Annotated in this window: 21 protein-coding genes (1 of these 21 running past the window's edge); 15 read left to right on the forward strand and 6 right to left on the reverse strand. The window is 74.7% G+C overall.

The genetic code is table 11. From position 1 onward, the window contains the following. The first annotated feature begins 598 nt into the window (after positions 1-598). The 3 genes from ACWEFJ_RS22560 to ACWEFJ_RS22570 all read left to right on the forward strand — a co-directional run bounded on the left by ACWEFJ_RS22560 (position 599) and on the right by ACWEFJ_RS22570 (position 6,414). Complete coding sequence (locus ACWEFJ_RS22560) at positions 599-3,865, forward strand: GH92 family glycosyl hydrolase (protein ID WP_449714929.1); 3,267 nt, start codon at positions 599-601, stop codon at positions 3,863-3,865. A 45-nt stretch (positions 3,866-3,910) separates the two neighbouring features. Then, a complete protein-coding gene (locus ACWEFJ_RS22565; protein ID WP_378087071.1) occupies positions 3,911-4,765 on the forward strand; it encodes a TIGR03619 family F420-dependent LLM class oxidoreductase in 855 nt (284 codons plus the stop codon). A gap of 98 nt (positions 4,766-4,863) precedes the next feature. Then, positions 4,864-6,414 carry a S8 family peptidase gene (locus tag ACWEFJ_RS22570; protein ID WP_449714930.1) on the forward strand — a complete coding sequence of 517 codons (1,551 nt, stop codon included), beginning with the start codon at positions 4,864-4,866 and terminating at the stop codon, positions 6,412-6,414. A gap of 73 nt (positions 6,415-6,487) precedes the next feature. On the opposite strand, the gene ACWEFJ_RS22575 is transcribed toward ACWEFJ_RS22570, so the two are convergent. Together ACWEFJ_RS22575 and ACWEFJ_RS22580 are read right to left on the reverse strand one after the other, a co-directional pair. After that, positions 6,488-8,347, reverse strand: a complete 1,860-nt coding sequence (locus ACWEFJ_RS22575) for an ABC transporter ATP-binding protein (protein ID WP_378087067.1) — start codon at positions 8,345-8,347, stop codon at positions 6,488-6,490. After that, a complete protein-coding gene (locus tag ACWEFJ_RS22580) occupies positions 8,344-10,077 on the reverse strand; it encodes an ABC transporter ATP-binding protein (protein WP_378087065.1) in 1,734 nt (577 codons plus the stop codon). Before ACWEFJ_RS22580 ends, ACWEFJ_RS22575 begins: the two co-directional genes overlap by 4 nt. 96 nt (positions 10,078-10,173) lie before the next feature. On the opposite strand from ACWEFJ_RS22580, the gene ACWEFJ_RS22585 reads away from it, so the two are divergent. Next, a complete protein-coding gene (locus ACWEFJ_RS22585; protein ID WP_449714931.1) occupies positions 10,174-10,929 on the forward strand; it encodes a TetR/AcrR family transcriptional regulator in 756 nt (251 codons plus the stop codon). A 9-nt stretch (positions 10,930-10,938) separates the two neighbouring features. Here the strand turns inward: ACWEFJ_RS22585 and ACWEFJ_RS22590 are convergent, their stop codons facing one another. After that, on the reverse strand, positions 10,939-11,820 hold the full coding sequence (locus ACWEFJ_RS22590) for a Vgb family protein (RefSeq protein WP_449714932.1): 882 nt from the start codon (positions 11,818-11,820) through the stop codon (positions 10,939-10,941). Positions 11,821-11,826: 6 nt separating this feature from the next. After that, the gene (locus ACWEFJ_RS22595; protein ID WP_378087059.1) at positions 11,827-13,257 is read right to left on the reverse strand and encodes a protein kinase domain-containing protein; all 1,431 of its coding nucleotides are present in this window, start codon (positions 13,255-13,257) and stop codon (positions 11,827-11,829) included. Between the two features lie 220 nt (positions 13,258-13,477). Between ACWEFJ_RS22595 and ACWEFJ_RS22600 the strand changes: the two genes are divergently transcribed. Beyond that, positions 13,478-13,756: a hypothetical protein gene (locus tag ACWEFJ_RS22600; protein ID WP_449714933.1), complete on the forward strand. Its 279-nt coding sequence runs from the start codon at positions 13,478-13,480 to the stop codon at positions 13,754-13,756. A gap of 14 nt (positions 13,757-13,770) precedes the next feature. Beyond that, entirely contained in the window at positions 13,771-15,579 is a 1,809-nt protein-coding gene (locus ACWEFJ_RS22605) for a S8 family serine peptidase (RefSeq protein ID WP_449714934.1), read from the forward strand. Between the two features lie 119 nt (positions 15,580-15,698). On the opposite strand, the gene ACWEFJ_RS22610 is transcribed toward ACWEFJ_RS22605, so the two are convergent. After that, entirely contained in the window at positions 15,699-15,998 is a 300-nt protein-coding gene (locus ACWEFJ_RS22610; protein ID WP_378087053.1) for a hypothetical protein, read from the reverse strand. Between the two features lie 907 nt (positions 15,999-16,905). On the opposite strand from ACWEFJ_RS22610, the gene ACWEFJ_RS22615 reads away from it, so the two are divergent. From ACWEFJ_RS22615 to ACWEFJ_RS22625, 3 genes are all read left to right on the forward strand, one after another. Beyond that, positions 16,906-19,905, forward strand: a complete 3,000-nt coding sequence (locus ACWEFJ_RS22615) for an AfsR/SARP family transcriptional regulator (protein WP_378087051.1) — start codon at positions 16,906-16,908, stop codon at positions 19,903-19,905. 108 nt (positions 19,906-20,013) lie between these two features. Then, positions 20,014-20,946, forward strand: a complete 933-nt coding sequence (locus ACWEFJ_RS22620) for a hypothetical protein (protein WP_449714935.1) — start codon at positions 20,014-20,016, stop codon at positions 20,944-20,946. 128 nt (positions 20,947-21,074) lie between these two features. Then, the gene (locus ACWEFJ_RS22625; RefSeq protein ID WP_378087047.1) at positions 21,075-23,243 is read left to right on the forward strand and encodes an AfsR/SARP family transcriptional regulator; all 2,169 of its coding nucleotides are present in this window, start codon (positions 21,075-21,077) and stop codon (positions 23,241-23,243) included. Positions 23,244-23,520: 277 nt separating this feature from the next. Here ACWEFJ_RS22625 and ACWEFJ_RS22630 read toward each other — a convergent pair whose 3' ends face one another. After that, positions 23,521-24,837, reverse strand: a complete 1,317-nt coding sequence (locus tag ACWEFJ_RS22630; protein WP_449714936.1) for an allantoate amidohydrolase — start codon at positions 24,835-24,837, stop codon at positions 23,521-23,523. A gap of 428 nt (positions 24,838-25,265) precedes the next feature. On the opposite strand from ACWEFJ_RS22630, the gene ACWEFJ_RS22635 reads away from it, so the two are divergent. The 6 genes in view from ACWEFJ_RS22635 to ACWEFJ_RS22660 are tightly spaced (at most 49 nt apart) and all read left to right on the forward strand, a layout consistent with a single transcriptional unit that may run on beyond the window. Then, complete coding sequence (locus ACWEFJ_RS22635) at positions 25,266-31,802, forward strand: amino acid adenylation domain-containing protein (protein ID WP_449714937.1); 6,537 nt, start codon at positions 25,266-25,268, stop codon at positions 31,800-31,802. A gap of 7 nt (positions 31,803-31,809) precedes the next feature. Beyond that, positions 31,810-51,684, forward strand: a complete 19,875-nt coding sequence (locus ACWEFJ_RS22640; protein WP_449714938.1) for an amino acid adenylation domain-containing protein — start codon at positions 31,810-31,812, stop codon at positions 51,682-51,684. 1 nt (position 51,685) lies between these two features. Beyond that, positions 51,686-53,473, forward strand: a complete 1,788-nt coding sequence (locus ACWEFJ_RS22645) for a carbamoyltransferase family protein (RefSeq protein ID WP_449714939.1) — start codon at positions 51,686-51,688, stop codon at positions 53,471-53,473. Then, positions 53,466-56,807, forward strand: coding sequence for a non-ribosomal peptide synthetase (locus ACWEFJ_RS22650; protein ID WP_449714940.1), 3,342 nt, complete (start codon positions 53,466-53,468; stop codon positions 56,805-56,807). The genes ACWEFJ_RS22645 and ACWEFJ_RS22650 overlap by 8 nt, the downstream gene beginning before the upstream one ends. Before the next feature lie 37 nt (positions 56,808-56,844). Next, on the forward strand, positions 56,845-57,054 hold the full coding sequence (locus tag ACWEFJ_RS22655; RefSeq protein ID WP_378094617.1) for an MbtH family protein: 210 nt from the start codon (positions 56,845-56,847) through the stop codon (positions 57,052-57,054). Positions 57,055-57,103: 49 nt separating this feature from the next. Next, positions 57,104-57,671 carry the 5' end (the start) of an MFS transporter gene (locus ACWEFJ_RS22660; RefSeq protein WP_449714941.1) on the forward strand. It continues 749 nt past the right edge of the window, so the window shows 568 of its 1,317 coding nt (coding positions 1-568); the start codon lies at positions 57,104-57,106; the stop codon falls past the right edge of the window.

A 57,671-nucleotide genomic window follows, 5' to 3' on the forward strand; every position in this document is an offset into this window, starting at 1 on the left:
CTCCCGGCCCTACCGCACCTGACGCTGGAACGGCCCCCTTGACGCGTGCGGTAGCCCTTGTGGAGGTCGGCGGGATGACACGAAACCCGACCAACGACGCAACCGGGGCTTCACCACCCACCCCCGTCATCCTGCTGATCTGCCCGTCCGGCGAGGACGCTTTTAATCCGCTCTCCAATGGTCGAGGCACGGATCAGCAACCCGGACCGACTCGCGGGCCTGCTGCCCCCATAAAGCGTTGTCACCCCTGCAACGGACGGTCCTGGACTGCCTGTACACCCGGCACCACGACGGGCGGGTTCGGTATCTACGGGGGCATTCGCCGGGGAGAACGCGCCGTTCACCGAGCTGACCCGGCAGCGGGCCGCGAGCTACTGGAACTGCTACCACCGGTACCGGCACCCCGCGTTGTCCGACTACCCGGGCCGCCGCCTGGTGGCGGCCCTGGAGGCAGCCGCCCGCCGGTCGACCGGGGACGGCGTGCGCCACCTGACCGAATCGGGGCTGGACGAACGGGGGAGCGGTGCGCGAGAGTCGAGGCGGTGATCGGGCACGCGGATCACCTGACAACGTTGTCACCCAGAGAGGCTCCCTGCCGATGCCGCTCCGCCGAGGCACCACGCTCCTGCTGGCCGCCGCCCTGGCCCTGTCAAGCGCACCCACCGCCACCGCCGACCCCGCCGCCACCAAACCCGCCACCAAACCCGCCGCCGAACCTGCCTCACCCGAACCGGTGGACCCCACGACGCTGGTCAACCCCTTCGTCGGCACTCAGAACTTCGGCAACACCTTCCCCGGCGCGAGCATGCCGTTCGGCATGGTGCAGGTCAGCCCCGACACGGGCGGCCAGGGCGGGTACGACTACCTGCAGCAGGAGATCCACGGGTTCAGCCAGACGCACCTGTCCGGCGTCGGCTGCGGCGTGGCGGGGGAGTTGCCGGTGATGCCGACGACCGGCCCCGTGGACAACGTTGACACCGCCGGCTACCGGTCGCGCTACTCGCACGCCGACGAGGAGGCCCGCCCCGGCTACTACCGCGTTGGCCTGTCCCGGTACGGCGTGAACGCCGAGTTGACCGCCACCCCGAGGACCGGCTGGCAGCGTTACGCGTTCCCGGCCGGCGCGCAGGCGAACGTGCTGTTCAACACCGGCAAGGCCAACCAGCAGGTGCTCGACTCCGAGGTGCACGTCGTCGGCGACCGGACCGTCGAGGGCCGGATCAGGGCGGGGCGGTTCTGCGCCGGCCGCGACGAGCACACCGTGTACTTCACCGCCACGTTCGACCGTCCGTTCTCCGCCTTCGGCACGTGGCGCGGCACGACGCGGTCGCCGGGCGTGCCGGACGCGGCCGGCCAGGGCGGCAACGGCGCGTGGGTGACCTTCGACGCGACCGCCGACCGGGACGTGGTCCTCAAGGTCGGCCTGTCCTACACCGGCCTGGAGGGCGCGCGGAAGAACCTCGCGGCGGAGACCGGCGACTCCTACGACTTCGACGCCACGCGCGCCAAGGCGCACCAGGCGTGGGTGGAGCGGCTGAACGCGGTCCGGATCGACGGCGGCACGGCGGAACGGCGGACCGCGTTCTACACCGCGCTCTACCACTCGCTGCTGCACCCGAACCTGGCCGGCGACGTGGACGGCCGCTACCTGGGCTTCGACGGCCTCCCGCACACCGCGCGGGACTTCACGCCGTACCAGAACCTGTCGCTGTGGGACACCTACCGACCGCAGAACCAGCTCCTCGAACTGCTGGAACCGCAGGTGGCGCGGGACGTGGCGCTCTCGGTGGTGGCGAGCGGCCGGGACGGGGGGTGGCTGCCGCGCTGGGCGCTGGCCAACAGCGAGACCAACATCATGACCGGCGACCCGGTGACGCCGTTCCTGGTGGAGGCGTGGTCGAAGGGCCTGCTCGCGGGCCACGAGGAGGAGGCGTACGAGCTGCTCAGGCGCAACGCCACCACCGTCCCTCCCGCGGACTCGCCGTACAACGGGCGGTCCGGTGTGGAGCACTACCTCGACCGCGGCTACATCCCGTCCGGTTTGGAGCTGGGCGTGGACTGCGCGCACAAGGGCGGCGACAACGACTGCGTGCACCCGGCGTCGGCGACGCTGGAGTACGCGGCGGCGGACGCGGCGCTCGCGCTCATGGCGGCGGGCCTGGGCAAGCGAGACGACGCGCGCGTGTTCGCCGAACGCGGGCAGTGGTACCGCAACCTGTGGGACGCCTCGACCGGCCACTTCCGCCCCCGCACGGTCGACGGCACGTGGGTGACGCCGTACGACCCGGTGGCGGCGGGCCACCAGTTCCACGAGGGCGGCGCGTTCCAGTACCAGTGGCTGGTACCGCAGGACCCGAACGGACTGGTGCGGTTGATGGGCGGGCGGCAGGCGGCCGAGCGGCGGCTGGACGCGTTCTTCGCCTACGACGAGCTGCTCGCCGACCCGGCCCGCACCGTGCGCGAGGACTGGATCACCCAGCCCTACGACTACTACGGCAAGCCCACCTACAACCCGAACAACGAACCGGACCTGCTCGCGCCGTACTTCTACCTGTCCACGGGCACGCCCGCGAAGACGGCGACCGTGGTGCGCGCGGCGATGACGTTGTTCACCACCGGCCCGGACGGCATGACCGGCAACGACGACCTGGGCACGATGTCGGCCTGGTACGTGTTCTCGTCGCTCGGCCTGTACCCGACCATGAGCGGCGGCGACTTCCTGGCGCTGTCCAGCCCGCAGTTCCCCGGCGCGACCGTCCGGACGGGACGCGCCACGCTGACCATCACCGCGCCCGGCGCGAGCGACGCCAACCGGTACGTGCAGCGGGTCGCGTTCAACGGCCGGGACGTGCGCAAGACGTGGCTGGACTGGGACACCGTCGTCGGCGGCGGCACGCTGGCGCACGAACTCGGCGCCACGCCGTCGTCATGGGGCACCGGGCCGGGCGCGGAGCCGCCGTCGGTCAACCGCGCGCAGGCCGACGCCCGGCGGCACGTCGACGCGTCGTTGCGGCAGTCCACGGCGGTCGTGCCGACGGCGGACGCGCCGCAGACCGTGGCGCTGACCCTGGACGTGCTCGCCCAGGCGCCGGGCGCGGTGCCCGTCGACGTGTCGGTGACCGCGCCGGCCGGCTGGTCGGCCACGACGACGCGGCACTTCGTGATCCACTCCGGCCGGTTGCCGACCGAGCGCACGGAACAGGTGGTGGTGACCGTGCCCGCCGGCACGCCGATCGGCCGCTACCCGGTCCGGGTCGCGGTGAGCGGGCCCGACACCGTCGTGCGCGAGGCCGTGGTGGAGCTGCGGCGCGCGGCCACGTGCGCGGTGGCCGGGGAGCAGTGCGCCGTGGACCTCGCCGGCGAGTACAACCACGACGGCACGGCCACGGTCGCGGCGTCCGACCAGGGCGACTTCGACGGCCAGGGCTGGAGCTACGACGCCGCGCTGCTGCCCGCCGCGGGTCCCGCGGTGCTCGGCGGCGTGACCTACCAGGCGCCGGACGCGACCGGGACCGCGCCGAACTTCGTGGAGGCGCGCGGCCAGGCCCTGCTGCTGCCCGCCGGGCAGCACGCCGCGCTGCGGCTCGTGGCGGCGTCGCACAACGGCCCGGTGACGGCCGGCGTGACGATCCGGTACGCCGACGGCAGCACCGCCGAGGCGTCGGTGGCGGTGGGGGACTGGGCGGGTTCGGGCGGCACGGTGCTGCTGGAGATGCCGCACCGCATCAAGCGCGGTCAGGGCGTGGACGGCCCGCCGGTGCGCCTGTTCGGCGTCTCCGTGCCGCTCGACCCGGCCAAGGCGGTGCACTCGATCACCCTGCCCGACGACCCGAGGGTGGAGGTGTACGCGATCACCCTGGTCTGACGCGCCTTGCCTTGACGTCCGCGTCACCACCTACGGTCGGGGTCCATGGAGTTCGCCGTCAGCTACAGCACGCCCCACTTCGGCGTGGACCCCGACCGGATGGTGGCCTACGCCCGGCACGCGGAGGCGTGCGGGTTCGAGGCGGTCTACCTGCCCGAGCACATCGCCGTGTACCCGGGGGCGACCGTCGGCGCGCACCCGATCCCGCCCGCCCTGCCCTACGCGGACCCCGTGGACTGCCTGAGCTTCATCGCCGCGGCGACCGAGCGGATCCTGCTGGGCACGGGCGTGCTGCTGGTGCCCTACCACCACCCGGTGGTGCTGGCGAAACGCCTGGCGACGGTCGACGTGCTGTCGAAGGGCCGGATGCGGCTGCTGACCGTGGGGCTGGGGACGTTGCCGGGCGAGGCGAGCGCGGTCGGGGTGGACTTCGCCACCCGCGGTCGCCGCGCCGACGAGGCGATCGACGTGCTGCGGCTGCTGTGGGAGGGCGGCGAGGAGGGCGTGAGCTTCGACGGCGAGTTCTTCTCGTTCGAGGACTTGTGCAGCTTCCCCAAGCCGCACGGGGTGGCGCGCCTGCCGATCCACGTCGGCGGGTCGAGCCGGGCCGCCGCGCGCCGGGCCGGGCGCCGTGGCGACGGGTACTTCCCCGGCGGGATGCCGACGCCCGACGAGCGCGCGGCCCGGTGGGACCTCGCGCGGGCGACCGCCGCCGAGGCCGGCCGTGACCCGGACGCCCTGGAGCACACCCGCTGGGGCTCGATCGACCTGGGCCCGGACCAGGTGGCGGGGCTCGCCGAGCAGGGCGTGACGCGGGTCGTGGTGAGCGCCACCAGCCCGGACCCGGCCGAGCAGCGCGACCAGCTCTCGGCGTTCGCCGAGCGGTTCGGGCTGGGGTAGGGGTCCGCGCGACCTTCGGGCTCCCGCACCGGCCTCGTCGCGAAGCGCTCACGGCGTGTCACGCTCGGTGGTCGGATCTCAACCCTGCGGAGGTTTCGATGAAGCGCACAACCGTTGTGGTGAACGGGGTGTTGGGCGCCTTGGCGCTCACCGCCGGCCTCCTGGTCGGCGCGCCGCCGGCGGGCGCGGCCGAAGGCGACGTCAAGCTCGCCGCGCCCGGCACGGCCGTGCCGGGGCACTACCTGGTGGTGCTCAAGGACGATGTGGCCGTCCAGGCCGCCGACCTCACCGCGAAGCACGGCGGCACGGTCACGGCCACGTGGCGGCACGCGTTACGCGGCTTCGCCGTCCGCGCCGATGAGAAGGAGGCCAGGAGACTCGCCGCCGACCCGGCGGTGCGGTCGGTCAGCCAGGACGGCCTGGTCCAGGCGGTCGACACCCAGCCGAACCCGCCGTCGTGGGGCCTGGACCGGATCGACCAGCGCGACCTGCCGCTGAACGCGTCCTACGGCTACGACACGACCGCGGCCACCGTGCGCGCGTACATCCTCGACACCGGCATCCGCACCACGCACGCGACGTTCGGCGGCCGGGCGTCCTGGGGTTACGACGCGGTGGACGGCACCAACACCGACTGCAACGGCCACGGCACGCACGTGGCGGGCACGGTCGGCGGCAGCCAGTACGGCGTGGCCAAGGAGGTGCGGCTCGTCGCCGTCCGCGTGCTCAACTGCGCGGGCTCCGGCACGTTCGCCCAGGTGATCAGCGGCGTCGAGTGGGTGACCGCGAACGCCGTGAAGCCGGCGGTGGCGAACATGAGCCTCGGCGCGCCCGCGTCCGCGGCCACCGCGCCGCTGGAGACGGCCGTGCGCAACTCCATCGCCTCCGGCGTCACCTACGCCCTGGCGGCGGGCAACTCCAACACCGACGCGTGCGGCTTCAGCCCCGCGCTGGTGGGCGAGGCGATCACGGTCAACGCCTCCACGATCACCGACGCGCGGGCCTCGTTCAGCAACTACGGCACGTGCAGCGACCTGTTCGCGCCCGGTCAGGACATCACGTCGGCGTGGCACACCGGCGACGCCGCCACCAACACCATCAGCGGCACGTCGATGGCCGCGCCGCACGTCGCGGGCGCGGCGGCGCTGTACCTGGCGACCCACCCCGGTGACGCGCCGGCGACCGTGCAGGCCGCGCTGGTCAACGCCGCCACGCCCAACAAGATCACCAACCCGGGCGCGGGCTCGCCCAACCGCCTGCTCTACACCGGCGCGACGACCGGTGGCCCGTCGACCGTCACCGCGGTCCGCTACCTCGGCGGCCGCGACCACCTCACGTCGGTCACCGGCGCGCCGTCCGGCTACGTGGTCGAGAGCGCCCTGGGCCGGCTGCTGACCAGCCAGGCGCCCGGCACCCACGCGCTGTACCGCTGCGTGACCGGGGGCTGGGACAACTTCACGTCCTACGACGTCAACTGCGAGGGCCGGACCCGCGTCGGCCTGCTCGGCTACGCCCACGACGGCGCGGTCGCGGGCAGCCACCCGATCTACCGGTGCGTGGTGCGGGCCAACGGCGACCACATGGAGTCGTTCGACCCGAACTGCGAGGGCCAGATCACCGAGGGCAGCCTCGGCTACTTCCTCGACTGAGCCGGTCCGGCGGTGGCCCGGACACCCCGGGCCACCGCCTTCACCGCGTCGGACCGCCGCGTCGACCGGCGCGTCAGACCGCCGCGGCGAACTGGGCCGCGTACAGCCGGTGGTACGCCCCGCCGGCGGCCATCAGCTCGTCGTGGCTGCCCTGCTCCACGATCCGCCCGGCCTCCATCACCAGGATCACGTCGGCGTCCCGGATCGTCGACAGCCGGTGGGCGATGACGAAGCTCGTCCGCGACGAGCGCAGGGCCGCCATGGCGTGCTGCACCAACGACTCCGTGCGGGTGTCCACCGAGCTGGTCGCCTCGTCCAGGATCAGCAGCGACGGGTTGGCCAGGAACGCCCGCGCGATGGTGAGCAACTGCTTCTCGCCGGCGCTGACGTTCGTCGCCTCCTCGTTGATGACGGTGTCGTACCCGTCCGGGAGGGTCCGCACGAACCGGTCCACGTAGGTGGCCTTCGCCGCGGCGACGATCTCCTCCTCGGTGGCCGAGGAGTTGCCGTAGGCGATGTTGTCGCGGATCGTGCCGCCGAACAGCCAGGTGTCCTGGAGCACCATGCCGGTCTGCGAGCGCAGGTCCTCCCGCTTCAGCGCGGTGATGTCCACCCCGTCCAGCGTGATGCGGCCCGCGTCCAGCTCGTAGAACCGCATGATGAGGTTGACCAGCGTGGTCTTGCCCGCGCCGGTCGGCCCGACGATCGCCACCGTCTGACCGGGTTCGGCCACCAGCGACAGGTCCTCGATCAGCGGCTGCTCGGGCCGGTAGGAGAAGCTGACGTGCTCGAACTCCACCCGGCCGCGGCGCTGCGCGGGCAGCGTCGCCTCCGCCGGGTCCGGCTCCTGCTCCTCGGCGTCGAGCAGCTCGAACACCCGCTCGGCCGACGCCACGCCCGACTGCATGAGGTTCGCCATCGACGCCACCTGGGTCAGCGGCTGGGTGAACTGGCGGGAGTACTGGATGAACGCCTGCACCTCGCCCAGCGTCATCGCGCCGGAGGTGATGCGCAGCCCGCCCACCACCGCGACCGCGACGTAGCTGACGTTGGACAGGAACATCATCATCGGCATGATCAGGCCGGAGACGAACTGCGCGCCCATCGCCGAGCCGAGCAGTTCGTCGTTGCGGCGCTTGAACTCCTCCTCCGACTCGCGCTGCCGGCCGAAGACCTTCACCAGCTGGTGGCCGGTGAACGCCTCCTCGATGTGGGCGTTCAACGCGCCGGTGTGCTTCCACTGCGCCACGAACAACGCCTGCGACCGCTTGCGGATCCGTCCCGTCGCCACCACCGAGATCGGGATGAGCAGCAGCGCGATCAGGGTCAGCAGCGGCGAGATCGTCAGCATCATCACCAGCACGCCGATGACCGTGAGCAGCGAGGTGAGCAACTGGCTCAGGGTCTGCTGCAACGTCGTGGAGACGTTGTCGATGTCGTTGGTGACGCGGGACAGCAGCTCGCCGCGCGGTTGGCCGTCGAAGTAGCGCAGCGGCAGCCGGTGGATCTTGTCCTCGACGTCGGCGCGCAGCCGGAACACGAACCGCTGCACCACGTTGTTGAGCACGCGGCCCTGCCACCAGCCGAACAGCGACGAGGTGAGGTACAGGGCCATCACCCACAGCAGGACGCTGCCCAGCGCGGCGAAGTCGATGCCCGCGCCGGGCGTGCCGCGCAGCCGGCCCAGGACGCCCTCGAAGATGATGTCGGTGGCGTGGCCCAGGATCTTCGGGCCGGCCACCGCGAACGCCACGCTGATCACGCCCAGCGCGATGACGACGAGCAGGGCCGACCGGTCGGTCCGCATCCGCTGGACGAGCCGGCGCGCCGAGGGGCCGAAGTTCTCCGCCTTGCCCATCGGCATGCCCATGCCGGGCATGCCGCCGCCCATCCGGGGCGGGGGAGCGGATCTGGAGGTCGTGGGTGCAGTCATGCCGCTTGCTCCGAGGTCAGCTGGGACTCCACGATCTCCACGTAGGTGGGGCAGGAGTCGAGCAGTTCGTGGTGGGTGCCGATGCCGACGACCTTGCCGTCGTCGAGCACCACGATCCGGTCGGCGTCGAGGATCGTGGAGACGCGCTGCGCCACGACGATCACCACCGCGTCCCGGGTGTGGGGCGCGAGCGCGGCGCGCAGCCGGGCGTCGGTGGCGAGGTCGAGCGCGGAGAACGCGTCGTCGAACAGGTAGATGTCGGGTTTGCGCACCAACGCCCGCGCGATCGACAGCCGCTGCCGCTGGCCGCCCGAGACGTTCGTGCCGCCCTGGGCGATCGCCGCGTCCAGCCCGCCCGGCATGTCGGCCACGAAGTCGCGTGCCTGCGCGATCTCCAGCGCCTCCCACAGCTCCTCGTCGGTGGCGTCGGGGTTGCCGTAGCGGAGGTTGGACGCGACCGTGCCGGTGAACAGGTACGGCCGCTGCGGCACCAGGCCGATGCGCGCGCACAGGGCGTCGGTGTCGATGCCGCGGACGTCCTCGCCGTTGACGAACACCCCGCCGCCGGTCACGTCGATCAGCCTGGGCACGAGGTTGAGCAGGGTGGTCTTGCCCGTGCCGGTGCTGCCGATGATCGCCGTGCGCTGCCCGGGCTCGGCCCGGAAGCTGATGTCGCGCAGCACGGGCTCGTCCGCGCCGGGGTAGCGGAACTCGGCGTCGCGGAACTCCACCGAGGGCCGGCGGGGCAGCTCCGACAGCGGCGCGGTCGGCGGCAGGACCGACGACTCGGTGTCGAGCACCTCGTTGATCCGCTCGGCGCTCACGGCGGCGCGCGGGACCATCATGGAGATGAAGGTCGCCATCATCACCGCCATGAGGATCTGCATGAGGTAGCTCAGGAACGCGGTCAGCGCGCCGATCTGCATCTCGCCGGAGTCGACGCGGAACGCGCCGAACCACAGCACGGCCACGCTGGAGGCGTTGAGCAGCAGCATCACCACCGGGAAGATCAGCGCCTGGAGCCTGCCCACGCGCAGCGCGGTGTCCGTCAGCGCGCCGTTGACCTCGGCGAACCGGCGGGTCTCCGCGCGTTCCCGGACGAACGCCCGCACCACGCGGATGCCGGAGAGCTGCTCGCGCAGCACCCGGTTGACCCCGTCGATGCGCTCCTGCATCAGCCGGAACTGCGGCACCATCCGGACGACGATCAGGCCCACCGCGATCGCCAGCGCCGGCACGCACACCACGAGCAGCCAGGACAGGCCGACGTCCTCGCGCAGCGCCATCACGATGCCCGCCACGCACATGATCGGCGCGTTGATCAGCATCGTGCAGCCCATGACCACCAGCAGTTGCACCTGCTGCACGTCGTTGGTGGTGCGGGTGATCAGGGACGACGGGCCGAGCGTGGCCACCTCGCGGGCGGAGAACGCGCCGACGCGGTGGAAGACGGCCGCGCGGACGTCGCGGCCGAAGCTCATCGCGACCCGGGCGCTGTAGTAGACCGCGCCCACGGACGCGAGGATCTGGACGACCGACACCCCGACCATCCAGCCGCCCGTGGACAGGATGTAGCCGGTGTCGCCGGTGGCGATGCCGAAGTCGATGATGTCGGCGTTGAGGCTCGGCAGGTACAGCGAGGCGACGGTGCCGACGAGTTGGAGCGCGAGCACTACCGCCAGCTCACGTCTGTACGGGCGCAGGTGGGTGCGCAACAAGCGGCTCAGCAACGGTGTTCCCCCATAAGAAACGGATCGTGTCTACCATGAAGGTAGACCGACGCGATAAGAAACGCAAAGTATCTAAAGGCGGGGTAAAGGGGCAGGGTGGCAGGGACGAAGTCACGCCGGCGCGGCGCGGAGCTGGAACAGGCCATCCTGGACGCGGCCTGGGACGAGCTGCGCGAGGTCGGCTACGCCCGGCTCACCATGGACGCGGTGGCGGCGCGGGCGGGGACGAGCAAACCGGTGATCTACCGCCGCTGGGGCGGCCGGGCGGAGCTGGTGCTGGCCGCGTGGTTCCGCAAGGTGCCGGTGGAGCGGGAGGTGCCCGACACCGGCAGCCTGCGCGACGACCTGCGCGCCCTGTTCGCCACCATCGCCCGCCGGGCCGACTCGATGATGAACGAGATGGTCGCGGGGGTGATGGGGGAGGCGTTCCGGCACCCGGAGGTCGCCGCGCTGCTGGCCGAGCGGCTGGCCCACCCGTCGCCGCTGACCGAGGCGGTCGAGGCGATCGTGGACCGGGCGGCCGCCCGGTCCGAGCTGCCGCCGGTGGATGTGCCGCTGCGGGTGAAGCGCCTGCCGCTCGACCTGGTGCGCTCGGAGTCCCTGACCAACTGCGGCGCGCCGTTGACCGAGGAGGCCGTGGCGTCCCTGGTGGACGAGGTCTACGTGCCGCTGCTGTACGGCCTCGCCGTCGGGCCGGTCGAGACCGACTCGGACGACTCGGGGCCGAACGACGTGCGCCGGAACGAGGTGCGCCCGAATGACGTGCGGCGGAACGACGTGCGCCCGAACGACGTCAAGGCGGACGACGTGCGCCCGAACGGGGTGCGGCGGAACGACGTCGGCGCGGCCTGAGCCCGCGCCTCAGCGGCGGGCGACGCGGGCCAGCGCGCCGGTTTCCAGGGCGATCCACACCGCGCCGTCGGGTCCGACCGCGATGCCGTGCGGCTCCGCGTGGTCTTCGGGCAGCGCGTGCGACTCGACCGCGCCGTCGGCGGTGACCACGCCGACGCGGTTGGCCCCCCACTCGGTGAACCAGTGGTCGCCGCGGTCGTCGGTGACGATGGCGTGCGGCCGGGAGGCGCGGTCGGGCAGCGGGAACTCGGTCACGTGCCCGTCGGTGGTGATGCGGCCGACCTGGCCGGCCGCGATCTCGACGAACCAGAGCGCGTCGGCGTCGGCGCAGATCCCGACCGGCCCCGCGGCCTCGGTGGGCAGCGGGTGGACGGTGACCTCGCCGTGGCCGTCGATCCGGCCGATCGCGTTGGCCTGGTTGAGCGTGAACCACATCGCGCCGTCCGGCCCGGCGGTGATGGCGGACGGGAACGCGCCCGTCAGCGGCAGCGGGAACTCGGTGACGTCACCGGCGGTGGTGATCCGGCCGATGCGGTCGGCGTTGATCTCGGTGAACCACAGCGCGCCGTCGTGGCCGGCGGCCAGCCCGTAGGGGCCGCACCCGGGCGTCGGCGGCGTGAACCCGGTGACCTCGCCGCCGGTGGTGATGCGGCCGATCCGGTGCGCCCGGTGCTCGGTGTACCAGAGCGCGCCGTCCGGGCCCGCCACGATGACCGTCGGGCCGCTGCCGGGGTCGAGCCGGTGGCTCGTGGGCTGTTCGCCCGGCACGAGCCTGCCGATCCGGCCGCTGCCGACCAGGGTGTACCAGAGCGCGCCGTCCGGGCCGGTGGTGATCCCGTAGGGGCCGCTGTCGCGGTCGGCGACGACGTGGGTCTCGATGTCGGGCGACATGGTCTCTCATCCGTGCGAGGTGCAGTCGAGGTCCGGGTCGGGCACGCCGGAGCCGTTCGCGGTGAAGCCGAACGTGGTCGTGCCGCCGACCTCCAGCCGTGCGTTGTGACCGGCGTTGATCACGGTAACCGAGTCGTCGTCCACGGTGGGGATGCCGTTCCACAGGTTGCTGATCGAGTGACCCTCCGGCCGGGGCCAGGTCACGGTCCAGCCGGTCAGGACGCGCCCGCTGGTGTTGTGCACGGTCACCTCGGCCTGGTAGCCGCCCGGCCAGGACCTGGTGAACGCGAACCTCGCGGTGCACGTGCCCGCTGCGGCGGCGGCACTGGTCGTGGTGGCCGCGATCGTGGTCGTCGTCGTGGTGGGCGCGGTGGTGTGGGTGGTGGTGTTCTCGGTGGTCGTGACGCCGGTCGTGGTCGTCCCGGACGCGGTGACGCTCACCGTGACCGTGCTCGTCGTGGTGGCCGGCTCGGCGTTGCCGGCCGGGTCGCGGCGGGCCAGCGCGTCGCCGATCACGACGCCGCCCGCGACCAGCACGACCGCGCCCGCGAGCAGGGCGATCCTGCGCCACGGCACGCGGCGCTGCGCGGGCAGCGGCCGGGTGTCGTCGGGCCGGGGCGCGCCCGGCAGCGGCCGCCCCTCCACCACCGCGCCGAGCAGTTCGTGGAACTCGGCCATGGTCGGCCGTTCGGCCGGGTCGCGCCGCAGGACGGTCATCAGCGCGTCGCCCAGCGGTCCGGGGAACCGCATCGGCGCCACGTCGCCCTCCGACACGCGCCGCAGCAGCGCGAAGGGGTTCTCGGCCGTCCCGGACGGCGGGTGGCCCTCCAGCGCCGCGTACAGGGTCGCGCCCAGGGAGTACACGTCGGAGGCGAACACCGCATCCTGCCCCGCCGCCACCTCGGGCGCGAGGAACGCGGGGGTGCCGACGACGATCCGGGCGTCGGTGACGGTGTTCTCGCCGATGGCCCGCGCGATGCCGAAGTCGGCGATCTTGGCGGTGCCGTCCTCGGCGAGCAGGACGTTGAACGTGGTGACGTCGCGGTGCACGATCCCGGCCGCGTGCGCCGCGGCCAGCGCCGACGCCACCTGCCAGCCGACGCCCGCCACCAGCTCCGCGGGCAGCGGACCGCGCTCGTCGACCAGCTCGGCCAGCGTCCGGGACGGCAGGTACTCCATCACCAGGCACGGCTTGCCGTCGTGCTCCACGACGTCGTGCACGGTGACCGCGTGCGGGTGTCGCAGGCGGGCCGCCACCCGCCCCTCCCGCACGATGCGCTCGACCGCGGCCGGCGAGCCACCGGTGCCGAGGAGCTTGACCGCGACCGCGCGCCCGAGCCGCTCGTCCCGCGCCCGCCAGACGACCCCGGCGGCGCCGCGGCCGACCAACTCGACCAGTCGGTACCGACCGGCGATGACCTCGTCCCGTTCCGCCACAGCGTGAAGTTACTTCGCCGCCCGACCGCGCGGCCACCTCCACCCCACCGGGCCCGGTCCTCGGCGGCGCGTCGAGCGGCACCGACACCCCGTGCGACCTGCGCGTCCCCGCAGGGCGGCGGTGCGGGCGGTTCGTGCTGCCCGAACGGGCGGTAACGCGTCCGGCGTAACGAGGGATAGACCGAACAGAGGTGCACGCGTACGGAGGTAGCCTGCCGGGATGGAGCCGAGGCGAGCCGTGGTGGCGCCGGAGCTGGAGCGCTGGCGCCGGGCCGCCGGGCCGGACGACCGCCGCAGCGCGATCGTGCGGCCACGCCCCGGCACGGACCCGGAGCACGCCGCGGACCGGCTCGCCGCGATCGGCATGGAGGTCGTCAGCGCCGGTTGGGGCTCCGTGATCGGCAACGTCACGCCCGAGGTGCTGCGCCTGATCGGTCTCGAGACCTGGGTGCTGGCCGTGGAGGGACCCCGGACGCTCAGGTCGCTGCACGGCGGCTGAAGGGGGCGGGTGCGATGGAACCCAGGCGGGACACGGTCCTGGACGCGCGGCTCAGGGGCGCGGCGTCGTTCGCCGGGCCACGGCCACCGCGGCAGGGCGGCGTCGTGGCGCGGGCGCTGGACGTGGCCGGGGGGACGGCGGGCGCGGCACGGCCCAAGCGGACCACCGTCAAGCTGGTCGTGCGCTCGGACGCGGTGCGCGACGCGGTGTCCTGGCTGGAGGCGTCGGGCGCCGAGGCGGTCTCCACCCCCGCCGACACCGCCACGTCGGGCAACGCGGTCGTGCTCGCGGCCGTGCCGGTCACGGCGCTGTCCGAACTGGACGGTCAGCCGTGGCTGCGCCGCGCCGAGGCGCCCAAGGAGATGTTCGCCCGGCTGGACCTCGCGCGCGGCGAGGCCACCCACCTCGACGCGGCGCTGGCCCGACCCGAGCACGCCGGCCTGACCGGCGAGGGCGTGCTGGTGGCGGTGGTGGACAGCGGCGTCGACTGGTCGCACCCGGACTTCCGCCACGAGGACGGCACGACCAGGCTGGAGCGGTTCCTGTTCGCCTCGCGCGCCGACGGGGCCGAGGTGTCGGCCTACCGGGCGTTCGACGCGGCCGCGATCAACGCGGCGCTGCGCGGCGGGCCGCCCGTCCCGACCGGCGACCCCGGCGGGCACGGCACGCACTGCGCGTCGATCGCGGCGGGCAACGGGCTCGCGCTGCCCGACCGGCGGTTCCGCGGCGTCGCGCCCGGCGCGGCGCTGATGGGCGTGCGCAGCGAGCCGCTGCTGGACGAGCACCTCATCGAGGGCATCCGGCAGGCGTTCGAGGTCGCGGGCGACCGGCCGGCCGTGGTGAGCCTGAGCCTGGGCGGGCACTGGGGCGCGCACGACGGCACGTCCGCGCTGGAGAACGAGATCGCGCACGCCTCCGGGCCCGGCCGGATCGTCGTGGTCGCGGCGGGCAACGAGGGCGGCGACGGCATCCACGCGCAGGGCGCGCTCGTGCCGGGGCGGGATCTGGTCATCCCGGTCCGGGTGGTGGACGACGGCGTGCTGCTGTGCGACGTGTGGATCCCGCGCGGCGACGAGGTGGACCTGGCCGTCGAGACGCCGGACGGGCAGCGGTTCGCGCCCGACGGCGAGGAGGTCCGGACCCCGCACGGCTCGTGCGTGGCCGAGTTCGTGGAGAACCCGCTCAACCGCGACCAGAACCTGACCGTGATGATCACCGGCAAGGTGGGCGAGGTGTGGTCGATCAGGATCACGCCGCTCACCGTCGTGCACGGCGAGGTGCACGCCTGGGCCACCCCGACCCGGGGCGGTCGGCAGGTCTTCCCCGACGCGCCGAGCGACGGCTACAGCATCGGCATCCCGGCCACCGAGGAGCGCGCCATCGTGGTCGGCTCCCTGGTCAGCCGCACGACGTTCGAGGGACCCGGCGGCGACGCGGCGGTGCCGGACGCGACCGTGGGCGCGTTGTCGGCGTTCTCCAGCCTCGGCCCGACGCGGGCGGGGGCGCAGAAGCCGGACGTCGTGGCGCCGGGCGAGGTCGTCACGGCGGCGCTGTCGGCGAACTGCGGCTTCGCCCTGGACCCGCGCCTCGCGTCGCGCCTGCACCCCAGCGGCAGGTACGTGACGATCCAGGGCACGAGCATGGCGACGCCGTTCGTGGCGGGCCTGGTCGCGCTGCTGCTGCAACGCGAACCCCGGCTCACGCCCGAGGACGTCCAGCAACGCCTGCGCGTCAGCTCCCGCCGGGACGCGGGCACCGGCCGGGTGTGGAACCCGCGGTTCGGCTGGGGCCGGTTGGACGCCGAGGCCCTGCTGCGCGGCTGACGTGCCGCACGGCTACCCGGGCGGCAACACGGGTCGTCCGGACAGCCGGGAAGCGGTCGTGCAGGGCTGTCCGGGTGGCGGGCGGTCGTCCGGGCCGGCCGGGTAGTGGACGTGCGGGGCTACCCGGGCGGCACGTGGTCGCCCGGGAAGCGGTCGCGCAGGGCGAAGGTGACCTCGCCGACCAGGGCGCGGGCCGCGCCCAGGACGTCGCGGAGTTCGTCCAGGTCGGTGGTCGGTCCCGACTGGCGCAGGACCATGAGGGAGACGGCGCAGGTCACGGCGCTGTCGACGGCGGCCATGAGCGGGTCGCCGGGCGCGCGGAGCAGGAGGTGGGCTCGTTCGACGGCGGCGAGGGCCTCTCGGATCGCGGTCTCGGCCTCCTCGTGCCGCGGGGCCGGCCCGTTCCGGACTGAGGTCATGCGGGTGCTCCTGTTCGTCGGCGGGGGACCGGACGGGCTCCGGTGTCGCGCCACGGCACATCGTTGCCCCGCGGCGCTCTCCGCCGGCTCCTCATCCGCTCTTCGTCGCCCACCGCCGGCCCCGGTCACCCAGGGCAGGCGCGCCGGGAGCCCCTTCCCGGCGGACTCGGCCATCGGGGTGAAAACGCGCCGCAATTCCCGGCGGCGCGGACACGCGGCGCGCACTCCGCATTGTCGCGGGCTCCCCTCCGGTCGGTGTGAGCCGTTGTGGGGAACGCGATCGGCATTTCATCCCGATGGCCCTTCGGTATTAGGAAATCGAATTGTTCGGCGGTGGCGGCGGTCGCCGCGCGGGCGGGTCGGAGGGGTGCCGCGCGACGGGTCCGCGCGGGCTGCCGCCGGGTGGCGGGGGTCGGGGGCGGACGCGGGCCGAGGTGCGCGGACGGGGTCGGCGGGGGCCTGGGACGGCACTCGTCGACCGGCTGAACCGCTGGAGAACACCCCTGAACCTGGGTAAAGTCGCTGGTCCGGGGCTTGTTCGGGCGATTGACCGGTTTGTCCGGTTCGCGGCGGCGGCCACTGGGAGCGGTACCGGGGCAGTGCCGGCCGGACCCCGGCGTCGGTGGGCGGGTTGTCCGGGTGCTTCCCATTCGGGCGGGATAACGGAACGATCAACCGCCCGGCGCGCGCGAGTGTACCTCATCCACCCGTCATCTGTTAGCCGCGAAGTTTCGGCGAGGCGGTCGCCTTTGAAAAATCTACTGTTTCGCTACGATCGGGGAGCCGGTGCGGCAGCGGAAGGGCGGCTCGGTGGGAGGTGGTCGCAATCGGCTTGAGAATCCTCGGCCCACTCGAACTGGTCGCGAATCACCGTCTGGTCAAGATCGGAGGGCCACGGGACCAGGTGGTGCTCGCCATGCTGGCGCTGCGCGCGAACCGGGTGGTGTCGGTCGACCAGCTGATCGACGTCGTCTGGGGGGACGACCCGCCGCCCACCGCCCGCGGGCAGGTGCAGACGTCCGTCTCGGTGCTGCGCAAGCTGCTCGCCGACGCCGGGATGCCCAACGCCATCAAGACCCGCTCGTCCGGCTACGTCCTGGAGGTCGGCGAGGACGACCTGGACAGCAAGCGGTTCGGCGCGCTGGTGGCCACCGCGCACCGGCAGGCCGCGGAGAACCGGATCGAGCAGGCGGCCGAGACGCTGAGCAGCGCGCTGGGCCTGTGGCGCGGCCCGGTGTTCGACGGGCTGCACAACGACCTCATCCGCAACGCCGCCGCCGTGTTCGAGGAGGCCCGGCTCACCGCCGCGGAGGAACGGGTGCGGCTGGAGCTGGAGCTGGGCCGGCACGCCGCGGTCACCGGCGAGCTGCGGTCGCTGGTCGCCGAGCACCCGTGGCGGGAGCGGCTCTACAGCTTCCTCATGGTCGCGCTGTACCGGTCGGGGCGGCAGGCCGAGGCGCTGGAGGTGTACCGCCAGGCGTGGACGGTGCTCACCACCGAGGTGGGCATCGAGCCCGGCCAGGAGCTGCGCGACCTGGAACGCGCCGTGCTGTGCAGCGACGGGTCGCTCGACCTGCGGCCGGCCGAACCCGAGGCCGGCCCGCCCGCGGTCGAGGAGCCCGCCCGCACCCCGCGCCAGCTGCCCGGCAGCATCGCCGACTTCGTCGGCCGCGAGGACCACATCGCCGACGTCGTCGGGTACCTGACCGGTCGGGACGACGGCGCGGCGCGGTACGCCGTGCCGATCGTCGCGGTGTCGGGCCGCGGCGGGGTGGGCAAGTCCACCCTCGCGCTGCGGGTGGCGCACGAGGTGGGCGGCCACTTCCCCGACGGGCACCTGTACGTCGACCTGCGCGGTCCGGACCGGGCCGAGGGCGCGCGCGAGCTGCTGGGCCGCTTCCTGCGGGCTCTCGGCACCCCGGACGCGGCCGTCCCGCACGGGCTGGAGGAGCGGGCGAGCGCGTACCGCAGCCGGTTGGCCGACAAGAGGGTGCTCGTGGTGGTGGACAACGCCACCGACGAGGAGCAGGTGTTGCCGCTGCTGCCCGGCAGCCCGACCTGCGGCGTGGTCGTGACGAGCCGCAGCAGGCTCGTCGGCCTGCCCGGCGCGCACGGCGTCGAGGTCGAACCGCTCGACCCGGAGTCCGCCACCGGGCTGCTCGCCCGCCTGGTGGGCGCGGAACGCGTGCGGGCGGAGGAGCGGGCCGTCGCCGACATCGTCCGCTACAGCGGCGGGCTGCCGCTGGCGGTGCGGATCGCGGGGGCACGCCTGGCCGCGCGCCCGCACCGGCGGATCGGCGAGCTGGCCGGGCGGATGGCCGACGAGGACCGCAGGCTGGACGAGTTCAGCCACCAGGGCGTGGACCTGCGGTCCAGCATCGACCTGACCCACCGCGGCCTGGCCGCGCCCGTGCGGCGGCTGCTGCGGCTGCTCGCGCTGACGGACGCGCCCGACTTCCCCGGCTGGACCGCCGCCGCGCTGTTGGACACGAGCCCCGGCGAGGCCGAGGAACTGCTCGACGAGCTGGTCGAGGCGCGGCTGCTGGCGGCGCTGCGCGACGACGCCGGCCGGGTCCGCTACCGCTTCCACGACCTGATCCGGGCGTACGCGCGGGAACGCCTGGCCGAGGCCGAGCCGGCCGCCGCCCGGCGGGACGCCCTGGCCCGGGTGCTCGGCGGCTGGCTCAGCCTCGCGGAGGCGGCGCACCGCAAGGAGCACGGCGACTCCTACGTGACCGTGCACGGACGCGCTCCGCGCCGGCGCCTGCCCGAATGGGCCGAGCAGGACCCGGTCGGCGACCCGGCGGCGTGGCTGGCCGACGAGCGGGGCGCGCTCGTGGCGGCGATCCGGCAGGCCGCCGCGGTCGGGCTGTCCGAGCCGTGCTGGGACCTCGCGCTCACCGCGGCCGGCCTGTTCGAGGTCCGCGGCCACCCGGACGACTGGCGCGAGGCGCTGGACCTCGTGCACGCCGCCGCGCTGCGGGCCGGGGACCGCACCGGCACGGCGGCCACGCGGTACGCGTTCGGCGCGCTGCACCTGGCCCACCAGCGGCTCGACGACGCCGACGCGAGCTTCGCCGAGGCGCTCGACCTGTTCGTGGCGGACGGCAACGTGCCCGGCGAGGCGATGGTGCTGCGCGCCAGGGCGGTCGTGGACCGCCGGCGTGGCCGGTTCGACCCGGTGCGCGGCGGGTACGAGACCGCGCTCGACCGCCTGCGCGAGGTGGGCGACCTGGTCGGGCAGGCCGCCGTGCGGGCGAACCTGGCCCGGTTCCAGCTCGCCGAGGGCGAGGTCCGCAAGGCGAAGGCGCTGCTGAACGAGGCGTTGGAGCTGTACGGGCGGGCGGACCACCGGCGCGGCGAGGCCGACGTCCTGTGCGGGTTCGCCGAGCTGTACCTGCACACCCACCAGCTCGCGCTGTGCCGGCAGGCGCTCAGCCGCGGCCTGCGGACGGCGCGCGACCTCGGCGATCGGTCCGGCGAGGCGTACGCCCTGTACTGCTTCGGGCTCGTGCGGCGGGACGAAGGGCAGCTCGACGGCGCGGCGGCCACCCTCGCGCACGCGCGCAACGTCGGCGAGGACGTGGGCAACCGGCTGGTCGCCGGGCTGGCCGGCTACGCGCTCGGCGAGATCGCGCTGGTGCAGGTGGAGAACACCGCCGCCGCGGAGCACCTGGAACGGGCGCGGGACGTGTTCGACGCGCTCGGGTCGGTGCTGTGGCTGGCCCGCACCCACCTGCTGCTGTCCGAGGCGCACGCCGCCGCCGGCGCGGTGGGGTCCGTCCGCCGCGACCTCGACCGGGCCGCCGGCCTGCTGTCCGGCGTCCGCTCCCGGCAGGCCGACCGGCTGCGGCGGCAGGTCGTGCTGCGCAGGGCCGCGCACCTGCCGGCCGAGGCCGCCGGGTAGCGACCGGACCCCGCCGGGCGGTCAGGAGCGGATGAGGACCGGGCGGAGAGGCAGCCCGTGATGATGAATCCGGGTCGAGCACCCCCTGAAACCCCGAGGTCGTGACACATGCCTGACCGGATCCTCCGCCTGCGCCACCGGGACATCCTCCGCGCGCTCGACGGGTTCGACCTGCTCGACGTGGTCGCGCAGGAGCTGATCCGGCGCGCGGGCGGCGGTGAGCGGTCACGCGCCGGGGCCGACGCCGGGGTGGCCGTCTCGACCGCGATGACCTCGGTCGGCGAGGCGGGCACCGGGCCGGTCTGCCTGCTGCCCACGCCGAGCCTGCGCATGGTCGGCCTGGCCGCGCTCGCCACCCTGGCCATCCGCGAGCTGTGCCCGGCCGCCGCGGTGACCGCGGCCGTGTTCGGCGCCGGCCCGGCCGCCCGCCTGCACCTGTCCCTGATCGCCCGCTACCTCCCCCACGTGGCGCACGCGTCGGTGCACCCCTCGGGGGTGGAGCTGGACCGGTCCGTCGAGCGGCGGATGCGCGGCGAGCTGGCGCGGGCCGGCACGACGCTGTCGGTGCACGCCGGTCCGCCGCCCGCCGCGCTGGGGGCCAACCTGCTCGTGGTCACCGAGCCGGGCTGGGGTCGGCTGGACCTCGGCCGGCTGCGACCGGGCACGGTGATCGTCAACGCCACCCGCCGCGACCTGCCGGACGAGGTGCTGATCGAGGTCCACCGCCTCTACGTCGACGACCTCGGGCTGCTGGAGCACAACCAGCACCGCGCGTTCGTGCGGCTGCACCAGGAGGTGCCGGACGGCGGTCCCGGCCCGGACGGTCGCCGCGCCGCGTCGTGGCGGCACGAGCGGCGCATCGACACCGACCTCGGCCAGGTGCTGATCGGCGCGCACGGCGGGACGGACGCCGACGAGGTGGTCCTGGTCGAGCTGCTGGAGGGCGGGTCGCTGGACGTGCGGCTGGCCGGGCGCGTCCACCGGGCCGTGCTCGCGCTCGGCCTGGACGCGGCGGCCCGGGGACCGGGTGCGGAGGGATGACATGACGTCAGCGTCGGCGTCCCGCCGGGCACCGCACGACCACCGGGCCGCGCCCGATCGACCCGCGCCGTCGGCCGTCCGCGCCGGCCGCGACATCCACGAGATCGCCAGGGGATTCGGAGCGAGTGATGGAATACCGCGTTCTCGGCCCGCCTGAGGCAACGCACGACGGGAGCGCCGTCGAGATCACCGGCGTGCGCCAGCTGACCGTGCTCGCGCTGCTCCTGGTGGAGGCGAACCGGATCGTGCCGATCGACCGCCTGGTGGACGGCGTGTGGGGCGAGAAACCGCCGGCCACGTGCCGCAGCCAGATCCACATCTGCATCTCCTCGCTGCGCCGGCAACTGCCCGACGGCAGGCGCAGCGTCGACACCCGCGCGCCCGGGTACCGGCTGCGGGTGCCCGAGGGCGCGCTGGACCTGCACGCGTTCGAGAACCACGTCGGCGCGGCGCAGGCGGCGGTCAAGGAGGGCGCGCCGCAGCGCGCGGTGGCCGAGCTGCGGTCGGCGCTGGCGCTGTGGCGCGGTCCGGCGTTCTCCGGCGTCGGCAGCACGCTGCTGCGCGGCGTGGCCGACGCGCTGGACGAGAAGCGGCTGGCCGTGCACGAGGAGTGCCTGGAGCTGGAACTGGAGCACGGGCCGCCCGGCACGTCGCACGAGGTGGCGGGCGAGCTGGCCGCCCTGGTCGCCGCGCGGCCCCGGCGCGAGCGCCTGGTCGCCCTGCTGATGACCGCGCTGTACCGGGTGGGGCGGCAGGCCGAGGCGCTGGAGGAGTACCGCAAGGCGCGGGCCCGGCTGATCGGCGAGCTGGGCATCGAGCCGGGCGACCAGTTGCGCACCCTGTACCAGCGCATCCTCACCCAGGACCCGGCCCTGTCCCGGCCCGCCGAGCCGCGGCCGGTGCGGGTGCGGCGCCGGACCCCGCAACGCCTCCCGGCCGACATCGCGGACTTCACCGGGCGCGACCGCAGCCTGGCCCGCCTGCTGGAGGCGGCCGAGCCGCACGACGGGACCGCCGTGCCCACGGTCGTGGTCACCGGGCGGGGCGGGATCGGCAAGACCACGTTGGCCGTGCACGCCGCGCACCGGCTCGCGCCGGAGTTCCCGGACGGGCAGCTGTTCGCCCGGCTGTCCCACGACGGCGTGCCCGAGCAGCCGCACGACGTCCTCGGGCGGTTCCTGCGCGCGTTCGGCTTCGCCGACCGGGACATCCCCGACGGGCTGGAGGAGCGGGCCGAGACCTACCGCGACCACATGGCGGGCCGCCGGGTCCTGGTGGTGCTGGACGACGCGCTGGCGGAGAGCCAGGTCTTCCCGCTGCTGCCGGGCAGTGCGCGGTGCCGCGTGGTGGTCACCTCGCGGCGTGCGCTGGTGGGCCTGCCCGCCGCGGTCCGGCTGCGCCTGACGCCGTTCACCGAGCGCAGCGCCCTGGAGCTGACCGCCCGCATCGCGGGCCCGGCCCGGATCGAGTCCGACCGCGAGGCCGCGGTCGCGTTGACCGAGGCGTGCGGGAACCTGCCGCTCGCCCTGCGCCTGGCCGCCGCCCGGCTGGCCTCGCACCCGCACTGGACGGTCGCGGACATGATCTGCCGCCTGGACAACGGCTCGAACTGGTTGGACGACCTGGAGGACCAGACCGGGGTGCGGCACACGTACCGGAGCCTGACCGCTGAGGCCCGCCGGTTGTTCCGCCTGCTGCCGCTGGCCGAGGCGGCCGACTTCGCGTCGTGGGTCGGCGCGCCGCTGCTGGACGTGGACGTCGCGCGGTCGGAGGCGTTGCTGGACGAGCTGGCGGACGCCGACCTCGTGGTCGTCCGGCCGCACGCGGACGGCACCCGCTACTGGATCCCGGGGTGGATCCTCGGGTTCGCGCGCCGTCAGCAGGCCGAGGAGGAAGGGGAGGAGTCCCTGCACAAGGCGCTGGAACGGCTGCTCGGCGCGCTGCTGCACCTGTCGGAGAAGGCGCACCGGCGGCAGGGCGGGCACAACCTGCAGCACGCGGGCAACGGGGCGAGCCGGTGGGAGCTGCCGGGGCCGTTGGCGGAGCGGCTGGTCGCCGACCCGGCTGGCTGGTACGCCCGCGAGCGGTCCTGGGTGCTGACCGCCGTGCGCCAGGCCACGGCCGCCGGTTTCGCCGAGCACGCCTGGGGTTTGGCCATGTGCACGGTGACGTTCGCCGAGTCGCCGGGCCGCGCGCGGTGGGAGCGCTTCGACGTGTCGACGGGGCACGCGCCCCGGTTCGACCGGGTCGTGGCGGCGGACCCGGTGCCGATCCGGCCCCAGGCGCTGCCCACCTGACCGCGCCGGGACCGCACCGGCGGCTCCGGCCGCGTGCCCGCGGACCCCGGGTCGGCAGCCCCCGGTGTGACATGCCCTGGATCGACAGGCATGGGGGTGCGGCTCGGCCGGTTGTGGGTCGAGCCGGCCGCGGTTGCGGGTCCGACCGCGGCGTGCGCCCGGCGCACCAGGTGTGGGCACCGGTCCAGCCCGCGGCAGGTCCCGGTCGTGCGTCGGCGGCCCCGGTCGCCGCGGGTTCGCGCCGGTGCTGCGCCGAGGGGTCGGGGTGCGGTGGGTCTCAGACGTCGCCCACGTGGTCGCCGTGGGGACCGACCGCGGTCTGCGCGCCGAGCACCGCGTGCAGCAGCACGTTGGTGCCGTGGACCAGGTCGCCGGGTGCGGTGTCCTCGCCCGGCGCGTGGCTGACACCCCGCTTGCTGGGCACGAAGATCATCCCGATCGGGGCGACCCTGGCCACGATCTGGGCGTCGTGCCCCGCGCCGCTCGGCATGGTCAGGTGCGGCAGGTCCAGCGTCTCGGCGGCCTCCCGGATCACGTCCCGCAGCGGGCCCGCGGTCGAGACCGGGCGCGACCGCATGCCGATCTCCACCTCCACCGCGCAGCCGGAGGCCGCCGCGACCCGGGCGCACTCGGCGCGCACCGCGGCCTCGCCCCGCGCGATCCGGTCGGGATCGGTGTCGCGGACCTCGGCGGTCAGCCGCACGTGCCCCGTGATGGTGTTGGTGACGTTGGGGTGGGCCTCCACGTACCCGGTGGTCGCGGTCGCGCACACGCCCTGCTCGGCGGCGACCCGCTGCACCGCCAGGATGATCTCGGCGGCGGCGACCAGGGCGTCCCGGCGGTCGCGCATCGGCGTGGTCCCGGCGTGCTGCGCCTCGCCCACGACCTCGATGTCCAGGATGGTGCGCCCGACGATCCCGTCCACGACCCCGATCGGCACGCCGAGGCGTTCGAGCGTGGGCCCCTGCTCGATGTGCAGTTCGAGGAACGCCGCGACGCTGCCGGGCGGCCACGCCGCCTCGGCCAGCCGGTCGGGGTCGCCGCCGGTCTGGGCCAGGTACGCGCTCACCGGCCGGCCGGCCCGGTCCTTGGCGGCGAGCCCGTCCTCCAGCGACCCGCACAGCGCGTGCGAACCCCAGAACGGGGTCTGGATCAGCGCGCCCTCCTCGTTGGCGAACGCCACGGCGACCATCTCGACCGGGAGGTCCACGTCGTGCTCGTGCAGGACGCGCAGCACCTCGATCGCGGCGACGACGCCGTAGGCCCCGTCCAGCCGGCCGCCCTGCACGACCGTGTCCACGTGCGAGCCGACCAGCAGCACGGGCACCGCCCGGCGCGGTGTGCCCGGACGGCGGACGAGCAGGTTGCCCGCGGGGTCGGTCTCGGCCTCCAGGCCCGCCGCGGCGCACAGGTCCCGCAGGTAGGTCCGGGCCGCGTGCTCCTGCGGGCTGAGCCCCAGCCTGGTGATGCCGCCCGCGGGGTCGGAGCCGATGGCCGCCAGCTCGTCCAGGCACCGGAGCAGGCGCGCGCCGTCGACCCGCAGTCCGGCGTGGCGCTCCAGGGAATCGCGTGCCCGTAGTTCCGACCGTGGCATGGCCCTCCTCCATCCGCCGGGCGAGCCGCTGCGGGTCACCGCAGGAATGCCGCCGGTTCACCCGGACGCCACGATTGTGCTCCGCCCGGCTTTCGGTGGGCGATATCCCGGCTATCCGGCCCGGCGCGCGCTGGCCGGAAAATAGGACGACGGCCCCTGAAGGCGGGGTCCGGGCCGGGTGGAAAATGGCCGCGCGATAGCGCGCGGCACCCGTGCCATCCGCCGGCTATCCGGCTCGTCCGCTGGTGAGGGCCGTGACGGCGGGTCTTAACTTTTCCTATCGCCGGCCCATCCGCCGCCCTTCGCGGTTCCCCGTTCCCTTGACCGGGTTCCGTCGCGGTTCTTAGTCTTCGCCGCATCCCCCCTTATCCCTTTGGCGGAACTCGCTCGGCGTGGGCAATGTGAATCGGCAGGAAGGGCATGGTGTTATGGGAAGCCTCCACGAGGACAGGCAGGTACCTGCCCCTGCGGTCCTGTCCCGCCGCGAGGCGGAGCGGGGACCGCTGTCCTACGGCCAGCAGCGGCTGTGGTTCCTGGACCGCTGGCTGGGCGGCCGCCCGGTCTACCACACGCCCGTCACGCTCCGCCTGACCGGCGCGCTGGACGCCGACCGGCTGGTCGACGCCGTCCGCCGCGTGGCCGCCCGGCACGACGTGCTGTTCACCGTGTACGAGGACGGGCCGGACGGCCCGCGCCAGCGCGTGTCGCCCGACCGCGAGCTGGCCTGCCCGGTCACCGACCTGGCCGACCTGGACCCCGAGCGAGCCCGCGCGCGGGCCGAGGAGCTGGTCGGGCAGGACGCCCGCCGCCCCTTCGACCTGGCGAAGGACCCGATGCTGCGGGCCCACCTGCTCCGCCTGGCCGACGACGTGCACTGGCTCCAGCTCACCTTCCACCACATCGCCTGCGACGGCTGGTCGGTGGACGCCTTCCAGCGCCAGCTCGCCGACGCCTACCGCGCCGAGGGCACGCCGGCCGAGCCGCTGCCCGTCCAGTACGCCGACTACGCCCTGTGGCAGCGCGACACGATGGAGAGCCCCGCCGCCGCACGTGCCCTGGAAGCCTGGTCACGGGCCATGGCGGGCGCGCCCGCCGTCCTGGACCTCGGCGCGGACCGCCCGCGGCCCGCCGAGCTGAGCTACCGCGGCCGCACCGAGCACTTCGCCCTCCCCGGCGTCCCGCAGGCCGAACTGGAGGAGTTCGCCGCTGATGCGGGCGTCACGCCGTACGTGGTGCTCCTGGCCGCGTTCCAGGCCCTGGTCGCCCGGCACTCGGGCAGCGACGACATCGTGCTCGGCTCGCCGACCGCGGGCCGCGGCGCGGCCGCCCTGGAGGAGCTGGTCGGCTTCTTCACCGACTCGCTGGTCATCCGCACCGGCCTGGAGGGCGACCCGTCGTTCCGCGCCCTGGTCGCCCGCACGCGCGGCAGCGTGCTGGACGCGCTGTCGCGCAGCCGGGTGCCGTTCGACGTGGCGGTCAACCACCTGCACCCCGAGCGGGACCTGAGCTACAGCCCCGTCGTGCAGGTCGTCTTCGCCCTGCACGAGGACGAGGGCGCGGGCGTCCTGGCCGACGGCGTCACGGTGGAGCGCGGCGCGGTCGCCACCGACACCGCCAAGTACGACCTCACCTGGTCGGTCTTCCGCGGCGCCGACGGGCTGCGGCTGGAGGTCGAGTACGCGACCGACCTGTTCGACGCGGCGACCGTGCGCGCGTTCGTCGGCCACTGGGAAACCCTGCTGGTCGGGGTGCTCGCCGAGCCCGACCGCCCGCTGAGCGGCATCGACCTGGTCCCCGCCGAGGAGGCCGCCCGGGTGGCGTCCTGGTCGGGCGTGCGGCGGCGGCTCCCGGCCGGGACGGTGCACGACCTGGTCGCGCGGAGCGCGGCGGCCCGACCGGACGCGGTGGCGCTGACCGGCGCCGGGGCGTCGGTCACCTACGGCGAGCTGGAGCGTCGCGCCACGGCGCTGGCGCACCGGCTGCGCGCGCTGGGCGTGGGGCCGGAGTCCTGCGTCGGCGTCTGCCTGGAGCGGTCGCCGGAGATGGTGGTGGCCTGCCTCGCGGTCATGAAGGCGGGCGGCGTGTACGTGCCGCTGGACACCGCGTTCCCCGCCGACCGCGTGGCCTACATGCTCGGCGAGGTCGGCGCGGACGTGGTCCTCGTCCACCCGGCGACGGCGGACGCCGTGCCGGACGGCCCGTGGCGCGCGGTCGACGTGGACGCCGACGAGCCGGCCGTCCCCGACACCGGCGCGCTGCCCGAGGTGCACGCCGACAACGGCTGCTACGTGATCTTCACGTCCGGTTCGACCGGCCGGCCCAAGGGCACCACGGTCACCCACCGCAACGTGGTCCGGCTCGTCCGCGGCGCGGGCGAGCACCTGCCGCTGGGCCACGACGACGTGTGGACCCTCTTCCACAGCTTCGCGTTCGACTTCTCCGTGTGGGAGATGTGGGGCGCGCTGACCACCGGCGGCCGCCTGGTCGTCGTGCCGCGCGCGGTGACCCGCGACGTGGAGGCGTTCCACCGGCTCGTGCGGGACGAGGCGGTGACGGTCCTCAGCCAGACCCCGTCGGCGTTCCGGCAGTTCGAGACGGCCGACGAGCAGGCGGGCGGCGGGCTCGCGCTGCGCGCGGTGGTGTTCGGCGGCGAGGCCCTGCACCGCCCGTCGGTGCGCCGCTGGGCCGCGCGGCACGGCTACGCCGAACCCGTGCTGGTGAACATGTACGGCATCACCGAGACCACCGTGCACGTCACCTTCCACGCCCTGACCGCGGCCGACCTCGACCGCGAGCTGACCCAGATCGGCCGGCCGCTGCCCGACCTGAGCATGCACGTGCTGGACGCGCACGGCCGGCCGGCGCCGGTCGGCGTGACCGGCGAGATCCACGTCGGCGGCGACGGGCTCAGCCGCGGCTACACCGGCCGACCCGGGCTGACCGCCGACCGGTTCGTGCCCGACGCGTTCACCGACCGCGCGGGCGGGCGGCTCTACCGCAGCGGCGACCTCGGCCGCTGGAACGCGCACGGCGGGCTGGAGTACGTCGGCCGCGCCGACGCCCAGGTCAAGATCCGCGGCTACCGCATCGAGACCGGGGAGGTCGAGGCGGTCCTGGGCACGCACCCGGACGTGCTGGAGGCCGTCGTGGTGGCCCGCAGCGGCGCCGACGGCCAGGCCGACCTGGTCGGCTACCTGGTGGCCGACGGCGACGCGCCGTCACCGGACGAGCTGCGCGCCTGGCTGCGCAAGCGGCTGCCGGACTACATGGTGCCGCGGCACTTCGTCGTGCTGGACGCGCTGCCGCTGACCCCGCAGGGCAAGGTGGACCGCGAGGCCCTGCCCGAGCCCGCCGCCGTCCGCCCCGAGCTGGCGCAGGAGTACGTCGCGCCGGTCGGCGCGGTCGAGGAGCGGCTGGCCGGGATCTGGCGCGAGGTGCTGGGCGTGGACCGGGTCGGCCGCCACGACAACTACTTCGACCTGGGCGGGGACTCCATCCGCAGCATCCAGGTCCTCGGCCACGCTCGTCGCGGCGGGCTGTCGTTCGACCTCCAGGACCTGTTCCGCAGCCCCACGGTCGCCGAGCTGGCGGCCCTGGCGCGGACCGTCGCGCCGGAGGCCGGGGACCGGCCCGCCGTCGTCCGAGAGCCGTTCGCGATGGTGTCCGAAAAGGACCGCGAGCTGCTGCCGGAGGGCTTGGAGGACGCCTACCCGATGGCGGAACTCCAGGTCGGCATGGTCTACGAGATGGAGCTGAATCCCGAGCGCCGGGCGTACCACAACCTGGACGGGCTGCGGATCGTCGGCCCGTACGACGAGGAGCGGTTCCGCGAGGCGACGGCGCGGGTGGTCGCCCGCCACCCCATCCTGCGCACCGCGTTCGACCTCAGCGGGTTCAGCGAGCCGATGCAGTTGGTGTACCGCACGGCCGAGATGCCGTTCACCGTCGTGGACCTGCGCCACCTCGACGAGGCGGCCCGGGACGAGGCGCTGGACGAGTACGTGCTCTCGGAGCGGCGGCGGCCGTTCGACCACACCCGGCCGCTGCTGCTGCGGTTCGCCCTGCACCGGCTGACCGACGAGTCGTTCCAGTGGACGATCACCGAGCACCACGCCATCTTCGACGGGTGGAGCCTGCACTCCACCATCTCCGAGATCGCCGAGGTCTACCAGCGGCTGCTGGCCGGCGAGGACCCGGTCCTCACCCCGCCGGTGTCCGCCTACCGCGACTTCATCGCCGCCGAGCGCGAGGTCCTGGCCTCCGCCGAGAGCCGGCGGTTCTGGCTGGACCGGGTGGGCGACCGGCCGGACTGCCGGCTGCCCCGCCGGCCCGTCGACCGGCCGACCGGGCTGACCGGACGCGCGCAGCCGCACGAGTGGCGCGAGCACCACCCCGAGCAGGGGTACGGCTCGGTGGAGACGCTGCTGCCGGAAGACCTGTGCGACGGGCTGCGCGACCTGGCCCGGCAGTGCTCGGTGCCGCTCAAGGCGGTGCTGCTGGCCGCCCACGTGAAGGTGATGAGCCTGGTCACCGGCACCTCGGACCTCCTGGTCGGGCTCACCGCCAACGGACGGCTGGAGGAGGAGGGCGGCACCGAGGTGCGCGGCATGTTCCTCAACACCGTGCCGTTCCGCATCGCGCTGCCCGACGGCAGTTGGCGCGACCTGGTGCGGGCCGTGTTCGAGACCGAGCGCGAGTTGCTGCCGCACCGGCGCTACCCGCTGGGCGCGCTCCAGCGCGAGGTCGGCGGCGATCCGCTGTTCGAGGTGAACTTCGTCCACAACCACTTCCACGTGCTGGACCGGGCGTTCGGCCCCGGCCTGATGCGCATCGCCGACGACAAGATCGACAGCTTCACCACCGACCGGGCCGAGCCCACCAACTTCCCGCTCAACGTGGGCGTCATCCGCAACCCGTACTCCAACCGCCTGCTGTTCGGCATGGACTACCACACCGACGTGCTGCTGCCCGACCAGGTGCTGCTGTACCGGGACTACTACCTGCGGGTCATGGCGGAGATGGTGGCCGCCCCGGACGCCGCGCACCGCTGGGTGTCGCTGTTGGGCGAGGACGAGCGGTCGTTGCTGGAGTCGTGGAACTCGACGGTGGCCGACGTCCCGCAGGTGTTGGTGCACCGGATGGTGGAGGAGCGCGCGGCGGCGGCGCCCGATTCGGTGGCGGTGGTGTCGGGTGAGGTGTCGCTGTCGTACGGGGAGTTGAACGCGCGGGCGAACCGGCTGGCGCGCCGGCTGCGCGACCTCGGCGTCGGACCGGACGTCCCGGTCGCGCTGTGCCAGGACCGCTCGCTCGGCATGATCACCAGCCTGCTGGCCGTGCTGAAGGCCGGTGGCGTCTACGTGCCGCTCGAACCCGAGCTGCCCCTGGAGCGCATGACCTACATGCTGCGGGAGGTCTCCGCCCACCTCGTGCTCGCGGGCGACCGGGCCGCCGACAAGGTGCCCGCCGGTCCGTGGCGGATGCTGGTCGTGGGCGACGAGCTGTGGTCCGACGGCAGCGCGGAGGACCTGCCGGGCGGGGCCGGGTTGGACAACGGTTGCTACGTCATCTTCACGTCGGGCTCGACGGGGCAGCCCAAGGGCGTGGTGACGCGCCACCGCAACGTCACCGAACTGCTGCACGGCGGCGAGTTCCTGACCCTCGAGCCCGGGGACAGCCTGCTGCAACTGGCTCCGCTGTCCTTCGACAACTCCACCTTCGAGGTCTGGGCCCCGCTGGTGGGCGGCGCGCGGCTGGTGCTCGCGCCCCCGGTGCAGTACGGGCCGCGCGAGATCGCGGAGTGGGTCGTAGAGTCCGGCATCACCGTCCTGCACGCGACGGCGTCGCTGTTCGCGCTGCTGGTCGACCACGAGCCGCAGACCTTCGACGGGTTGCGCCGCTTCCTGACCGGCAGCGAGACCGTCTCGCCGCAGCACGTGGTGCGGATCCTGGAGCGCTGCCCGGACCTGGAGCTGGTCAACTGCTGGGGTCCCACGGAGACCACGACGTTCTCGGTGTGCGGCGTCTACCGGCACGGCGAGGTGCCCTCGGGCGCGCTGCCGCTGGGCAAGCCGCTGGTCAACACCCAGGTGTGGGTGCTCGACGAGGCGGGGATGCCCGCGCCGGTCGGCTCGGCCGGCGAGCTGTACGTGTCGGGCCCGTGCCTGGCGCGCGGGTACCTGGGCCGGCCGGGCCTGTCCGCCGAACGCTTCCTGCCGCACCCGTTCCGGCCCGGCGAGCGGCTGTACCGCACGGGTGACCGGGGCCGCTGGTCCGTGGACGGCCGGGTGGAGTTCTTCGGCCGCACCGACCACATGGTGAAGGTGCGCGGGTACCGGGTGGAGCTGGGCGAGGTGGAGTCGGCCCTGCGCGACCACCCGGACGTGCGCGAGTGCGTGGTCGTCACGCGCGCCAACACCGCCGCCGGCGTGGACCTGGTGGCCTACCTCGTGGTGGACGACACCGCGCCCGCGGTGGGCGAGCTGCGGGCGTGGCTCGGCCAACGGCTGCCCGCGTACATGGTGCCCCGGCTGTTCGTGTTCCTCGACGCGCTGCCGCTGACGCCGCGGGCGAAGGTGGACCGCCGCGCGCTGCCGGAACCGAAGGAGACCCGGCAGGACGGCGTGCGGGAGTACGTGGCCCCGGTCGGCGGTGTCGAGGAGCTGCTGGCCGACATCTGGTCGCGGGTGCTGGACGTGGACCGGGTCGGCCGCCACGACGACTTCTTCGACCTGGGCGGCGACTCGATCCGCAGCATCCAGGTGGTCGGGCAGGCGCGCACCAAGGGCGTCGTCGTCGCCCTCCAGGACCTGCACCAGTACCCGACGGTCCAGGAGCTGGCCGCGGCCGTCGGCGGCAGGCAGGCCGCCGCGCCCGCGGCCGCCCGGACCTCGCCGTTCGGGCTGCTGTCCGAGCGGGACCGGGCGCTGCTCGCGGCCCGCACCGCCCCCGCGACCGGCGGGCGGTGATCGACGGATGCACAGCCGGGCGGACGAGGTGACGCGGGACGGCGGAGCGGCCGAGGACGGGCCGTTCCTGCCGGGTGGGCTGGAGGACGCCTACCCGATGTCGGAGCTGCAGGTCGGCATGGTCTACGAGATGGAGCGGGACCCGGACCGGCTGCCGTACCACAACGTGCACACCCTGCGGATCGCCGCGCCGTTCGACGAGCGGTGCTTCCGCGACGCGGTGGCCGCCGTCGTCGCCCGGCACCCCGTCCTGCGCACCTCGTTCGCCCTGGTCGGCTTCAGCGAGCCGATGCAACTGGTCTACGGCGCCGCCGAGGTGCCGCTGGTCGTGGCCGACCTGCGCGGCACGAGCCCGAGCGCCGCCCGTGACGCGGTGTCGGCCTACGTCGTCGCCGAGCGGCGCACCCCGCTGGACCTGTCCGTGCCGCCGCTGTGCCGGATGGGCGTGCACGTGCTGTCCGACGACGCGTTCCAGTGGACGCTCACCGAGCACCACGCCATCCTCGACGGCTGGAGCCTGGCGTCGGTCGTCGCCGAGCTGATCGGCTCCTACCGGCGACTCCTGGCGGGCGAGGCGCTGGTGGCCGCGCCGCTGCGCTCGACCTACGCCGACTACGTCGCCGCCGAGCGGGAGGCCCTGGCCTCGCCGGAGAGCAACGACTTCTGGCGCACCCTCCTGGCGGAGCCGCCGGACAGCCGCCTGCCGCGCTGGCCCGCCGACCGGGCGGTGGCGTTGACCGCCGGGCCGGTCGACGGGGAGCGGCACGTCCGGGACGAGAGCCGGGGCTACGGCTCGCTGATCACGCCCCTGGGCGGGGAGCTGGAGTCCGCGCTCCGCGAGCTGGCGCGGCAGTGGCGGGTGCCGGTGAAGGCGGTGCTGCTGGCCGCGCACGTGAAGGTGATGAGCCTGGTCACCGGTTCCCGGGACGTGGTGGTCGGGCTCACCGCCAACGGGCGGCTGGAGGTCGAGGGCGGGGCCGACGTGTGCGGCCTGTTCGTCAACACCGTGCCGTTCCGCGTCGCGCTGCCCGACGGCGGTTGGCGCGACCTGGTCCGGTCCGTGTTCGACGCCGAGAACGCCCTGCTGCCGCACCGGCGCTACCCGATGGGCGTGCTGCAACGGGAGCTGGGCGGCTCGCCGCTGTTCGAGACCAACTTCGTCTACACCGACTTCCAGCAGATCACCGAGGCGGCGGGCGACGACGCCGACGCCGGGGAGCAGGCCGTCGCCGACGTCTCGCGCACGCACTTCGCCCTGGTCGTCGCGTTCGGCCGGGAACCGGGCCTCGACGGCCTGTGCCTGCAACTGGAGTACGACGCGCGGGCGTTCCCCGCCGTGCAGCTCGCCGCCCTGCGCGACTACTACCTGCGGGTGTTGGCGGAGATGGTGGCCGCCCCGGACGCCGCGCACCGCTGGGTGTCGTTGCTGGGCGAGGACGAGCGGTCGTTGCTGGAGTCGTGGAACTCGACGGTGGCCGATGTCCCGCAGGTGTTGGTGCACCGGATGGTGGAGGAGCGCGCGGCGGCGGCACCGGACTCGGTGGCGCTGGTGTCGGGTGACGTGTCGCTGTCGTACGGGGAGCTGAACGCGCGGGCGAACCGGCTGGCGCGCCGGCTGCGCGACCTCGGTGTCGGGGTCGACAGCGCGGTCGGGGTCTGCGTCGGGCGGTCGGTGGAGATGGTCGTCACCTGGCTCGCCGTGCTCAAGGCCGGCGGCCTGTACGTGCCGCTGGACCCCGACTTCCCGACCGCCCGCCTGGAGTTCATGCTCCGGCAGGCCGGGACCGGGCTCGTGCTGGCCGCGCCGACCGCCGCGCCCGCCGTCCCCGCCGGTCCGTGGCGGGTGCTGGTGGTGGGCGACGAGCTGTGGGCGGAGGGCAGCGCGGAGGACCTGCCGGGCGGGGCCGGGTTGGACAACGGTTGCTACGTCATCTTCACGTCGGGCTCGACGGGGCAGCCCAAGGGCGTGGTGACGCGGCACCGCAACGTGGTCGAGCTGCTGCACGGCGGTGACACCATGACGGTCCGGGCGGACGACACGGTGTTGCAGATCGCCCCGTCGTCGTTCGACGTGTCCACGTTCGAGGTGTGGGCGCCCTTGGTCGCCGGCGCGCGGTTGGTGCTCGCGCCCGCGGTGCGCTACGGGCCGGCGGAGATCGCGCGGTGGGTGGCCGAGTCCGGTGTGACGGTGCTGCACGCGACGGCGTCGCTGTTCGCGTTGCTCGTGGACCACGAGCCGCAGGCGTTCGACGGGTTGCGGCGTTTCCTGACCGGCAGCGAGACCGTGTCGCCGCAGCACGTGGTGCGGATCCTGGAGCGCTGCCCGGAGTTGGAGCTGGTCAACTGCTGGGGTCCGACGGAGACCACGACGTTCTCGGTGTGCGGTTCGTTCCGGCGCGGTGACGTGCCCTCGGGGGCGCTGCCGCTGGGCGTGCCGTTGGCGAACACCGAGGTGTGGGTGCTCGACGAGGTCGGCATGCCGGTCCCGGTCGGGTCGCCCGGCGAGCTGTACGTGTCGGGCCCGTGCCTGGCGCGCGGGTACCTGGGGCGGCCCGCGCTGTCGGCGGAGCGGTTCCTGCCGCACCCGTTCCGGCCCGGCGAGCGGCTGTACCGCACGGGCGACCGGGGCCGCTGGTCCGTGGACGGCCTGGTCGAGTTCCTGGGCCGCACCGACCACATGGTGAAGGTGCGCGGGTACCGGGTGGAGCTGGGCGAGGTCGAGTCGGCCCTGCGCGACCACCCCGACGTGCGCGAGTGCGTCGTGGTGACGCGCGCCAACACGGCCGCCGGCGTGGACCTGGTGGCCTACCTGGTGGCCGACGGCGAGGCGCCGGCCGGCGACCGGGTGCGGGCGTGGCTCGGCGCGCGGTTGCCCGCGTACATGGTGCCCCGGCTGTTCGTCTTCCTCGACGCGATGCCGCTCACCGCGAACGCGAAGGTGGACCGGCGCGCGCTGCCGGAGCCCGACGAGGTGCGCCCCGACGTGGCGCAGGAGTTCGTCGCCCCGGTCGGCGAGCTGGAGGAGCGGCTGGCCGACATCTGGCGCCGCGTGCTGGGCGTGGACCGGGTCGGGCGGCACGACGACTTCTTCGACCTGGGCGGCGACTCCATCCGCAGCATCCAGGTCCTCGGCGAGGCGCGGGAGGCGGGGCTGCCCGCCGCGCTGGCGACGCTGCTGGCGCACCCGACCCCGGCCGGGCTCGCCGCCGCGCTCGGCGGCGGCGTCGAGGAGGGGCCGCGCTCGGAGCCCTTCTCGCTGCTGGACGACGACGACCGCGCGCTGCTCCCGGACGGCCTGGAGGACGCCTACCCGATGGCGGAACTCCAGGCGGGCATGGTCTTCGAGATGGAGCGCGACCCCGGCCGCACCCCGTACCACAACGTCCACACCATGCGGCTGACCGGCGCGTTCGACGCGGCGGCCTTCCGCGAGGCGCTGACCCGCGTGACCGCACGGCACCCGGTCCTGCGGACGTCGTTCGACCTGAGCCGCTACCGCGTGCCGACGCAGCTCGTGCACCGGGACGTCGAGATCCCGCTGACCGTGGTGGACCTGCGCGGGACGGCGCCGGACGCGGGGCGCGCGGCGGTGGACGAGCACGTGGCCGTCGAACGGCGCACCGCCTTCGACCCGACCGTCGCGCCGCTGTGCCGGATGGGCGTGCACGTGCTGTCCGACGACGCGTTCCAGTGGACCGTCACCGAGCACCACGCCATCCTCGACGGCTGGAGCCTGACCTCCACCCTCGCCGAGATCAGCACCACCTACGAGGAGCTGCTGGCCGGGCGCGACCCCCGACCCGGACCGCTGCGCTCCCACTACCGCGACTTCATCGCCGCCGAGCGCGAGGCCCTGTCCTCGCCGGCCGCCCGCGCCTACTGGCACGACCTGCTCGCCGGCAGCGAGGGCAGCCCGCTGCCGCGCTGGTCGGTCGCCGCGCCCGAGGCGCTGGGCGACACCGTGCCCGGCGAGCGGCACGACCGCGACGAGGAGCTGGGCCACGGCTCGCTGGTCACCACGCTGTCCGCCGAGCGGCGGGCGGCCGTCGAGGACTTCGCCCGCCGGGCCGGCGTCCCGGTCAAGACCGCGCTGCTCGCCGCGCACCTCAAGGTGATCGCCACCGCCACCGGCCGGCCGGGTGACGTGACGATCGGCCTGTCCTCGCACGGGCGGTTGGAGGAGGCGGACGGCGCGGAGGTGCGCGGCCTGTTCCTCAACACCCTCCCGTTCCGCGTCGCGCTGCCGGACGCGAGCTGGGAGGACCTGGCCCGCGCCGTCCTCGCGGCCGAGCACGACGCCCTGCCGCACCGCCGCTACCCGATGGCCGCGCTCCAGCGCGAACTCGGCGGCGGGTCGCTGTTCGACGTGGGCTTCGTCTACAACGACTTCCACCGGTTCGGCCGGCTGGCCGAGGGCGACGGCGCGTGGCGGCTCGACGCCGGCGACCAGGGGTCCACCGGCTCCAGCCGCACGAGCTTCCCGCTGCTGGTGTCGTTCAGCCGCGAGGCCGGTTCCGCGGAGCTGCGCCTGGAACTGGAGTACGACACCCGCAAGCTCACCCGCGACCAGGTCACCCTGCTGCGCGACCACCACCTGCGCGCGATCGGCGCGATGACCGCCGAGCCCGCCGCCCGCCACACCCGGGTCGCGCTGGTCTCCGGTGACGAGGCCCGCCGGCTGGCCGAGTGGTCGCGGCCCGCGACGGTGGTGCCCGGCGCGGCGACGGTGCACGACCTGGTGGCGGCCGTGACCGCCGAACGCCCCGACGCGCCGGCGCTGACCGACGGCATCACCCTGACCTACCGCGAACTGGCCGACCGCGCCGACGCGCTGGCCCGCCGCCTGCGGCGCCTGGGCGTCGGCCCGGAGGTGTGCGTCGGGGTGTGCGTGGAGCGGTCGTGGCAGACCGTGGTGGCGTGCCTGGCGGTGCTGCGCGCGGGCGGGGTGTACGTGCCGCTGGACACGGCGTTCCCGGCCGACCGCATGGACTTCATGCTGCGGGACGTCGGCGCGCCGCTGGTCGTGGTGCACGCGGAGACCGCGGCCGCCGTCCCGGAGGGGCCGTGGGAGCAGGTCGACCTCGACGACGTGCCCGACGCCGGGGACGTGGACCTGCCGGCCGCGGGGCCGGACCACGGGTGCTACGTGATCTTCACGTCGGGGTCGACCGGGCGTCCCAAGGGGACGGTGGTGACGCACCGGAACGTGGTGCGGCTGGTGCGCGGCGTGCGCGAGTGGCTGCCGTTCGGGCCGGACGACGTGTGGTCGCTGTTCCACAGCTTCGCGTTCGACTTCTCCGTCTGGGAGATGTGGGGCGCGTTGACCACCGGCGGCCGGCTCGTGGTGGTGCCGCACGCGGTGAGCCGGGACGTGGAGGCGTTCCACCGGCTGGTGCGCGACGAGCGCGTGACGATCCTGAGCCAGACGCCCTCGGCGTTCCGCCAGTTCGAGACGGCCGACGAGCGGCTGGGCGGCGACCTCGCGCTGCGCGCCGTGGTGTTCGGCGGCGAGGCGCTGCACCGGCCGTCGGTGCGGCGGTGGGCGTCCCGGCACGGGTACGCCGCGCCGCTGCTGGTCAACATGTACGGGATCACCGAGACCACCGTCCACGTCACGTACCTGGAGCTGGACGCGGGGCACGTGGACGGCGACGTGAGCCCGATCGGGCGTCCGCTGCCGGACCTCGGCGCGCACGTGCTGGACGAGCACGGGATCCCCTGCCCGGTCGGCGTCACCGGCGAGCTGCACGTCTCCGGGGCCGGCGTGACCCGCGGTTACGTGGCACGTCCGGCGCTGACCGCGCAGCGGTTCGTGCCCGACCACCTGTCCGGCGCGGAGGGCGCGCGGCTGTACCGCAGCGGCGACCTGGCCCGCTGGAACGCCCGCGGCGGGCTGGAGTACCTGGGCCGGGGCGACGCGCAGGTCAAGGTCCGCGGCTACCGGATCGAGACGGGGGAGATCGAGAACGTCCTCGCCGGCCACCCCCGGCTGCTGGAGGCCGCCGTCACCCCGCACACCGACGCCGAGGGGCGGACCGACCTGGTCGCCTACCTCGTGCCCGACGACGCGCCGCCCGCCGCGGACGAGCTGCGGGCCTGGCTCGGCGGCCGGCTGCCGGACTACATGATCCCGCGGCACTTCGTGACGCTGGCCGCGTTGCCGCTGACCCCGCAGGGCAAGGTGGACCGCCGCGCGCTGCCCGAACCCGACGCGCACCGCCCGGAGATGGGGCAGCGGTACGTCCCCCCGGTCGGCGAGGTCGAGGAGCTGCTGGCCGACATCTGGCGCCGGGTGCTGGGCGTGGACCGGGTGGGGCGGCACGACAACTTCTTCGACCTGGGCGGCGACTCGATCCGCAGCATCCAGATCCTCGGCCGGGCGCGCGACGCGGGGATCTCGCTGCGGTTGTCGGACCTGCTCGACGCGCCCACCCTGGCCGAGCTGGCGACGACCGCGGCGACCGGCGCGGCGGCGGACCTCCCGGCCACCAGCCCGTTCTCGCTCGTGGCCGAGGCCGACCGCGCGCTGCTGCCGTCCGGGCTGGTCGACGCGTACCCGATGGCGCAGCTCCAGGTCGGCATGGTCTACGAGATGGAGCGCGACCGTGCGCGCAATCCGTACCACAACGTGGAGACGATGCGCCTGGCCGGCCGCTTCGACGAGGCGGCGTTCCGGGAGGCGGTCGCCCAGGTCGTGGCCCGGCACCCGGTGCTGCGCACGTCGTTCGACCTGGTGGCGTTCAGCGAGCCCCTGCAACTGGTGCACGCCGCCGTCGAGGTGCCGTTCACCGTGGTCGACCTGCGGGACGCCTCCGCCGAGCAGCGGCGCGCGGTGTTGCTGGACCACGTCCGGGAGCAGCAGGCGGCCCGGTTCGACCTGGCCGAGGCCCCGCTGTGCCGGATGGCCGTGCACGTGCTGTCCGACCACTCCTTCCAGTGGACCATCACCGAGCACCACTCCATCCTGGACGGCTGGAGCGTGGTCTCCACCCTGGCCGAGATCACCGACCGCTACCACCGCCTGCTCGCCGGCGAACGCCCGCCGGTCGAGCCGCTGCGCTCCACGTACCGCGACTTCGTCGCCGCCGAACGGGCCGCCCTGGACTCGCCGGAGAGCCGGGACTACTGGCGGTCCCGCCTCGCCGACGCGCCGGACGGCCGGATCGCCCGGTGGCCCGGCGGGTACCCGGCCGCCGATCACCTGGCCGGCGACACGGTCGCCGGTGAGCGCCACGAGCGCGACGAGGCCGCGGGCCACGGGTCGTTGACCACGCCGTTGCCCGCCGAGTTGCTGCGCGGCCTGGAGGAGTTCGCCGGGCGCGCCGGGGTGTCGCTCAAGACCGTCGTGCTCGCCGCGCACCTCAAGGTGCTCGGCCTGGTCACCGGCTCGACCGACGTGCTGGTCGGCCTGACCGCCAACGGGCGGCTGGAGGAGGCCGACGGCGCGGAGGCGCGCGGCCTGTTCCTCAACACCGTGCCCCTGCGGGTGCGGTTGCCCGAGGGCGATTGGCACGACCTCGCCCGCGCGGTCCACGCCGCCGAACGCGACCTGCTCCCGCACCGCCGCTACCCGATGGCGGCGCTGCAACGGGAGCTGGGCGGCGGCGGGCCGCTGTTCCACAGCAACGTCACCTACAACAACTTCCACCGGATCGCGCGGCTCGCGACGGACGGCACGCTCGACCAGGCCGGCGCGGACCCGGTGCTGCCCGGCGTGGCGCGCACCAACTTCCCGCTGGACGTGACCTTCAGCCACGAACCCGGCGCGGACGGGATGCTGCTGGAGATCGACTACGCGCTCGACGGCCTCACCGCCGGCCAGGTCACCCGGTTGCGGGACAGCCACCTGCGGGCGTTGCGGGCCATGGCCGCCGACGGCGCGGCGCACCACGGCGCGGCGTCCCTGCTGTGCCCCGAGGAGGAGCGGCTGCTCGCCTCCTGGCAGGGCACGGACGCGCCCGTGTCCGGGCTGCCGGTGCACGAGCTGCTGCGCGAGCGGGCCGCGCGGTGGCCGGCCGCGGTGGCGGTCGAGTCGGGCGGCGACGAGCTGACCTTCGCCGGGCTGGACGCACGCAGCGAGTCCCTGGCGCGGCGCCTGGCCGCGACCGGCGTGCGGCGCGGCGACGTGGTGGGCCTGCACCTGCGGCCGGGCGTGGACGCGATCGTCGCGGTGTGGGCGGCGTGGAAGGCCGGCGCGGCGTTCCTGCCGCTGGACCCGGAGCTGCCGCCCGCCCGCCTGCGGGTGATGCTGGACGACACCGACCCGGCCGTGGTCGTGTCACGCGAGACGGCCGACCTCGGCCCGCGGCCGACCCTGTCCCCGGACGCCGACGCCGACGCGCCGGAAGTGGAGCTGCCCCGCGTGGGGCCGCGCGACCTGGCGTACGTGATGTTCACGTCCGGTTCGACGGGCCGGCCCAAGGGCGTGATGGTCGACCACGGCGGCCTGGCGAACTTCGCCGAAGCGCTCCTGCTGCCGCGCCTGCGCCGGGGCGGGATCGACCCCGGGCGGCAGGCGCGCGTGCTGACCGGGACGTCCGCGTTCATCTCCGACTTCTTCCTCGAACAGGTCCTCCCGCTGCTGGACGGCCACCGGCTGCTGGTGCTGTCCGGCTCGGAGGCCCGCGACCCGCGCCTGCTGGTGGAGCGCGCCCAGGACCCGCAACGGGCGGTGGACGTCATCGACGCCACCACCTCACAGGTGCAGTTGATGGTGGAGGCGGGTCTGCTGGACGCGCCGCACCCGCCGAGGCTGATCGCGATCGGCGGCGAGGCGTGCCCGCCCGACCTGTGGCGGGAGCTGCGCTCGCGCCCCGCCGTGGCGGCGCACAACACCTACGGCCCCGCCGAGGCCGCGGTCGACGCGACGTTCGCCGACATCGGCGCGCACGGTGCGCCGGTGATCGGCCGGCCGTACGGCAACGTGCGGGCCTACCTGGTGGACGAGACCCTGTCGCTGGTCGCGCCGGGCGCGGCCGGGGAGATCGTGATCGGCGGTCCCGGCGTGGGCCGGGGTTACGTGAACCGCCCGGCGGCGACGGCGGCGGTGTTCGTGCCGAACCCCTGGGGCGAGCCGGGCAGCCGGCTCTACCGCACGGGCGACCTCGGCCGGTACACGCCGGACGGCCAGATCGAGTTCCTCGGGCGCGGCGACTTCCAGGTCAAGATCCTCGGCCAGCGGGTCGAACCGGAAGAGGTCGAGGCCGTCCTGCGCGCCCACCCGGCGGTCGAGGCGGCGGCCGTGACCGCGCGGCCCGCGCCCGACGGCCGGTTGCGGCTGGTCGCGCACCTGGTCGCGGCGGGCGGTGCCCCGGTGGACCGGGACGACGTCCGCGACCACCTCGCCGCCCGGCTGCCGGCGGCGGCGGTCCCGAACGTGCTCGTGGTGCTCGACGCGCTGCCGATGACGGTGGGCGGCAAGCTCGACCGCGCCGCGCTGACCGTGCCGGACGACGTCGAGGCGCAACCGGCGCGTCGTGACGTGGTGGCCCCGCGCACCGGGACCGAGCGGCGGGTCGCCGAGGTGTGGCGCGCCTTGCTGGGCGTGTCCGAGATCGGTGTGCACGACGACTTCTTCACCCTCGGCGGCCATTCGCTGCTGGCCGTGCGGTTGGCGATGCGGGTGGGCGCGGAGCTGGCGGTCGACCTGTCGCTGCACGAGGTGTTCGCCCGCCCGACGGTGGCCGCCCAGGCGGAGCTGGTCGACGCGCGTGCGGCGGCCGGCGCGGTCGAGCCGATCGCCCGGGTGGACCGGCCGGCGTCCGGGGACCTGCCCGCCTCGCACGCCCAGGAGCGGCAGTGGTTCCTGTGGCAGCTCAGCCCGGACAGCTCCACCTACCACGTGCCGTGGGGCTACGAGGTGGAGGGCGACCTCGACCTGGCCGTGCTCGCCGCGTCCGTGGACGCCCTCCTCGACCGGCACGAGTCGCTGCGCACCACGCTGCACGTGGACGCGGACGGCCGGGTCCGGCAACGCGTCCGCGAGGTCACGCCCGGCCGCCTGGTCGCGCGGGACGTGGCCGAGGCCGACCTGGCGGGGCTGGTCGAGCAGGCGGTGGCCCGCCCGTTCGACCTGACCGCCGGGCCGGTGCTGCGGGTGGACGTCTGGCGAACCGCGCCGGACCGGCACGTGGTCGTGTTCGTCGCGCACCACATCGCGATCGACGAGTGGTCCCTGGACGTCGTGGACGGTGAGCTGTGGGCCCTGTACCGGGCCGGCGGCGACCCGGAGGCTGCCTCGCTGCCGCCGCTGGACGTCCGGTACGCGGACTACGCGGTGTGGCACCGGGAGCTGGTGGAGCGGCACGGCGCGGACGACCTGGCGTACTGGCGCCGCACGCTCGACGGCACGGTGTCGTCCTGGCCGCGATCCCGCGGCACCAGGGGTGAGGCTCCCGCCGTCGAGGCCGAGCAGTGCACCCGCGTCGTCCCGGCGGACGACCTGGCCGTGCTGGAACGCCTCCGCGCGCAGGCCGGCGCCACCGACTTCATGCTCTACCTGGCCGTCTACAGCCTCCTGCTGGCCCGCCACTCCGGTGAGCGGGACGTGGTGATCGGCGTGCCCGTGTCCGGTCGGTCGCACCCGGACCTCGCGCCGGTGGTCGGGTTCTTCGTGAACACGCTCGCGGTGCGCGTGACGGTCGACCCGGACGAGGACTTCCCGACCTACCTCGACCGCGTCCGGACCGTGGTCCTGGAGGCGTTCGCGCACCAGGAGGCCCCGTTCGAGCAGGTGGTCCGCGCGGTCGCGCCGGACCGCGCCGGGAGCGCCACCCCGCTGTTCCGCACCATGTTCTCCTTCACCGCCGAGACCGGTCACGAGCACCGCGCTGGCCGGGCGCCGGCCGGAACCACCCTGCGCGACCTGCCGATCCAGGGCAGCGGCAGCCGGTTCGACCTGTCGCTGGGCACGACCCGGACGGCGGACGGCCTGCACCTGACCCTCGGGCTCGACGGCGGGTTGTTCGAGGCGGGGGCGGCGCAAGAACTGGTGGCGTCGTTCACCGACCTGCTGCACGCGCTGGGGACGTCGCCGCGCGTCGGGGTGGGCGAGCTGCTGGCCGCGAGCGACCGCGAGCGGGCGGCCATGGCCGGCTGGACCGGTGACTCCTCGCTGCCTGCGCCCGCCACGCCGGTGCACGAGCTGTTGCGGGAGCGGGTCGGTCGGTGGTCGGGCCTGGTGGCGGTGGAGTCGGGTGTCGAGGAGTTGACGTTCGCGGAGTTGGACGCGCGCAGCGAGTCGTTGGCGCGTCACCTGGTGGTTTCCGGTGTGCGGCGTGGTGACGTGGTCGGTTTGCACCTGCGGCCGGGCGTGGACGCGGTGGTGGCGGTGTGGGCGGTGTGGAAGGCGGGTGCCGCGTTCCTGCCGCTGGACCCGGAGCTGCCGCCGGCGCGCCTGGAGATGATGCTGGACGACGCCAAGCCGTCCGTGGTCGTGTCGCGGGACACCGTGCCGGGGTCCTGGCCGACCGTGACGCCGGAGGCCGGGGGAGACGTCCCGGGCGTGGTGCTGCCCAGGGTCGGGCCGCGCGACCTGGCGTACGTGATGTTCACGTCGGGTTCGACGGGCCGGCCCAAGGGCGTGATGGTCGACCACGGCAACCTGGCCAACTACGCCGAGAACCTGGCCCTGCCACGGACCCGCGGAGCCGGCCTCGCGCCCGGGTCCAACGCCCGGGTGGTGACCGGGACGTCGGCGTTCATCTCGGACTTCTTCCTGATGCAGATGATGCCGTTGCTGGACGGCCACCGGCTCCTGGTGGTCTCCGGCGCGGAGGGGCGCGACCCGCGTCGGCTGGTCGAGCGGGCGCACGACCCGGCGCGGGCCGTGGACGTGGTCGGCGTGACCACCTCACAGGTGCAGCTCATGGTCGAGGCCGGCCTGCTGGACGCGCCGCACCCGCCGCGGTTGATCTCCGCCGCCGGCGAGGCGTGCCCGCCGGACCTCTGGCAGGCGTTGCGCGCCCACCCGGACGTGGTGGCGCACAACATCTACGGCCCGGCCGAGGTCTCGGTCGAGATGGCCTGCGCGGACATGTCCGCGCACCCCGCGCCGGTGATCGGGCGCCCGTACGGGAACGTGCGGATGTACCTGGTCGACGCGGACCTCCGGCTGGTGCCTCCCGGCACGGTCGGGGAGATCGTGATCGGCGGTCCGGGCGTGGGTCGGGGTTACGTGAATCGCCCGTCGGCGACGGCGGCGGTGTTCGTGCCCGACCCGTGGGGTGAGCCGGGCGGCCGGCTCTACCGGACGGGCGACCTGGGCCGGTACACGGTGGACGGGCACGTCGAGTTCCTGGGTCGCAACGACCACCAGGTCAAGATCCAGGGCCAGCGCGTCGAGCCGGAAGAGGTCGAGGCGGTGCTGCGCACGCACCCCGCGATCAAGGCCGCCGCGGTGACCGCCCGGCCCGCGGCCGACGGCCGCCCCCGGCTGGTCGCGCACGTCGTCCCGGCGGGCGTGCCCGTCGACCGCGCCGAGCTGCGCGACCACCTCGCGGGCCGACTGCCGGCCGCGGCGGTGCCCGCGGTGTTCGTGGTGGTGGACGCGCTGCCGATGACGGTGGGCGGCAAGCTCGACCGGCGGGCGTTGACCGTGCCGGACGACGTCGAGGCGCAGCCGGCGCGTCGTGACGTGGTGCTGCCGAGGACGGAGACCGAGCGGCGGGTCGCCGAGGTGTGGCGGGCGTTGCTGGGCGTGTCCGAGGTCGGTGTGCACGACGACTTCTTCACGTCGGGCGGGCACTCGCTGTTGGCCGTGCGGTTGGCGATGCGGGTGGGCGCGGAGCTGGGCATCGACCTGCCGTTGCACGAGGTGTTCGCCCGCCCGACCGTCGCCGCCCAGGCGGAGCTGGTCGACCGGAGCGCGTCGGTGGACCGGATTCCCCGGCTCGACCGCACCGGAGGCGACCTGCCCGCGTCGCACGCGCAGGAGCGGCAGTGGGTCCTGTGGCAGCTCGACCCGCGGGGATCGACCTACACCGTGCCGTGGGGTTACGAGATCGAGGGCGACCTCGACCTGACCGCGTTGACCGCCTCGGTGAACGCCCTGGTCGAGCGGCACGAGCCGTTCCGCACCACCCTGCACCTCGACGCGACGGGCCGGGTCCGCCAGCGCGTCGCCGCCACCTGGGACAGCCCGGTCACGGTGCGGGACGCCGCCGCGGCCGACGTGCCCGACCTCGTCGCCGAAGCCGCCCACCGGCCGTTCGACCTCACCACCGGGCCGGTGCTGCGGGCGCACGTCTGGCGGACCGCGCCGGACCGGCACGTGCTCCTGTTCGTCGCCCACCACGTCGCGGTGGACGAGTGGTCGATCGACGTCCTCGGCGACGAGCTGTGGGCGTTGTACCGCGCGGGCGGCGACGCCCGGTCGGCGGCCCTGCGACCGCTGGACGTGCGGTACGCGGACTACGCGGTGTGGCACCGGGATCTGGTGGAGCGGCACGGCGCGGACGACCTGGCGTACTGGCGTCGCACGCTCGACGGCGCCGCGTCGTCTTGGCCGCGCTCGCCCGGCGCCCGCGTGGAGAGCGCCCCGGCCGAGGAGTGCTCGCGGACCGTCCTCCCGGCGGACCTGGCCGGCCTGGACCGGCTCCGGGCCGAGACCGGCGCGACCGACTTCATGCTCTACCTGGCGGTGTACTGCCTCCTGCTGGCCCGGCACTCGGGTGAGCGCGACGTCGTGGTCGGCGTCCCGGTGTCCGGTCGGTCGCACCCGGACCTCGCGCCGGTGGTCGGGTTCTTCGTGAACACGCTCGCGGTGCGCGTGGCCGTGCGCCTCGACGAGGACTTCGCGACCTACCTCGGTCGCGTCCGGACCGTGGTGCTGGAGGCGTTCGAGCACCAGGAAGCGCCGTTCGAGCACGTCGTGCGCGCGGTCGCACCGGACCGCGCCGAGACCGCGAACCCGTTGTTCCGCACCATGTTCTCGTTCACGGCGGGCGGCCACGACGCCGGCGGCACCCCGGACGGCCTGACGGTCCGCGACCTGCCGATGAGCGGCGGCGCCAACCAGTTCGACCTGTCCCTGGGCACCACCCGGACCGCCAACGGCCTTCACCTGACCCTCGGGCTCGACACCGGGCTGTTCACGCCGGGCGCGGCCGAGGAGCTGCTCACCTCGTTCACCGACCTGCTGCACGCGCTGAACACCTCGCCGCGCACCGGTGTGCCGGACCTGCTCCGCGCGAGCGACCGGGAGGAGCGGCGCATCGCGGAGTGGACCGGCGACGGCTCGCTGCCCGCGCCCGCCACGCCGGTGCACGAGCTGTTGCGGGAGCGGGTCGGTCGGTGGTCGGGCCTGGTGGCGGTGGAGTCGGGTGCCGAGGAGTTGACGTTCGCGGAGTTGGACGCGCGCAGCGAGTCGTTGGCGCGTCAGCTAATGGTTTCCGGTGTGCGGCGTGGCGACGTGGTGGGCCTGCACCTGCGGCCGGGCGTGGACGCCGTGGTCGCGGTGTGGGCGGTGTGGAAGGCCGGTGGCGCATTCCTGCCGCTGGACCCCGACCTGCCCGCGGCCCGTTTGACGATGATGCTGGACGACGCCAAGCCGTCCGTGGTCGTGTCGCGGGACACCGTGCCGGGCTCGTGGCCGACCGTGTCCCCGGACGGTGACGCACCCGAGGCGGTCCTACCGCGAGTGGGCGCGGAAGACCTGGCGTACGTGATGTTCACGTCCGGGTCGACCGGGCGGCCCAAGGGCGTGGTGGTCCACCACGGCGGCCTCGCGAACTACGCCGAGCACCTGCTCGTGCCGCGGGTGCGGCAGGCCGGGGTGGCGCCGCACGCCCGGGTGCTCACCGCGACGTCGGCGTTCATCTCCGACTTCTTCCTGGCGCAGGTCCTGGCGCTGCTGGACGGCCACCGGCTGCTGGTCCTGCCCGCCGCCGAGCGCCGCGACCCGCGCCTGCTGGTCGAGCGGGCGCACGACCCGGCGCGAGCGGTGGACGTGGTCGACGCCACCACCTCGCAGGTGCAGTTGATGGTGGAGGCGGGTCTGCTGGACGCGCCGCACCCGCCGAAGCTGGTCGTGATCGGCGGCGAGGCGTGCCCGCCGGACCTGTGGCAGGCGTTGCGCGCCCACCCGGACGTGGTCGCGCACAACACGTACGGACCGGCCGAGGCGACCGTGGACGTGGCGTTCGCGGCCGTCCACGACCACGGCACGCCGGTGCTCGGGCGGCCGTACGGCAACGCGCGGGTGTACCTGGTGGACGAGGCCCTGTCGTTGGTCGCGCCGGGCTCGGTGGGCGAGATCGTGATCGGCGGTCCGGGCGTGGGTCGGGGTTACGTCGGCCGACCGGGGGCGACGGCGGCGGTGTTCGTGCCCGATCCGTGGGGTGAACCGGGCGGTCGGTTGTACCGGACGGGCGACCTGGGCCGGTACACGGCGGACGGGCAGATCGAGTTCCTGGGCCGCAACGACCACCAGGTGAAGATCCAGGGCCAGCGCGTCGAACCGGAAGAGGTCGAGGCCGTGTTGCGCGCCCACCCGGCGGTCGAGGCGGCGGCGGTCACCGCGCAAGCCCTCGGTGGCGACGGCCGGTTGCGGCTGGTCGCCCACCTGGTGACGGCTCCCGGCGCGGTGCTCGACCGGTCGGCGATCCGCGACCACCTCGCGGGTCGGCTGCCCGCGGCGGCGGTCCCGGGCGTGGTCGTGCGGCTGGACGCGCTGCCGATGACGGTGGGCGGCAAGCTCGACCGCGCCGCGCTGACCGTGCCGGACGAGGTCGTGGCGCACCTGCCCGGCCGGGAGCCGGTCCGGCCGAGGACGGAGACCGAGCGGCGGGTCGCCGAGGTGTGGCGGGCGTTGCTGGGCGTGTCCGAGGTCGGTGTGCACGACGACTTCTTCACCCTCGGCGGGCACTCCCTGTTGGCCGTGCGGTTGGCGATGCGGGTGGGCGCGGAGCTGGGCATCGACCTGCCGTTGCACGAGGTGTTCGCCCGCCCGACCGTCGCCGCCCAGGCCGAATTGGTCGACCGGAGCGCGTCCGTGGACCGGATTCCCCGGCTCGACCGCGCCGAACGGGACCTGCCCGCGTCGCACGCCCAGGAGCGGCAGTTCTTCCTGTGGCAGCTCGCCCCCGACGACCCCACCTACAACGTCCCGTGGGGCTACGACGTCCGCGGCGACCTCGACCTGGCCGTGCTGGCACGGGCGGCCGACGCCCTGGTCGAGCGGCACGAGCCGTTCCGCACGACGCTGCACCTCGACGCCGAGGCCCGCGTGGTGCAGCGGATCTCCCCGACCCTCGACCTGGACCTCACGCCGCGGGACGTGCGCGAGGCCGACCTGCCGGCCCTCGTCACCGAGGCGGCCCGCCGGCCGTTCGACCTGGGCTCCGGGCCGGTGCTGCGGGCGCACGTCTGGCGCACCGCGCCCGACCACCACGTGGTCCTGTTCGTCGCCCACCACATCGCGACCGACGAGTGGTCGGCGGAGATCGTGGACCGCGAGCTGTGGGCGTTGTACCGGGCGGGCGGCGACCCGGAGGCCGCCGCGCTGCCGCCGCTGGACGTCCGGTACGCGGACTACGCGGTCTGGCACCGCGAACTGGTGCGGCGGCAGGCGGACGACGACCTCGCGTACTGGCGTCGCACGCTCGACGGCACGGCGTCCTCCTGGCCGCGGTCACGCGGCGTGCGGCAGGAGCACGCGACGGCGGACGCCGACGAGTCCACCGGCACCGTCCCCGTGGCGGACCTGGCCGAGCTGGACCGGCTCCGGGCGGAGACCGGCGCGACCGACTTCATGGTCTACCTGGCGGTGTACTGCCTGCTGGTGGCCCGGCACTCGGGTGAGCGCGACGTCGTCGTGGGCGTCCCGGTGTCCGGTCGGTCGCACCCGGACCTCGCGCCGGTGGTCGGGTTCTTCGTCAACACGCTCGCCGTGCGCGTGACGGTCGACCCGGACGAGGACTTCCCGACCTACCTCGACCGCGTCCGGACCGTGGTGCTGGAGGCGTTCGCGCACCAGGAAGCGCCGTTCGAGCACGTGGTCCGCGCGGTCGCGCCGGACCGCGCCGAGACCGCGAATCCCTTGTTCGGCACCATGTTCTCCTTCACCGCGATCGGGCAGGACGCCGACGGCGCGCCGGACGGCCTGGCCATCGGCGAGGTGCCGATCGGCGGCGGCCGCAGCCGGTTCGACCTCTCGCTGGCCGCCACGCGCACCGCCGACACCCTGCGCCTGGGCCTCGCGGCCGACCCGGGCCTCTTCGAGCCGGGCGCGGCCGAGGAGCTGGTGGCGTCGTTCACCGACCTGCTGCGCGGCCTGAACGCCGCGCCGCGCGCCACCGTGGCGGGGTTCCTGCGGGCCGGCGCCCGCGAGCGGGACCGCATCGCGGGCTGGACCGGCGACGCGTCGCTCCCGGCGGCCGAGGTCCCGGTGCACGAGGTGCTGCGGGAGCGCGTCCGCCGCTGGCCGGACCTGCCGGCCGTGCGGTCGGGCGACGGGACGTTGACGTTCGCCGAGCTGGACGCGCGGGCCGAGCGGCTGGCCCGTCGCCTGGTGGCCGCGGGCGCGCGGCGCGGCGACGTGGTGGGCCTGCACCTGCGGCCCGGTCCGGACGCGGCGATCGCGGTGTGGGCGGTGTGGCTGGCCGGCGGCGCGTTCCTGCCGCTGGACCCGGACCTGCCGCCGGCACGCCTCGCGGTGATGACCGAGGACGCCGCGCCGGCGTTGGTGGTCTCGCGCGAGACCGTGCCGGGCGCGTGGCCGACCGTGTCCCCGGACGGGGACGACGTCCCGGACGTGGCGCTGCCCCGCGTCGGGCCGCGCGACCTGGCGTACGTGATGTTCACGTCCGGCTCGACGGGCCGGCCCAAGGGCGTGATGGTCGACCACGGCAACCTCGCCAACTACGCCGAGAACCTGCTCCTGCCGCGCATGCGGCGGGCCGGGCTCGCCGCCGGCTCGAACGCCCGCGTGGTGACCGGCACCTCGGCGTTCATCTCCGACTTCTTCCTGACCCAGGTCCTGCCGCTGCTGGACGGCCACCAGCTCGTGGTGGTCTCCGGGGCCGAGGGCCGCGACCCGCGCCGACTGGTCGAGCTGGCGCAGGACCCGCACCGGGCGGTGGACGTGGTCGACGTGACCCTGTCCCAGGTCCAGCTCATGGTCGAGGCCGGCCTGCTGGACGCGCCGCACCCGCCGAAGCTGATCGCGGCCGGCGGCGAGGCGTTCCCGCCCGACCTGTGGCGGGAGCTGCGCGCCCACCCGGACGTGGTGTCGCACAACATGTACGGCCCCGCCGAGGCGACCGTGGACGCCGCGTTCGCCGACCTCGCCGCGTACGGCGCGCCGGTGATCGGCCGACCCCACGGCAACGCCCGGGTGTACCTGGTGGACGAGGCCCTGGAGTGGGTGCCGCCGGGCGCGGTCGGGGAGATCGTGATCGGCGGTCCGGGCGTGGGCCGGGGTTACGTGAATCGCCCGGCGGCGACGGCGGCGGTGTTCGTGCCCGACCCGTGGGGTGAGCCGGGCGGCCGGCTCTACCGGACGGGCGACCTGGGCCGGTACACCGTGGACGGGCAGATCGAGTTCCTGGGCCGCAACGACCACCAGGTCAAGATCCAGGGCCAGCGCGTCGAGCCGGAAGAGGTCGAGGCGGCGCTGCGCACCCACCCCGCGGTGCACGCGGCGGCGGTCACCGCGCACCGGTTCGGCGACGGGCAGCTCCGGCTGGTCGCGCACCTGGTCGCGGCCACCGCTCCCGACCGCGACGAACTGCGCGACCACCTGGCCGGCCGCCTGCCGGTCGCCGCGATCCCCTCGGTGTTCGTCCTGCTGGACGAGCTGCCGACGACCGTCGGCGGCAAGGTCGACCGCGCGGCGCTGACCCCGCCCGACGACGTCGAGCCGCACCGCGAGGTGGTGGCGCCGCGCACGGAGACCGAACGGCGCGTCGCCGACGCCTGGCGGGCCGTGCTCGGGGTCTCCCGCATCGGCGTGCACGACGACTTCTTCGCCCTGGGCGGCCACTCGCTGCTCGCCATCCGGCTCACCCTGCGGCTGGGCCGCGACCTGGCGACCGAAATCCCGCTCGCCGACCTCTACACCGCGCCCACCGTCGCCGAGCAGGCCCGGCGGATCGACGCCCGGTCGTCCCACCGAGGGCAGACCGGGAAGGCCGTGGTGCCGCTGGGTGGCGCGCGGGGTGCGCGGCCGCTGGTCCTGGTCCACCCCATCGGCGGCACGCTGTTCGGCTACCGCGACCTGCTCGGCGAGGTGGCGGCCGACTTCGAGGCGTTCGGCGTGCAGGGCCGGATCGGTGACGCGGACTCCGGCGCGACCGACCTCGCCGCGCTGGCCGGGCGCTACGCCGACGAGCTGGTTCCGGTGCTCGGCGACCGGGAACCGGTGGTCGCGGGCTGGTCGGCGGGCGGTGTCATCGCCCACGAACTGGCCCGTGCGCTGACCGACCGGGGCGTCGCGGTCCACCGGCTGGTCCTGGTCGACTCCGACCCGCGACCGGTCGACGCGGACGCCGACGCCGCCGCGCTCGACGCGCTGCGCCGCGAGGTCGCCGAGCACGGACCGGAGCCGCTGCTGCGGTCCGACGACGCCGACCGGCTCTTCGCCACCCTCGGCGTGGACCCGGCGGACGTGGCCGAACTGGACGGTCCCACCGCCGCCGCGCTGATCGCCTTCTGGCGCGACGTGCTCACCGGGCTCGCGGCCCACCGCCCGGCCCCGTTCACGGGCGCCACCGACCTGGTCGTGGCCGGCCGGGACGACGGCGTCGTCGCCGCGTGGCGCGGGCTGACCGGCCCCCTCGGGGTCACCCACGCCGACGGCGACCACTTCCGGCTGCTGCGCCGCCCCCACGTGAAGGCGGTCGCCGACGCCCTCCGCGGCTCCACCGCACAGACAGGAGATTGACGTGCTGGTCCTCGGTATCAGTGGACTCGATCGGGCCGCCGCGCTCAAGAAGCAGATGATGCCCGGCCTCGACTGGCGCGAGCAGCGCCTGGTGCAGGGCCTGGACTCGGCCGCCGCGCTGGTGGACGAGAACGGCGTCATCGCGGCCTCCGCGCAGGAGCGGCACGACGGCGACAAGGGCACCGGCGCGTTCCCCGCGGACGCCGTCGAGGCGTGCCTGCGCATCGCCGGCGCGACGATGGACGACGTCGACCTCGTCGCGCACGGCTTCCGCTACGAGCCGTCGCCCGCCTTCGAGCTGGACGGCTTCCTGCGCCGCTGGTACCAGGAGGTCTACCGCGAGGAGGTCCAGCGCGAGGTGCTGGCCGCGCACTACCCGGACCAGGACTGGGCGCGCAAGCTCGTCCGGGTCCCGCACCACCTGGCGCACGCGGCGAGCAGCTACCACCTCAGCGGGTTCGACGACGCGCTGGTGCTGGTGGCCGACGGCATGGGCGAAGCGGAGTCGACCTCCCTGTTCCGGGGGCGCGGCGGCACGCTGGAGACCCTGCGCACGTACCCGATCGGCAGCTCGCTCGGCATCCTCTACAGCGTCGTCACCCAGTACCTCGGCTTCCTGCCCGGCATGGACGAGTACAAGGTGATGGGGCTCGCGCCCTACGGCGACCCCGGCGCGTTCCCCGGCGTCGAGCTGGTCGTCCGGCGGCCGGGCGGCGCGCTGTCCGTGCCGCTGCTGGCCCGGGACCGCACGCCCGAGGAGCGCGAGACCCACAGCGGCGCGATCCGCGCCCTGGAGGAGGTCTTCGGCCCGGCCCGCCACCCCGACGCCCCCGTCACCCAGCGGCACATGGACATCGCGTCGGTCCTGCAGCGGGCGATCGAGGAGGGGTTGCTGTTCGTGCTGACCGAGGGGGTGGCCGGCGCGGACGCGCCCCGGCGGCTGTGCATGGCGGGCGGTGTCGCGCTCAACTGCACGGCCAACGGCCTGATCAGCCGCAGCGGCCTGTTCGACCGGGTCTTCGTGCAGCCCGCGGCGGGCGACGACGGCACCGCCCTCGGCGCGGCCCTGCACGTGCTGCGCGAGCACGTGCCCGCGTCGCCCCGGCCGATGGGCATGCCGTACTGGGGCGAGGAGTTCGGCGACGCCGACATCGAGGCGGCGCTGGGCGCCCTCGGCCCCGGGCACCAGGTGCGCCACCTGCCCGGCGACGCGCTGCTCAAGGAGACCTCCGTGCTGATCGGCTCCGGCGCGGTCGTCGCCTGGTACCAGGGGCGCATGGAGTTCGGGCCGCGGGCGCTGGGCAACCGCAGCATCCTGGCCGACCCCACCGCGCCGGACATGCGGGCGCACCTGAACACGGTGGTCAAGCAGCGCGAGGAGTTCCGGCCGTTCGCGCCCGCGGTGCCCGTCGAGGACGCGGGCGAGTACTTCGAGATCGAGCCCGGCCGCGAGGCCCAGTACCGGCACATGCTGTTCGTGACCCAGGTGCGCGAGAAGTACCGCGACCTGCTGCCGTCCATCACGCACGTCGACGGCTCGGCCCGGGTCCAGGTCGTGGACCGGGAGTCCGCGCCGCGCTTCCACGCCCTGATCCGGCGGTTCGGCGACGACCACGGCACCCCGGTCATCCTCAACACCTCGTTCAACCTGCGCGGCCAGCCGATCGTCCGCACGCCGCTGGAAGCCGTCGCCACCTACGCGCGCTCCACCATGGACGCGCTGGCGATCGGCGACTGGCTCGTCGTGCGCGACCCCGCGACGGCCGGGACCGGGGGCTCGGATGACTGAGCACCCCGACGGCCTGCGCGACGCCCTCGCCGGGATCTGGTGCGCCACGCTCGGCGTCGACCACGTCGACCCGGGTGACGACTTCTTCGCGGCGGGCGGCGACTCCGGCATGGCCGTGGAGACCGCGATCAGCCTGCGCGCCCTCACCGGCGCGGAGCTGGACCTGGACCTGCTGTACCAGTACCCGGAGTTCGGCCGGCTGCTCGCGTTCCTGGCCGACCCCCGGCCGGGGCGCGAGGAGCGGCCGCTGACCCCGGCCGAGGAACGGCTCTGGTTCGCCGAGCGGCTGCACCCCGGCACGCCCCAGTACCACCTGGCCGCGCTCTACCGGTTCACCGGCCGCATCGACATCCCGCGGCTGCGGACCGCGCTGGACGCCCTGGTCGCCCGCCACGACGCCCTGCGCCGCGGCTTCGAGGCGCCGGGCCGGGCGGTCACGGCGGCCAACGCGGGCGTGTCGTGCCGCTGGCTGGACGCCGTCGGCCTGCCCGAGGACACCCTGCGCGCCCTGATCGACGAGCACGCCCGCCGCCCGTTCGACCTGGCCGACCCGCCGCTGCTGCGCGCGCTGGCCGTCGAACGCGGCGACGAGGGCGACCTGCTGCTGCTCACCGTGCACCACCTGGTGTGCGACGGCGCGTCGCTGGCGATCCTGGAGGACGACCTGGGCCGCCTCTACACCGAAGGCGTCCCCGACTCCCCGGCCACCGCGCCGCGCGCCGACGCCGGCGCCGCGCCGTCCCGGCTGGTCGACCCGGACGAGTCCCGCGCCTACTGGCGGCGCGTGCTGGCCGGGTGCCCGCGCGGCATCGCCCTGCCGCACGACCTGCCGCGCCCGGCCGTGCCGGGCAGCGACGGCGACGTGCACCAGCTCGTCTGCGAGGACGACCTCCTGGCGGGCATGGCCGACCTGATCGCCCAGGAACGGCTCAGCCCGTTCATGACCTGGATCGTCGCCTACGCGGCCGGGCTGGCCGCGCTGACCGGCGAGCGCGACCTGGTGATCGGCATCGCCGCCTCGTCCCGCACCGCGGCGCACCGCGGCGAGATCGGGATGTTCGTGGACCCGGTGCCGCTGCGGCTGACCCTCCCGGAGGGGATCACCGCCCGCGACCTGGCCCAGCAGGTCCGCCGCGCGATGGCCGAGGCGTTGGCGCACCGGGGCGTGCCGTTCCAGACCATCGTGGAGGACCTGGGCCTCGGCGGCGACCCGTCCCGCGCGCCGCTCGTGCAGGCCGGCCTGACCTACCTCGACGCCTCGGGCTGCGCGCTGCGGCTGGACGGCCTGTCGGCCGCCCGCGAGCTGCTGCCGACCGGGACCGCCAAGTACGAGCTGCTCTGGTCGGTGACCCGGCAGGCGAACCGCACGATCGCCGAGTTCGAGTACCAGAGCGCGCTGTTCTCCACCGAGAAGGCCGCCGACCTGCACGCGAGCCTGATGGCCGACGCGCGGGCGGCGTTCGCCCGCCCCGACGCTCCGCTGCGCATCCCGGACCGCCCCCGTGACGCCGCGTCGACCGCGGCCGGCGCCGGACGGGCCGCGGCGGGCACGCGGCGGCCACTGCCCGAGCTGATCCGCGAGCGGGTGGCGGAACGGCCGGACGCGCCGGCCGTGCGGCACCGCGACGTCGAGCTGACCTACCGGCAGCTCGACGAGCGCGCGGTCGCCATCGCCACCGGCCTGCGCGCCGCCGGGCTGCGCCGCGGCGACGTGGTCGCCGTCCCGGTGGCGCGCTCGCTGGACTCGGTGACCGCCTACCTGGGCATCTTCTACGCCGGCTGCGCCTACCTGCCGCTGGACCCCGACCAGCCCGCGGACCGGCTCCGCACCGCGGTGCGGGGGGTGGCGGACGCGGCGATCGTCACCGGCGACGCGCCGCCGCTGCCGCCGGAACTGCCCGTGCTGCCGCTCCGGCGGCTGCTCGACCACGCGGGCGGCGACCCCGACCCGGAGGTGCCGGTGCGGGTGGTCGGCGAGGACGCCGCCTACCTGATCTCCACCTCCGGCTCCACCGGCCGGCCCAAGACCGTGGTCGTGCCGCACCGCGGGATCAGCCGCCTGGTGCCCGACGCCGAGGGCATCGCCTACCACGCCACCGACCGCGTCTCCCACCTGTGCAACCCGGCGTTCGACGCCTCGATCCTGGAGCTGTGGGGCGCGCTGGGCTCCGGCGCGGTGCTGGTGGTGGGCGACAAGCAGGACGCCCTGTCCCCGGCGCGGCTGAGGGCCTTCCTGCAACGCGAGCGCATCACCGTCCTAGGCCTGCCCACCGCGCTGCTCCACACCGTGATCGACTTCGCCCCGGCCGCGATGCGCGACGTGCGGTTGCTGATGTTCGGCGGCGAGAAGGCCGACGAGCAGCGCCTGGCCCGCCTGCTGGCCGACCGGCCGCCGGCCCGCGTGGTCAACGTCTACGGCCCGACCGAGAACACCACGGTCAGCACCCTGCAACGGGTCACCCCGGCCGACCTCGACCCCGGCCCGCTGCCGATCGGCCGCGCCGTCACCGGCTCGACCGCCTACGCGCTCGGGCCGGACGGCGAACTCGTGCCGCCCGGCGTCGAGGGCGAGCTGTACGTCGGGGGAGAGGGCCTGGCGCTCGGCTACCACGGCGACCCCGCGCTCACCGCGGCCTCGTTCGTGCCCGACCCGTTCGACCCCGACGGCGGCGGCCGCCTCTACCGCACCGGCGACCGGGTGCGGCCCCTGCCCGACGGGTCGTTCCGGTTCGTCGGCCGCACCGACGACCAGGTCAAGGTCCGCGGCTTCCGGGTGGAGCTGGGCGAGATCGAGCACGCGTTGCGCGCCCTGCCGGGCGTCACCGACGCGGTCGCCTTCGCCCGCCCCACCGCCGACAGCGCCGAGCTGCTGGCCTGCGTCACGGTCGAGGAGGGCACTTCCGACACCGCCGGGCTCGCCGACCGCCTGCGCGCGACCCTGCCCGACTACATGATCCCGGCCGTCGTCGTCACCGACCGGATGCCGCTCAACGCGAACGGCAAGGTGGACCGCGCCGCGCTGCTGGCCGCGCTGCCCGACCGGGTCCCGTCGCCGGAGTCCGCCGGACCGGACCCGGCGCGGCCGGCGGACCCGGTCACCGAGGCGGTCACCGCGCTGTGGTGCGAATCCCTCGGCACGACCCACGCCCGCCCGGACGACAGCTTCGTCGCGCACGGCGGCCACTCCATCAAGGCGCTCAAGCTGCTGGCCCGCGTGGACGAGGCGTTGGGCGTGGCGGTGGACCTGGCCGACTTCCTGGCCGAACCCACCCTGCGCCGGCTCGTCACCGCGGTCGCCCGCGACCGCGAGCCGACCGGCCCCACCCCCGGCTGATCACCGAACCACCCGAACCACACCGAAAGGACCCGCCATGACCGAGTCGACCGCCACCGCGGACCAGTACGACGTCGTCGTCAACGACGAGGAGCAGTTCTCCATCTGGCCGGTGGGCCGTCCCGTGCCGGCCGGGTGGAACGCGGTCGGCGTGAACGGCACCCGCGAGGCGTGCCTGGAGCACATCGACCGGGTGTGGACCGACATGCGGCCCAAGAGCCTGCGCCTGGCCATGGGCGAGAACTGACCGACCATCGGGCCGGTCCGGTCGCACCGGCGGCACGGAGGGGATTCTCATGTGGACGCTTCTGCGCGGCAACCCGCGCTTCCGCAGGTTGTTCATCTGCGGGACGGTGACGAGCTTCGGTGAGACGGCCGTCTACCTCTCGCTCGCCATCTGGGTGAAGGACCTGACCGGGTCCAACGCCGCCGCGGGCGCGGTCTTCCTCGCCCTGACCGTGCCCGGCCTGTTCGCGCCGCTGCTCGGCCACGTCGTGGACCGGGTCAGCCGGCGGCGGCTGATGATCGGCATGGACCTCGGCATGGCCGCCGTGTTCCTGGCGCTGCTCGCGGTGCGCGGCGTCGAGGACGTGTGGATCGTCTACGTGGTCACCTTCCTCTACGGCGTGTACTCCGCGAGCCCCGCGTCGTCGGCGCTGCTGAAGGACGTCCTGCCCTCCGAGGACGCGGCCACGGCGCGGTCGCTGATCCTGGCCGTGGGCCAGGGCGTGCGCATCGTGTCCCCGGCGATCGGGGCCGGCGTGTACGTGGCGTTCGGCGGCGGGGCGCTCGCCCTGCTCGGCACCGGCACGTTCGTGCTGGCCGCCGTGCTGCTGATCACCATCCAGGTGACCGAGTCCGAGC

The organism is Actinosynnema sp. NPDC004786, assembly GCF_053601135.1.

Excerpts from the sequence above, each read along its gene's own strand:
- ACWEFJ_RS22560 (WP_449714929.1), top strand. The coding sequence starts at position 599 with ATGCCGCTCCGCCGAGGCACCACGCTCCTGCTGGCCGCCGCCCTGGCC.
- ACWEFJ_RS22565 (WP_378087071.1), top strand. The coding sequence starts at position 3,911 with ATGGAGTTCGCCGTCAGCTACAGCACGCCCCACTTCGGCGTGGACCCC.
- ACWEFJ_RS22570 (WP_449714930.1), top strand. The coding sequence starts at position 4,864 with ATGAAGCGCACAACCGTTGTGGTGAACGGGGTGTTGGGCGCCTTGGCG.
- ACWEFJ_RS22575 (WP_378087067.1), bottom strand. The coding sequence starts at position 8,347 with ATGACTGCACCCACGACCTCCAGATCCGCTCCCCCGCCCCGGATGGGC.
- ACWEFJ_RS22590 (WP_449714932.1), bottom strand. The coding sequence starts at position 11,820 with ATGTCGCCCGACATCGAGACCCACGTCGTCGCCGACCGCGACAGCGGC.
- ACWEFJ_RS22600 (WP_449714933.1), top strand. The coding sequence starts at position 13,478 with ATGGAGCCGAGGCGAGCCGTGGTGGCGCCGGAGCTGGAGCGCTGGCGC.
- ACWEFJ_RS22605 (WP_449714934.1), top strand. The coding sequence starts at position 13,771 with ATGGAACCCAGGCGGGACACGGTCCTGGACGCGCGGCTCAGGGGCGCG.
- ACWEFJ_RS22610 (WP_378087053.1), bottom strand. The coding sequence starts at position 15,998 with ATGACCTCAGTCCGGAACGGGCCGGCCCCGCGGCACGAGGAGGCCGAG.
- ACWEFJ_RS22620 (WP_449714935.1), top strand. The coding sequence starts at position 20,014 with ATGCCTGACCGGATCCTCCGCCTGCGCCACCGGGACATCCTCCGCGCG.
- ACWEFJ_RS22625 (WP_378087047.1), top strand. The coding sequence starts at position 21,075 with ATGGAATACCGCGTTCTCGGCCCGCCTGAGGCAACGCACGACGGGAGC.
- ACWEFJ_RS22630 (WP_449714936.1), bottom strand. The coding sequence starts at position 24,837 with ATGCCACGGTCGGAACTACGGGCACGCGATTCCCTGGAGCGCCACGCC.
- ACWEFJ_RS22635 (WP_449714937.1), top strand. The coding sequence starts at position 25,266 with ATGGGAAGCCTCCACGAGGACAGGCAGGTACCTGCCCCTGCGGTCCTG.
- ACWEFJ_RS22640 (WP_449714938.1), top strand. The coding sequence starts at position 31,810 with ATGCACAGCCGGGCGGACGAGGTGACGCGGGACGGCGGAGCGGCCGAG.
- ACWEFJ_RS22650 (WP_449714940.1), top strand. The coding sequence starts at position 53,466 with ATGACTGAGCACCCCGACGGCCTGCGCGACGCCCTCGCCGGGATCTGG.
- ACWEFJ_RS22655 (WP_378094617.1), top strand. The coding sequence starts at position 56,845 with ATGACCGAGTCGACCGCCACCGCGGACCAGTACGACGTCGTCGTCAAC.